General features: G+C 57.3%; 47 protein-coding genes, 2 tRNA genes and 1 riboswitch. Of the genes, 25 read left to right on the top strand and 24 right to left on the bottom strand.

The window, feature by feature from the left end; genetic code table 11:
• Positions 1 to 727 precede the first annotated feature (727 nt).
• Positions 728 to 799: transfer RNA gene (locus NZ705_07700), tRNA-Ile, on the bottom strand.
• 38 nt (positions 800 to 837) lie between these two features.
• On the opposite strand from NZ705_07700, the gene NZ705_07695 reads away from it, so the two are divergent.
• Entirely contained in the window at positions 838 to 1479 is a 642-nt protein-coding gene (locus tag NZ705_07695; protein MCS7292839.1) for a hypothetical protein, read from the top strand.
• Here NZ705_07695 and NZ705_07690 read toward each other — a convergent pair.
• The 4 genes from NZ705_07690 to ftsZ form a co-directional block, all read right to left on the bottom strand.
• Positions 1472 to 1969 (bottom strand): hypothetical protein, encoded by a 498-nt coding sequence (locus NZ705_07690; GenBank protein ID MCS7292838.1) that lies wholly within the window; start codon positions 1967 to 1969, stop codon positions 1472 to 1474. The two genes, NZ705_07695 and NZ705_07690, sit on opposite strands and share 8 nt — an antisense overlap.
• Entirely contained in the window at positions 1970 to 2404 is a 435-nt protein-coding gene (locus NZ705_07685; GenBank protein ID MCS7292837.1) for a CAAD domain-containing protein, read from the bottom strand.
• A gap of 68 nt (positions 2405 to 2472) precedes the next feature.
• The gene (locus NZ705_07680; protein ID MCS7292836.1) at positions 2473 to 3465 is read right to left on the bottom strand and encodes a ribose-phosphate pyrophosphokinase; all 993 of its coding nucleotides are present in this window, start codon (positions 3463 to 3465) and stop codon (positions 2473 to 2475) included.
• 69 nt (positions 3466 to 3534) lie between these two features.
• Positions 3535 to 4677 carry a cell division protein FtsZ gene (gene ftsZ, locus NZ705_07675; protein ID MCS7292835.1) on the bottom strand — a complete coding sequence of 381 codons (1143 nt, stop codon included), beginning with the start codon at positions 4675 to 4677 and terminating at the stop codon, positions 3535 to 3537.
• A 265-nt stretch (positions 4678 to 4942) separates the two neighbouring features.
• On the opposite strand from ftsZ, the gene NZ705_07670 reads away from it, so the two are divergent.
• Both NZ705_07670 and NZ705_07665 read left to right on the top strand, forming a co-directional pair.
• On the top strand, positions 4943 to 6136 hold the full coding sequence (locus NZ705_07670; GenBank protein MCS7292834.1) for an ABC transporter permease: 1194 nt from the start codon (positions 4943 to 4945) through the stop codon (positions 6134 to 6136).
• Positions 6137 to 6139: 3 nt separating this feature from the next.
• Positions 6140 to 6859, top strand: a complete 720-nt coding sequence (locus NZ705_07665; protein ID MCS7292833.1) for an ABC transporter ATP-binding protein — start codon at positions 6140 to 6142, stop codon at positions 6857 to 6859.
• A 101-nt stretch (positions 6860 to 6960) separates the two neighbouring features.
• On the opposite strand, the gene NZ705_07660 is transcribed toward NZ705_07665, so the two are convergent.
• The 3 genes from NZ705_07660 to metE all read right to left on the bottom strand — a co-directional run bounded on the left by NZ705_07660 (position 6961) and on the right by metE (position 9948).
• A complete protein-coding gene (locus tag NZ705_07660) occupies positions 6961 to 7371 on the bottom strand; it encodes a hypothetical protein (protein MCS7292832.1) in 411 nt (136 codons plus the stop codon).
• Between the two features lie 16 nt (positions 7372 to 7387).
• Complete coding sequence (locus tag NZ705_07655; protein MCS7292831.1) at positions 7388 to 7537, bottom strand: hypothetical protein; 150 nt, start codon at positions 7535 to 7537, stop codon at positions 7388 to 7390.
• 149 nt (positions 7538 to 7686) lie between these two features.
• A complete protein-coding gene (metE, locus tag NZ705_07650) occupies positions 7687 to 9948 on the bottom strand; it encodes a 5-methyltetrahydropteroyltriglutamate--homocysteine S-methyltransferase (GenBank protein ID MCS7292830.1) in 2262 nt (753 codons plus the stop codon).
• Positions 9949 to 10186: 238 nt separating this feature from the next.
• Positions 10187 to 10334, bottom strand: a riboswitch (cobalamin riboswitch).
• A 112-nt stretch (positions 10335 to 10446) separates the two neighbouring features.
• Between metE and NZ705_07645 the strand changes: the two genes are divergently transcribed.
• Positions 10447 to 11391 (top strand): aldo/keto reductase, encoded by a 945-nt coding sequence (locus NZ705_07645; protein MCS7292829.1) that lies wholly within the window; start codon positions 10447 to 10449, stop codon positions 11389 to 11391.
• On the opposite strand, the gene NZ705_07640 is transcribed toward NZ705_07645, so the two are convergent.
• From NZ705_07640 to NZ705_07620, 5 genes are all read right to left on the bottom strand, one after another.
• A complete protein-coding gene (locus tag NZ705_07640; GenBank protein MCS7292828.1) occupies positions 11375 to 12193 on the bottom strand; it encodes a DUF2887 domain-containing protein in 819 nt (272 codons plus the stop codon). The genes NZ705_07645 and NZ705_07640 overlap by 17 nt on opposite strands.
• Before the next feature lie 4 nt (positions 12194 to 12197).
• Positions 12198 to 13073, bottom strand: coding sequence for a universal stress protein (locus NZ705_07635; protein MCS7292827.1), 876 nt, complete (start codon positions 13071 to 13073; stop codon positions 12198 to 12200).
• A gap of 1335 nt (positions 13074 to 14408) precedes the next feature.
• Positions 14409 to 14720 carry an NADH-quinone oxidoreductase subunit NuoK gene (gene nuoK, locus NZ705_07630; GenBank protein ID MCS7292826.1) on the bottom strand — a complete coding sequence of 104 codons (312 nt, stop codon included), beginning with the start codon at positions 14718 to 14720 and terminating at the stop codon, positions 14409 to 14411.
• A 319-nt stretch (positions 14721 to 15039) separates the two neighbouring features.
• A tRNA-Leu gene (locus tag NZ705_07625) sits at positions 15040 to 15120 on the bottom strand.
• A gap of 10 nt (positions 15121 to 15130) precedes the next feature.
• Complete coding sequence (locus tag NZ705_07620) at positions 15131 to 15745, bottom strand: class II aldolase/adducin family protein (GenBank protein ID MCS7292825.1); 615 nt, start codon at positions 15743 to 15745, stop codon at positions 15131 to 15133.
• Positions 15746 to 16102: 357 nt separating this feature from the next.
• Between NZ705_07620 and crtD the strand changes: the two genes are divergently transcribed.
• Positions 16103 to 17611, top strand: coding sequence for a C-3',4' desaturase CrtD (gene crtD, locus NZ705_07615; GenBank protein ID MCS7292824.1), 1509 nt, complete (start codon positions 16103 to 16105; stop codon positions 17609 to 17611).
• A gap of 740 nt (positions 17612 to 18351) precedes the next feature.
• On the opposite strand, the gene NZ705_07610 is transcribed toward crtD, so the two are convergent.
• Complete coding sequence (locus NZ705_07610) at positions 18352 to 18597, bottom strand: helix-turn-helix domain-containing protein (GenBank protein MCS7292823.1); 246 nt, start codon at positions 18595 to 18597, stop codon at positions 18352 to 18354.
• A gap of 290 nt (positions 18598 to 18887) precedes the next feature.
• Between NZ705_07610 and NZ705_07605 the strand changes: the two genes are divergently transcribed.
• The 4 genes from NZ705_07605 to NZ705_07590 all read left to right on the top strand — a co-directional run bounded on the left by NZ705_07605 (position 18888) and on the right by NZ705_07590 (position 21459).
• Complete coding sequence (locus tag NZ705_07605) at positions 18888 to 19667, top strand: DUF4388 domain-containing protein (GenBank protein ID MCS7292822.1); 780 nt, start codon at positions 18888 to 18890, stop codon at positions 19665 to 19667.
• Positions 19668 to 19835: 168 nt separating this feature from the next.
• A complete protein-coding gene (locus NZ705_07600; protein ID MCS7292821.1) occupies positions 19836 to 20363 on the top strand; it encodes an ATP/GTP-binding protein in 528 nt (175 codons plus the stop codon).
• 231 nt (positions 20364 to 20594) lie between these two features.
• Entirely contained in the window at positions 20595 to 20996 is a 402-nt protein-coding gene (locus NZ705_07595; GenBank protein ID MCS7292820.1) for a roadblock/LC7 domain-containing protein, read from the top strand.
• Between the two features lie 28 nt (positions 20997 to 21024).
• Positions 21025 to 21459, top strand: coding sequence for a hemerythrin family protein (locus NZ705_07590; protein MCS7292819.1), 435 nt, complete (start codon positions 21025 to 21027; stop codon positions 21457 to 21459).
• A gap of 173 nt (positions 21460 to 21632) precedes the next feature.
• Here the strand turns inward: NZ705_07590 and NZ705_07585 are convergent, their stop codons facing one another.
• The 3 genes from NZ705_07585 to NZ705_07575 all read right to left on the bottom strand — a co-directional run bounded on the left by NZ705_07585 (position 21633) and on the right by NZ705_07575 (position 23864).
• Entirely contained in the window at positions 21633 to 21962 is a 330-nt protein-coding gene (locus tag NZ705_07585; GenBank protein MCS7292818.1) for a ribulose bisphosphate carboxylase small subunit, read from the bottom strand.
• A gap of 32 nt (positions 21963 to 21994) precedes the next feature.
• A complete protein-coding gene (locus NZ705_07580) occupies positions 21995 to 22372 on the bottom strand; it encodes a chaperonin family protein RbcX (GenBank protein ID MCS7292817.1) in 378 nt (125 codons plus the stop codon).
• 70 nt (positions 22373 to 22442) lie between these two features.
• Positions 22443 to 23864, bottom strand: a complete 1422-nt coding sequence (locus NZ705_07575; protein MCS7292816.1) for a form I ribulose bisphosphate carboxylase large subunit — start codon at positions 23862 to 23864, stop codon at positions 22443 to 22445.
• Positions 23865 to 24194: 330 nt separating this feature from the next.
• Between NZ705_07575 and NZ705_07570 the strand changes: the two genes are divergently transcribed.
• Complete coding sequence (locus NZ705_07570; GenBank protein MCS7292815.1) at positions 24195 to 24845, top strand: ComF family protein; 651 nt, start codon at positions 24195 to 24197, stop codon at positions 24843 to 24845.
• On the opposite strand, the gene NZ705_07565 is transcribed toward NZ705_07570, so the two are convergent.
• Positions 24783 to 25790, bottom strand: a complete 1008-nt coding sequence (locus tag NZ705_07565; GenBank protein ID MCS7292814.1) for an extracellular solute-binding protein — start codon at positions 25788 to 25790, stop codon at positions 24783 to 24785. The genes NZ705_07570 and NZ705_07565 overlap by 63 nt on opposite strands.
• A gap of 91 nt (positions 25791 to 25881) precedes the next feature.
• Between NZ705_07565 and dctP the strand changes: the two genes are divergently transcribed.
• The 8 genes from dctP (at position 25882) to NZ705_07525 (ending at position 36075) form a co-directional block, all read left to right on the top strand.
• Complete coding sequence (dctP, locus tag NZ705_07560; GenBank protein MCS7292813.1) at positions 25882 to 26976, top strand: TRAP transporter substrate-binding protein DctP; 1095 nt, start codon at positions 25882 to 25884, stop codon at positions 26974 to 26976.
• A 675-nt stretch (positions 26977 to 27651) separates the two neighbouring features.
• Complete coding sequence (locus NZ705_07555; protein MCS7292812.1) at positions 27652 to 28002, top strand: DUF4189 domain-containing protein; 351 nt, start codon at positions 27652 to 27654, stop codon at positions 28000 to 28002.
• Positions 28002 to 28697 carry an orotidine-5'-phosphate decarboxylase gene (gene pyrF / locus NZ705_07550; GenBank protein ID MCS7292811.1) on the top strand — a complete coding sequence of 232 codons (696 nt, stop codon included), beginning with the start codon at positions 28002 to 28004 and terminating at the stop codon, positions 28695 to 28697. The genes NZ705_07555 and pyrF overlap by 1 nt, the downstream gene beginning before the upstream one ends.
• A gap of 306 nt (positions 28698 to 29003) precedes the next feature.
• Positions 29004 to 30128: a response regulator gene (locus tag NZ705_07545; GenBank protein ID MCS7292810.1), complete on the top strand. Its 1125-nt coding sequence runs from the start codon at positions 29004 to 29006 to the stop codon at positions 30126 to 30128.
• A gap of 9 nt (positions 30129 to 30137) precedes the next feature.
• Positions 30138 to 30515: a response regulator gene (locus tag NZ705_07540; GenBank protein ID MCS7292809.1), complete on the top strand. Its 378-nt coding sequence runs from the start codon at positions 30138 to 30140 to the stop codon at positions 30513 to 30515.
• Complete coding sequence (locus tag NZ705_07535) at positions 30505 to 30972, top strand: chemotaxis protein CheW (GenBank protein ID MCS7292808.1); 468 nt, start codon at positions 30505 to 30507, stop codon at positions 30970 to 30972. Before NZ705_07540 ends, NZ705_07535 begins: the two co-directional genes overlap by 11 nt.
• A gap of 2 nt (positions 30973 to 30974) precedes the next feature.
• Positions 30975 to 33557: a methyl-accepting chemotaxis protein gene (locus tag NZ705_07530; GenBank protein ID MCS7292807.1), complete on the top strand. Its 2583-nt coding sequence runs from the start codon at positions 30975 to 30977 to the stop codon at positions 33555 to 33557.
• A 4-nt stretch (positions 33558 to 33561) separates the two neighbouring features.
• Complete coding sequence (locus tag NZ705_07525; protein ID MCS7292806.1) at positions 33562 to 36075, top strand: response regulator; 2514 nt, start codon at positions 33562 to 33564, stop codon at positions 36073 to 36075.
• Here the strand turns inward: NZ705_07525 and NZ705_07520 are convergent.
• The gene (locus NZ705_07520; protein ID MCS7292805.1) at positions 35996 to 37510 is read right to left on the bottom strand and encodes a cobaltochelatase subunit CobN; all 1515 of its coding nucleotides are present in this window, start codon (positions 37508 to 37510) and stop codon (positions 35996 to 35998) included. The genes NZ705_07525 and NZ705_07520 overlap by 80 nt on opposite strands.
• The gene (locus NZ705_07515; protein MCS7292804.1) at positions 37497 to 37928 is read right to left on the bottom strand and encodes a hypothetical protein; all 432 of its coding nucleotides are present in this window, start codon (positions 37926 to 37928) and stop codon (positions 37497 to 37499) included. The genes NZ705_07520 and NZ705_07515 overlap by 14 nt, the downstream gene beginning before the upstream one ends.
• Before the next feature lie 104 nt (positions 37929 to 38032).
• Here NZ705_07515 and NZ705_07510 point away from each other — a divergent pair, with 104 nt between their 5' ends.
• Positions 38033 to 39343, top strand: a complete 1311-nt coding sequence (locus NZ705_07510; protein MCS7292803.1) for a S41 family peptidase — start codon at positions 38033 to 38035, stop codon at positions 39341 to 39343.
• On the opposite strand, the gene psb28 is transcribed toward NZ705_07510, so the two are convergent.
• From psb28 to NZ705_07490, 4 genes are all read right to left on the bottom strand, one after another.
• Entirely contained in the window at positions 39340 to 39681 is a 342-nt protein-coding gene (gene psb28 / locus NZ705_07505; protein MCS7292802.1) for a photosystem II reaction center protein Psb28, read from the bottom strand. The two genes, NZ705_07510 and psb28, sit on opposite strands and share 4 nt — an antisense overlap.
• Positions 39682 to 39708: 27 nt before the next feature.
• On the bottom strand, positions 39709 to 40185 hold the full coding sequence (locus NZ705_07500) for a hypothetical protein (protein MCS7292801.1): 477 nt from the start codon (positions 40183 to 40185) through the stop codon (positions 39709 to 39711).
• 244 nt (positions 40186 to 40429) lie between these two features.
• The gene (locus NZ705_07495) at positions 40430 to 42604 is read right to left on the bottom strand and encodes a glycosyltransferase (protein ID MCS7292800.1); all 2175 of its coding nucleotides are present in this window, start codon (positions 42602 to 42604) and stop codon (positions 40430 to 40432) included.
• 64 nt (positions 42605 to 42668) lie between these two features.
• Positions 42669 to 42878: a hypothetical protein gene (locus NZ705_07490; GenBank protein ID MCS7292799.1), complete on the bottom strand. Its 210-nt coding sequence runs from the start codon at positions 42876 to 42878 to the stop codon at positions 42669 to 42671.
• A 102-nt stretch (positions 42879 to 42980) separates the two neighbouring features.
• Here NZ705_07490 and NZ705_07485 point away from each other — a divergent pair, with 102 nt between their 5' ends.
• The 6 genes from NZ705_07485 to NZ705_07460 all read left to right on the top strand — a co-directional run bounded on the left by NZ705_07485 (position 42981) and on the right by NZ705_07460 (position 51875).
• Positions 42981 to 43592: an alpha/beta hydrolase gene (locus tag NZ705_07485; protein MCS7292798.1), complete on the top strand. Its 612-nt coding sequence runs from the start codon at positions 42981 to 42983 to the stop codon at positions 43590 to 43592.
• 1 nt (position 43593) lies between these two features.
• Positions 43594 to 44253 (top strand): DNA integrity scanning protein DisA nucleotide-binding domain protein, encoded by a 660-nt coding sequence (locus NZ705_07480; protein ID MCS7292797.1) that lies wholly within the window; start codon positions 43594 to 43596, stop codon positions 44251 to 44253.
• Entirely contained in the window at positions 44250 to 45050 is an 801-nt protein-coding gene (locus tag NZ705_07475) for an isoprenyl transferase (protein ID MCS7292796.1), read from the top strand. Before NZ705_07480 ends, NZ705_07475 begins: the two co-directional genes overlap by 4 nt.
• 71 nt (positions 45051 to 45121) lie before the next feature.
• Positions 45122 to 46084 carry a LysR family transcriptional regulator gene (locus NZ705_07470; GenBank protein MCS7292795.1) on the top strand — a complete coding sequence of 321 codons (963 nt, stop codon included), beginning with the start codon at positions 45122 to 45124 and terminating at the stop codon, positions 46082 to 46084.
• Between the two features lie 4 nt (positions 46085 to 46088).
• The gene (coaE, locus tag NZ705_07465) at positions 46089 to 46676 is read left to right on the top strand and encodes a dephospho-CoA kinase (protein ID MCS7292794.1); all 588 of its coding nucleotides are present in this window, start codon (positions 46089 to 46091) and stop codon (positions 46674 to 46676) included.
• Positions 46677 to 46769: 93 nt separating this feature from the next.
• Entirely contained in the window at positions 46770 to 51875 is a 5106-nt protein-coding gene (locus tag NZ705_07460; protein MCS7292793.1) for a CHAT domain-containing protein, read from the top strand.
• The last annotated feature ends 495 nt before the right edge of the window (positions 51876 to 52370 follow it).

Below are 52370 nucleotides of genomic sequence, written 5' to 3'. Positions count from 1 at the left end.
CTGGACAACCGAATCAGAACATCAACAGCGCCGCAGACCAAGCTCCCCAAAGCCACTGGTCTGTGATAAGTGTGGGGTTGTTTGGCCGCCGGTAAGCGGTCGTGCTTTCTGCCCCTGGCGACTGTCCACCCCGAAGCTGTCAGTCCTTGTTTGCGGGACTGAGACCAGGTGCGCACCCAGCAAGAGGGAACGGGCTAACCGGAGCGGCGGTCGCCGAATCACCCCCGCTCAAGGGGGACCCATCCTGGCTAGTTCGTGAACCGTTGCGACCCTGCGTGGGCCAGGGGGTTCACGAAAATCCACCTACACAAGCGGGACAGTATTTTGGGACGCAGATACTGATGGGTCTGTAAGACAAAATACTGTTAATGTAGGAAGGTAAGCACACCTTCACGAAACCTGGGGCGACAACACCGGTAGGGTGAGCGTCCTAGGCTGAAGGGGTGCAGACACCTTCCCACTCCAAGGACGGGTGAAAGGGACAGTCGCTCATGTCGCTGCTGAATACGGCCACTTGGTGCAGCTATCTTCCCGCTTGGAGAGTGGGGGGCTGCCTTCGCAGAGTGCCGGTGGTTAGACGGGTAAGAGCAGTATGCTGCAGGATGGGTGAAAGGAGCACGCACTTGGTAAATCTTGTCCAGCCGTCATGCGGACATCAATTCTGGAAAACGGACATCAATTTTGGATTGGTGTCAGATAATTCTGGATTGTACAGTACAACAACCGATGCACGAGGTGGGATTTGAACCCACATACCGGCGATTATGAGTCGCTTGCCCTACCAGTCGGCCACTCGTGCAAAATGATTACAATGGCAAAGGCTATCTTAACAAACTCATGGCGCGAACGCAGCGGTGGGTCGGCGTGGTGACCCTGGGTTTTACAATAGCGGCTCTGGTCGTAGGGGGAATCGCTGTCTGGCTGGGGTATCGACTGGGGCAGGAGGCCCTGAGTAAAGTCCGGCAACCGACGTTGAACCCGGTTACGCCAGATAAGGACCCTCAGCCTTTTGTCCTATTGACCGAAGACACTATCATCCAACAGGTGCAGGCGTTAATGGGGACCAGTACTGTACGCCCAAACTCGCCAGCCCCTGCGGACCCTGCTGTTCGCCTGCCGCTGCTGGCACTCCAGGAGGGTGGCATTTACATGGCGTTGGAGGCGATTGACCGGCAAGGGGACCAGGCCATCCTGCGATTGCGCATCCAGAATGAGCGGGCGACGGCGGTGCAAGTCCAGCGGCAATTCATTGTGCGCAATGCCCAGGGTGAAATCCTGGAGGTGGAAGTGGAGGGATTACCCGTGCAACTGGCACCAGGGAACCAAGCGACCGCTGTGCGGGTGAAAGTTCCTGTCCGGCTAGGGAAAGTGCGGGTGGGACTGACGGAGGTGGGTCAAACCATTCCCTTTATCGAGCTGCGGGATATTGCCCTGGAGCCGGTGCCATCCACGCCAACCCCTAGCCCAACGTCTAACTGATTGACGGCAAGGGGCCGTTCCCACTGGGTTGACTGCGCAGGTAATTCAAAAAGTCCAGCAGCTCCTGGTCGCTCAATTCTTGGCGACTGTTCCGACCATAGGTGCGTCGTAGGTACTCCCGTCCTTGAGCGTTGGTCCAGCCGAGTCGCTTCATCTCAGCGGTAGTCTGGGCCAGAATATCTAGCATATCGAGCTTGGACGGCGTCTCCTCGGGTGCAGCCGGAGTCGTGGGAACCGCCACGGGTTCAGGTTCAGTGGTCGGCGGGGCTGGACGCGGTGTTTCCTTAGGGCTGAGACCTAGGGCCATCAACGCCCGCTCCCTAGCTCGGTCCTCGGCCGCTTCGATGCTGCCCCCACTACCCAACCCCGTGGCCAAGGTCACACCGCCCACCTGCACCGTCACTCGCACCAGGTATTGCCCCTGGTGAATTTGCAGCAACTCACTGGTCAGGCACCCCAGTGGGTATTTCTGGCGAAACGTTTCCAGCACTTACGACTGTTGACCGGTGACCTTGCCGATAAACTCGTTCAGTTCCTGGAGCACCGCCCGGCGGGAGTCTGCCATCAGCAGGTACCGCAAGACGTACCACAGGCCCAACAGTTCCAACACCGCCGGCAGGAGCGGGATGGCATTGATGATGCCCAGGACCCCTGACACCAGCGCCAGGAGCAGCACCGCCAAAGCCACAACCACGACGGCGCTGATGGTGCGCCGCTGTTCCCCAAAAAAGGCCTGCACCTTTTGCCAGGTCGGCCCCAAAACACTCAGGGAATCTGTCAGCGTATGGCGCAAAGAGTCCACCACCGCGCTGGCTCTGCTCTTGGGCGGCGAGACATGGGTTGCTGCCTCGGGAGCCGGCGTGCTTTCTACCGGCGGCGTTTCCTGGTTTTCCTGATTTTCGAGCGGATGGGTTTCCGGTTCCATAGCACCGACCTCGGCAAACACTGCTTGATGCGACTTTACCCCTGTGGGAACCCCTCCGGCAACCCTTTTTAACGAAACATACTACTCACCGAGCTGTCCTCGTGCACCCGCCAGATAGCTTCCCCAAGCACATTCGCCACTGACAGGACTTTGAGCTGGGGAAACCACTTTTCCGGCGGTATCGGGATGGTGTTGGTGACGATGACTTCCGTAAATAGGCTGTTGGCCAACACCTGCGGCGCCTGCCCCGAAAACACGGCATGGGTTGCACAGGCGTACACCGCTTGGGCTCCGTGTTCCATCAACAGCCGCGCGCCCTCGGTCATCGTGCCGCCGGTGTCAATCATGTCATCCACAATGATTGCGGTTTTGCCCCGCACATCGCCGATGACGTTGAGCACCTCCGCCACATTATGGCCTTGCCGGCGCTTGTCGATGATGGCCAAGGGGGCATCGTTAAGCTTTTTGGCAAAAGCTCTCGCCCGCGCTACGCCGCCCACGTCCGGCGACACAACTACAAAATCTGTAAGCCCCTTGCTGAGGATGTACTGCTGTAGGACATTGCTGGCATAGACGTGGTCAAAGGGGATGTCAAAGTAGGCTTGAATTTGGGCCACATGCAAATCCATTGCCAGGATCCGGCTGGCCCCTGCTTCGGTGATGAGATTGGCCACGAGCTTGGCGGTAATCGCCTCGCGACCCGCCGTTTTCCGGTCCGCCCGCGCGTAACCGTAGTAGGGGATCACCGCCGTAATCTGGCGCGCCGACGCCCGCCGGCAGGCATCAATCATGATCAGCAGTTCCATCAAGTGGTCGTTGACCGGATGACAGGTCGGTTGCAGCAGGTAAACATCGCATCCTCGCACCGATTCCTGAATTTGGACGTATAGCTCGCCGTCGGAAAAGCGTTTGCGCACAATCGGCCCCAAGTCCACACCGAGATAGCGAGCAATTTCTTCGGCAAGGGGAACATTGGCCGAACCTGCAAAGAGACGCAAGCGACCGTGGTCCGTCGCAACCGGCGCCGCTAACGGCAAAGGACGGGATGCTGGCAACACCATCTCACCCTGGCAACGCTCTACCTGCCATCGTAGCACTCTGGCGGGGCCATTCCCCCAAAATGGCTAGCCCTAGCGCCGTGGCCGCCGCCGTTTCAGGAAATCGGGAATGTCAATTTCCGGCGGTGGCTCCTCGACTTTGGGCGGCATCTCCACGCTGGGGGGCGTAGCGGGCGCCGGAGTCACTGGGCGGACTGCTGGCTGGGGCCGGGGCATGGGCCCTGTACTGGTGGTTGGTTGAAAGCCAGTGGCGATCACCGTGATCCGCACTTCCCCCTGCAACCGGTCGTCCAACACCGCGCCAAAAATGATATTCGCCTCAGGGTCCACTACGTTGTAAATGATCTCCGCCGCCGTATTGACCTCGTGTAAACTCAAGTCGCTGCCCCCCGTGATATTGAACAGCACGCCCTTGGCCCCGTGAATCGACGACTCCAGCAAGGGTGACGCAATCGCCATATTAGCTGCTTCCGCCGCCCGGCCTTTGCCCGTGCCCGTACCAATCCCCATGAGCGCCGACCCGGCATCGGCCATGATTGCCTTCACATCGGCAAAGTCCACGTTGACTAGGCCCGGAATCGTGATGATGTCGGAAATGCCCTGGACCCCCTGGCGCAGGATGTCATCCGCCACCCGAAAGGCTTCCTGCACCGGGGTAGATTCCCCAATCGTGGTCAGTAGGCGGTCGTTGGGAATGACGATCAGGGTATCCACCCGGCTCTGGAGCATGGCGATGCCCTCTTCCGCCTGAGCCGCTCGCCGCTTGCCTTCAAAGGTAAACGGCCGGGTGACAATCGCAACGGTCAAAGCTCCCAGTTCCTTGGCAACTTCCGCCACAATAGGCGCAGCGCCAGTTCCAGTGCCGCCGCCCATCCCCGCTGTAATGAACACCAAATCCGACTGGTCCAGGGCGGCCATAATTTCGTCGCGAGATTCCTCCGCCGCTTTTTGCCCTATGGCGGGGTTACCGCCAGCCCCGAGACCGCGGGTGAGTTTTTGACCGATTTGCAGTCGTTTGGCGTTCGGCGAACAGTGGTGTAGGGCCTGGGCATCTGTGTTGATAATCCAAAATTCCACCCCCGTTAGATTGCTCTGGATCATGCGGTTGACGGCATTGCCGCCCCCACCACCAACCCCAATGACTTTAATCCGCGCTAGATGGCCGGGTACGATGTCATTCCCGTAGGTCACCGCCTCAGCCTGATGAATAGACATAGCCTTCACGTCCCCGTGCGCCAATAGGGTTTCATTTGCTGGGGTGGAGGCCAGAGTCCCCGGCTCACCCGCCGGCCTGTTGTCCTCTTGAATGGACATTATCTCCCCAAAGGTGTGCAGTTGCTCCAGTCGCCCAGAGCCGTTTTATTATCCCTAACATATTAGAGGGTCTTTCGGAAAAAAGAAACTCTCCCCACCAACTCTTTCTCCTGCGTTGTAACGACTTTACGGCCCCAGTCCGATGGAGATTCGCGAATCTTTAAGCATGGCGCTCCGGGCGTTGGCCGCCCACCGCTTGCGGAGTTTTCTCACCGTGTTGGGGATTGTCATCGGCAATGCTGCCGTGATCGCCATGGTGGGGGTGGGACAGGCCGCCCAGCGCTATACCGCCGAACAACTGGCATCGTTGGGGACCCACGTGTTGTTTGTTGTGCCGGGACGGGAGGATGCGCGCCGCCGGGGCATTGAACCACCTGCGACCCTCACCTGGGAAGATGCCCAAGCCATCGCCGCCCAAGTTCCTACCGTCCGCTGGGTTGCCGCCCAAATCAACGAGAGCGCCCTAGCGAGCTATGGCAACCGCACGACGCCCACTGCTGTCACTGGCACCGTGCCCGACTTTTTCCGGGTGCAAAGTTTTGACTTGCAACAGGGCCGGTTGTTCCATGAACTGGATGTCCAGCGGCAAGGGCGGGTTGTGGTGTTAGGGAGCGACTTGGCAACTAAACTGTTTGGCAACCGCTCTCCTCTCGGTGAACGTATCCGGCTGCGCAACCTGAGCTTTGAAGTGATTGGGGTCCTAGCGCCTAAAGGGGCCTTTCTCGGAACGAACCGGGACGACGCGGCTTACATTCCCCTAACGACGATGGCCTATCAACTCACGGGCCGCCGGTCGCCCTACGGGTTAACGGTGGCGTTCATTTCCGTCTCGGCGCGGGATGAAGCTAGTGTGAGCGCCGCCCAATTCCAAATCACCAACCTGCTCCGCCGCCGGCACAAGATTGTGGACGAAGACGATTTCTACATTCGCACCCAAAAAGAAGCCGTGGCGATTGCGGGCAATATCACGGGGGTGTTGACCATCTTACTTGCGGCAACGGCAGGGATTTCGCTGTTGGTGGGCGGGATTGGGATCATGAATATCATGCTGGTTTCGGTGACAGAACGTACCCAGGAAATTGGTTTACGTAAGGCGGTGGGGGCTACAGAAGGAGATATTCTCCAGCAATTCTTACTGGAAGCCATCGTGCTCGCCGTGGCGGGGGGTATCTTGGGTACCGCCGTGGGAACGCTGGGGCTCATCGGCATTGGCTGGGTGACCCCGTTGCAGGCGCAGGTGTCCTGGGAAGCTGTCATCCTGGCGGTGGGGGTATCGGGAACGATTGGCCTGGTCTTTGGCGTCGCACCGGCGCAGCGGGCCGCCCAGTTGGACCCCATCGTCGCGTTACGGAGTACCTGAACCATGAAAGCACCGTTGATTCGACTGGTGAATGTCAGCAAGGTCTATGGCCTGGGGGAAAATCAGGTGCAGGCGCTCCAGAATGTGTCGTTAGAAATTCAACCGGGAGAATACTGCGCCATTATGGGGGCATCTGGTTCGGGCAAATCTACCGCGATGAATATCATTGGTTGCCTGGACCGGCCCACCACTGGGGATTATTATTTGCAAGGGGAAAACGTCGCCCGCTGTTCGTCCGCCCAACTGGCTCATATCCGCAATCAACAAATTGGGTTTGTGTTTCAACAATTTCATCTGTTGCCCCAGTTGACCGCCTTGGAAAATGTGATGTTGCCTCTGGTGTATGCCGGCGTGCCACCCCGGGAACGACAACAACGGGCGCGGCTGGCGCTGGAGCAGGTGGGCTTAGGTCATCGTCTCCACAACAAACCCAACCAACTCTCTGGGGGACAACAACAGCGGGTGGCGATTGCCCGGGCGATGGTGAACCAACCGGCATTGCTCCTAGCGGACGAACCCACGGGTGCCCTCGATTCTCGCACCAGCCAGGAAGTCATGGATTTGTTTGCCGAGTTGCACCAGCAAGGAGTCACGATTGTCATGGTCACTCACGAAGCCGATATTGCCCGCCGCGCTGAACGGATTATCTGGTTCCGGGATGGCCAGGTCCTGCACGACCACTTGCGTCCCGACGACGTTTACCAGGCGATTCGGGCAATGTAGTACAGAACTACGCCTAACAGCAGCGCGCACCCCAGGCACCAGCGGTCGGCGTTCCCGTACTTACATAACCACAGCAGCGCGTAACGTCCCCACAGGCGCATTTAATCGGATTGCGGTAAACGACAGCGCGTCAGATGAAATTCCTCCCCCTGGCGACAGATGTGGCGATAGCTTTGGGGGGGCGGCACCGGTAGGTTTTTCAGGTAGAAAAAGGTGGCCTGGGCGCCCGATTCCAGGAAAAACACCACTTCCGTGCTAGGGTCGTAATGGTCCACCACGTCCAGGATGTGCGTCACGAAAAAGTGGTGGGACAACAGCGGCGTTGCCGGGGTCGCCAGCCATGCGCGTAGAAACGGCGCCAAGCGGAAGCGGGGAAGGAAATAGGTGGGGTAATCGCCATTCTGAGCATGATTCAAGGTGCAAATTACCGCCCCCCGCCCGTGGTGGAGAAAGCCCGCCCAGGCATTGTAACCCAGCGCTAGCACATTTGTGGCGATAAACCGCGCTGCCAATCTGCTGGGTCCATAACTAGCTGCTCCTGGGCTGTTGGGAACGCCGGGGCATCGGCAGGCGATAGATGCGCCGTTGCAGCGCCACCATTTCCCGCTGGGGATGATACGTGCCCACCGCTTCGGCAATCAACGACCAGCCGGTGTCATCCAGCGCCAGGGTTTCCAACTAGGTTAAGAGCCGGTTCCCTGGCAGAAAGTCCCTCACCGGAGCGCGACCCTCATCCAGAACCCACCAGACCAGCCCTTGTCCGAGCACAATCCCCTAGCGTCTCCAGATACATCCAGAGCTGGTCGTCGGGGGGTTCCCGCCAGACATCAATGGCTAGCCCCCTGCAGCTGCGCCCGCAACTGTTGAGCCGCTGCCACCATGTTTTTTAGGGCTGGAATCACCTCTTCCCACCGCCGGGTTTTCAGGCCGCAATCCGGGTTCACCCAAATCTGTTCCGCCGGAAGATGTGCCAATCCCGCTTGTAGCAATTGCACCATCTGTTCCGTGGCCGGAACTGCCGGGCTATGCACGTCATACACCCCGTTGCCCACCTGGTGCCTGTAGCCCCCCTCCACAATCTGCATCAGCGTTTGGTTGTTGCTGCGGCTATTTTCGATAGACAGCACATCGGCGTCCAACCGTTGGATGTGGGCAATGATGTCCCCAAACTCCGAGTAGCACATGTGGGTATGGATTTGGGTTTCCGGTCGCGCCACTCCTGCGGCCAAGCGAAACGCATCCACTGCCCAGGTTAGGTATTCCTCCCAACGTTCCGGTTTCAGGGGCAATCCCTCCCGCAGCGCTGGTTCATCAATTTGAATCATCCGCGCACCCGCCGCTTCCAAATCCGCCACCTCGTCCCGCAATGCCAGGGCAATTTGGAACGCCTGTTCTTTCCGAGAAATATCCGTGCGGGGGAATGACCAGTTCAACATCGTCACCGGCCCTGTAAGCATACCTTTCACCGGCTTGCTCGTCAACGACTGGGCCACCCGGAACTCCCGCACCGTCATCGGTTGGGTTCGGGCAATGTCGCCGTAGATGATGGGGGGACGGACACAGCGGCTCCCGTAACTCTGCACCCAGCCGTGCTCGGTAAAAGCAAAGCCAGCCAACTGCTGGGCAAAAAACTCCACCATATCGGTGCGCTCAAACTCCCCATGCACCAGTACATCCAAGCCAATTTCCTCCTGGTAACGAATGCACTTGGCTATTTCCGCATCAATGGCCGCCTCGTATTCGGCTTTGGTAATTTCGCCCCGTTTCAATTTCACCCGCAACTGGCGCACCTCTGGCGTCTGGGGAAAGGAGCCAATGGTTGTAGTGGGTAAAGGCGGTAACACCGGTTGCTGCAACTTGCGCTGTTCATAGGGCAAAGGCCGGGAAAAATCACTGGGTTGCAGGTTTTGTAAGCGCGCTTGCACCGCCGGATTGACGGGGCTAAAGGCGTAAAAGGCTTGCCACTGCTGGCGCAGGGTCTCCAGTTCCGCCGCTACCTCGGATAGCCCTTGCAGGGCCTGCGCTAACAGTCGCACCTCTTCCAACTTTTGTTCAGCAAAACTCAGCACGTGATACAGGGGTTCTGGGAGTTTGGTTTCCAACCGCACATCGTAGGGCACAAACTGCAAAGAAGCCGACGGTTGTACCCGCAAATGGGGAGTAATGGTCTGGAGTGTTTTCAAAGTTGCTAACACCTCGTCGGGGCGAATTTTCCAGACATTGCGCGCATCCACGATTCCCACCCCCAATTGCTTGTCACTGGGGAACCCATACGTCTGCACCAACTCGAGATTGCGGCCCCTGGTGAAATCCAAACTAATTCCCGCGACCGGCAGTTGTACTACCCACGGATAGGCCGACCCCAAATCATCGAAATAAGTTACTAGTTGAATGGGCAAACCGACTTGCGCCAGGGTTTGATAAGTGGATTGGTAGAAGGATTGGTACTGGTGCGCGTCCCCCAACACCAGCGCCGGTTCGTGGATTTGCACCTCCACAACGTTGAGTCGTTTCAGGGCCGTCAAAAGCGACACATAACGGTTGTGGAACTCCGTCAAGAGCGATGCCAAATCCCCCGTCCAGCGACTCAGACGCACCAGTGTTAACGGCCCCAGCACGATGGGCACCGCGCGTTCACCCAAGACCGCCTGCGCCCGTTGCACCGTTGCTAGAAAATCACTGAAATCCGCTGGTTGTAGGGGCATCGTTATTTCTGGAACGAGATAGTGATAGTTGGTATCAAACCACTTGGTCATTTCCAGAGCGGGGATGCCCGTTTGCCCACGCGCCATGGTGAAATAACGCACTAAACCCGTCAAATGCTGGAAACGTTCCGGCACGATTCCCAGGCGCAAACTCCAGTCCAAAACCCCGTCGTACAAGCTGAAATCGCCAACGCCAATGCGGTCAATCCCAGCAGCCAACTGGACTTGCCAGTTTTGCAGTTCAATGGCTTGAGCGGTTTGATACAAACTCGTCTCATCCAATTGCCCTTGCCAAAAGGCTTCCAGGGCTTTTTTGAGTTCCCGATGTTTCCCGATGCGGGGATAACCCAACGTTGCCGTTAACCCAGATGTTGCCTGCGTCATAACCCTCCCATCCTTTCTCTGAAGGAAAACTTCCTGCTGCCAGTAGCAGAGTAGAAACCAAATCCGCCAACAGCTCACGAACTTAGACCGTCGGCATGTCTAGACCAGCCACCTGGCTAGGCGTCGGACAATTCTATCAGTTTATCCCAACAGCCCAACATCGGTTCAGTTGCACGCAATGCTGAAGCAAATAAACCATCATCTGTACCTCGCAGACTAAGGTGAACAAGTAAATAGCCTCGAAACGAGACTCCTCGGCGGGCATCCTGACTGAGAAAGCAAACACGCTTTCATCACAGTTGCGGGACAGCGCCGGATTCGCACCGGACTTTCCCCCTTGCGTCTGATGGCTGGCCCCCACCAGAACCGATTACGCATGACTATAGCACACTCCACCCCTTCACCTCCGGCTTCTTCTAGTTGTTGCGTTCGAAATCTTACGTTACAAATTTTTAGGTTTTGTTATACTGAACGTGCAAACGACTGGCGGTGTGACCCATGTCTGGAGAAACGCAGACGGCTTGCCGGCTAGGGCGAACGGATGTACGAGTAAGTCCGCTGGGGGTGGGGACCTGGGCGTGGGGCGACACGCTGTTTTGGGATTACGGCAAGCAGTACAACGACCAGGACTTAGCGGCGGCCTATCGCGCTAGTATTGAGGCTGGAATCACGTTTTTTGACACGGCAGAAGTGTACGGGTTGGGGCGGTCAGAGCAGTTGTTGGGTCAATTTGTGCGGGAAACAGGTCGCGAAGCAGTCATTGCCACGAAATTTATGCCCTTCCCCTGGCGCTTTTGGCCCCAGACCCTACTGGATGCCCTGCGGGCGAGCATTCAGCGGTTGGGTGTGGACCGTGTGGATTTGTATCAGATTCACTGGCCGGCCCATTTTCCGGTGTCTTTGGCAAGCTGGATGCAGGCGCTGGCGGATGCCGTAGCCCTGGGATTGACGCGGGCGGTGGGGGTTTCCAACTATTCGCTGGCGCAGATGGAAGAAGCCTGGCGGGTGCTAGCTGACCGGGGGGTACCCCTAGCGAGCAACCAGGTGGAGTACAGTTTGGTGTGCCGGGCGCCGGAACGAACGGGGTTGTTGCAACGTTGTCAAGAGCTGGGCGTCACGTTGATTGCTTACAGCCCCTTGGGCATGGGATTGCTTACCGGGAAATACACCCTTGATAACCCACCACCCAAGGCGCGGGGATGGCGGTTTCACCGGGAACGGTTGCGTCAGGTGCAGCCATTGCAGGGCTTATTGCGAGAAATTGGCCAGCAGTATGGCAAAACGCCGGCGCAAGTGGCCTTGAACTGGGTGATCTGCAAAGGGGCATTGCCAATTCCAGGGGCCAAGAATGCGCGACAAGCCCAGGAAAATGCCGGGGCCTTGGGGTGGCGATTGACCGATGATGAAGTGCGGGCGCTGGAACAAGTCAGCCCGAATTGGTAGCTAGGTCGTCTTCTGTTGGCGCTATCGCCGGGTTCTGCGCCAGCCAGTTTTCCAGGTCGGACACACTCTGAAAATCCAGCAGCGCTTCTCCTAAATTCTCTAATTGTTCCAGCGATAGAGCCTCAATCTGCTGGACTTGCTCAAGAGACAAAAAACCTACCTTGCGCTGCAATTGACGTAGGACTAGGGCCGTTTCCCCTTCCTGATACACTTCCCGATAGAACTGAGTTTGCTGTAGCGGCACCAGACCGAGCATTTCCATAAGCCTGCGCCTTTTGCGCACCAGTGCTTCCACTACCCATTCTAACCAGGGTTCTGGCTCCTGCTGAAGAATCGCTCGCCCTATCGCCACTGCTTCTGCCACCGGCGCGGCAATCAAACGCAACAATTCCATTGCCAGTGACTGGTTGGCCGGTAGTTCATCCAAGTAAACCCGCTGCACTTGCCAGTAGGTTAGATACGCAGGCAAGTTGGGGATGACGCGCTCGGTGCGCCGGTTAGGGTACAGCACCAATACGCGCCAGGGATGAACAGGTTGATACTGCAGCAAGTAAGTGGCCAGTTCGTTTTGCAAACGGTAGTAGAAACGGGCATCGGGCTGCATTTGCGCTTCAATCAGGATAAAGGGCAAAGCAGGGTCTGGCGTGGTCGGCAGCAGCAAACCGTCCAGGCGAAATCCGAATTCCTTGAGTTCTACCGACTGAAATTGATAAGGGGCTGCAGGCGGGGACAAACCTAACAATTCAAACGCCAGTTCAGGCGCCCGTTGAAACAGCCGGTAAAACAGGTTGTCCGTGCGCACCAAGTTATTTTTCTGGCGAAGGAAAGAGGATCAATGGGTAAGGAATCCGCCGCAACAACTCACTGCCTAGCGACAGGGACAAGTTCCACAAGTTGGTCATGTGGTCTTCCGTTAAGGTAACAGCGCTAATGTCTAGCAGTTGGGCCAGTTCTAAACAGGCTTCGACCGGGTTACCAGTGCGCACATGGGTATGGACGTGGGCAATGTAGGGAGTCAACTGGGTCACCACCTGAGCTAACTCCTGTTCGGCGCGAGCGATTTCCTGCGGGTCAGGCTCAAAATCTCGGCGAATCGGGTCTTCTACCACCCATACTAGATGGCACGTTTCAACTTTGGGTTGGGCGACCTTTTGTAGGCGGTCGAGCACCTGGGCCAGCAAATGCTTGGATTCCGGGCGACCTCGGTAGGGCAACATCAAGTGATGGAACAAGTGCTGGCAACGCAATTGCAGTTCCTCAGCCGTTAACACCTGTACCAACTGGGGGCGAATAATCATCAATGGAGTGTCACACTTGCGCATGATGCTCAGAGCATCGCTTCCTAGGATTTTTTCTGCTAGGAGATTGCGCTGTTGCGTCCCCAAAATGATCAATTCCGCCCCAACCTCCTGCGCGACCTGGACAACCACATCTGCCGGTTTGCCAGACCGCACGAGACTTTGGGCTTGGACTCCTCCGGTATCCGACGGTAGGGTTAATTTCGCCCGCGCTGCCATTAGTGCTTCCGTGTCCTCCTTCACCCGCACCCCTGTATCTCGATAGGGCACTGCATGCACAAACGTTACCGCTTCAATGCCACCCGCTCCCAACGCTGGCAAAAATCGCAACAATCGGTGTAATCCGTCCCGTAAGTCGGTAGCAATTAATAATTTCTTAAACACACTTTACCCCCTTGCATCCCTGCAGTAAAGACCGCTCTCTTACCATGGTAATCGAATTATAGGGACTATAGCAATCATCCATTAGACCAGCGATAGAAAAGAGTTGACTTTTGATGGCTTAAGACAACAAGGAATACCCGTTTAATGACCGAGAATGACTTTAGGATATATTCGTAGGTTCTTAGAGAAGGATAAAGTCTTCTTAACTAAACGACCAACTCCCTAGCCAAGAGTGTTATTAAAGTGTTCAATCAGGGACATTCTACTACTACTTCTAACGCTAGCTTCATGCTGGGCTTTCAGAACGACCTTCCTATAGACTGACCAAAAATCAGCATAAAATTTGGCCCGTTTTCGCAAAATAATATCGGCACTCTCTGCCAGGGCTTTTTCGTTGTCTCTATGCTTCTACAGCTAAGCCGACAAAGGTTAACATATAAGACGGACAGCTTCATCTACGAAGAAACGTAGGTTTTGCTTGGTTAAACTCCACGCGTAACTGACCCACCGTTTCAGCCGAGAGCATACCTGCTTAATTGGATTCAAATCAGGCGAATATCTTTGTAAATAAACCAGTCAAAATCCAGCCGCTTCTATAGCCAAGCCATCTATGGTTGTCAGCTCTTGGGTCCCAGAGCACGGCCCCGCCTCTGGGTTTCCTCTTCTCGCTCTGACAAACTAAAGCAGCTTAGCTATACCACCTGTCTCACCGCCGCAGATTATCCAACACCAGTTGGCAAAAGTCTCTCACCTAACCACCCGATAACGACCTGAGTATCGCAATAGCCTATCTAAGTTAACGGTTCAATCACACGCCCTGATGGATAAGCTGTTCCCCGCGATGGTTTTTTCCTGTAAACTCTCTCTCCTTTCGGTGTCCAAGGTATGACTCTAGCTGTGTCTGTTTGCGCCATTAACTCACCATAAGCTTGCCGTTCTTGTGAGTATAGCCTATTTTTTGTAGGGCCTTAACTCACGCCAAAGTGAGCAGCCATCTCCCGTTAATCCACAAACTGCTGAAATACTTCTAGTTTATGGCTTATTTCCCTGGGATGTCTCAACCATCTTTGTACCGTTCGATAGGTGACGTTTAGAAACTGACTGACTTCCATGGTAGTAGCACCATTCAAGATAGCTTCCATTGCCTTCTCGAGCAAATCATAGTTATATGGTCTGGGCCTTTCCCCACTTCCTAACAGCACACCCTTTATATGACAATCCTTAAACAGCTTGACTGTAAGGCATTGCAATCTAGCTGACAGTAAGTTGCCCTACGAACTATCAAAGTTGGAATGTTGACGGCGGTGGGTTGCTATCTGCATTGGTGATCAAGATTTACCACTTCAGCAAGTTAAAGCGTTCCATATCCACTGTCTCACGGTTGCGGTAAATAGCCAGAACAATCGCTAAACCTACTGCTGCTTCCGCCGCCGCCACCGTAATCACAAATATCGAAAAAACCTGTCCTTTAATATCCGCAGGATCCAGATAGTTGGCAAAGGCAATGAAATTCAAATTCACAGCGTTCAGCATCAGTTCGACAGACATCAACACCCGCACGGCATTGCGGCTAGTCACGAGTCCATAGATGCCAATGCAAAACAAAGCCGCTGCCATCAACAGAAAGTATTGCAGTTGTAAAACCATTGTCGCTACCCCGCTGGTTACTGCTGGTTATGATAGCGCAAAAGAAGGCCCACGAGATTCCAAATCAGCAGGGACTTTCCCGCGCTTGCCGGTCGAATGGCCCAAATTGCCAGATGGTGTCGGTGGAAATTGCGCTATAGAGCACAGGTCACTAGGTTTTTCAAATTGTCCAAGCGCCCCAGTAGGCTAGGGAGACGGGGCAACGTAGAGTCATCTGAGTTATCTGCAAATGGGCCAGGATGAGTCGCAAGTAATCGGCCAAGGTATCAGGCTGGTCTGGCTGAATGATGGTAACTCTCGGCGTTGCTTTTTTCCCTCATGCGGATGGCGAGACTCGAACTCGCATGGCAAAGCCACACGCCCCTCAAACGTGCGCGTATACCAGTTCCGCCACATCCGCGTTCAAGTTTCTAGTCTAACATGGCCCAGAGGGCTTGACCGGCTTCCCCAGCGGTGCGGCCAAAGCTGAAAATCCCGTCCTGGTGACCGGCCATAACAAAACACGAATGGGCAAACGGATCGCTGTCGGGGGGATATAACCGCCGGATTTCTTGGACCATCGCCTGGGTGCCGTAGGGGACATCGGCAGCGGTGCAGGGAACGTCAGGACGCTGGAGTAGCCGTCGCCAGAGTTCTGGCGCATGGATGTGAAACACTACTTGGATGTCTGGGTGCAGGGCGTAAATGGCCCAGTGAGTCGGCGCTTCACTGCTAGCGGGTACGGGGCCAACAACCGTCAGGGTGTGGGTTGCTGGGTTGTAGTCTGTGACATGGACGTAATCCCTAGCGGTGAGTTGTGGGCGATGGGCCACTTGAGTCGCCGTAATCACCAAGCCCCCTTGAGGATGGCGCTGACTGACGTTGCCGTAGCTCGTGCCATCGGGATACTGTCCCAACCACCCCTGCGCTCGGAGCTTTTGCCGCCATTGCTCCAAATCAGCCACCATCTCCCAGACAAGGGGCGAGCCTTCTCGGTGGAGCACCTGGTATTTAATGACCCCTTCCCGCGGTGACGTATTTCCCATAGAGCGAAATTCTAGTCGGTCGTTATCATACTACTAGGCCATTTGCCAAGCCAATGTTGTCTCTTGCTGAGCATCAACTCCTATAGACCACTTCTAGTTTGGCGTTGTTGCCGGCCCAAAGATGCGATTTCCTCACTCAAGTTCTCTAAGTCCAGTAACTCAAATTTACCCGATTTGAGATATTCCGACTGCCGCTGTGTCCACAAATAAAAGTCCGTGTCGCAGCGATCTCGCACCATACCAGATGATGGCACCGTTGATGCTTCCTTGGGTCGCAGGGCAAAGCTCTGTAATTGGTTCCCCCCTGATTGACGATACGTTAAGATATGTAAAGTAAAGTTTTGTGAAGAACCTGAAATGCGGGTAGGGGTTATTGGTGCGGGGATTGGCGGGTTAACAGCGGCGGCTTTGCTGGCAAAACGGGGTTTTGAGGTGGTGGTGTGGGAACAGGCGGCCCAGGTAGGTGGTTGCGCGTCTACGTTCCGGCGCGGGCCGTTTGTGTTTGATGTGGGAGCCACGCAGGTGGCGGGTCTGGAACCAGGGGGCATTCACCACCAGATATTTACCGAATTGGAGGTTGAGATGCCCACAGGCGAGTGGTGCGACCCTGCTTGCGCGGTGTATTTGCCAGGTGAAACAACGCCTATTCAGGTCTGGCGTGACCCGCAGCGATGGCAAGCGGAACGACAACGGCACTTTCCAGGGAGTGAACAGTTCTGGCAATTCATGGACTGGTTGTTTGCGGTGGCGTGGCGGTTCCAGCAACGACAGCCGGTGATGCCCCCGCGCGTCCTGTGGGATTGGCTGCGACTGCTGGGAGCATTGAATGGGGAGACCCTGTTGATTGCGCCGTTATCCCTGTTGACCGTGGGGCAGGTGTTGCGACTGTTCGGGTTGGGGAACCACCACCGGCTGAAGACGTTTCTAGATATGCAGTTGAAGCTGTACTCCCAGTGTGATGCTGATGAAACGGCGCTGCTGTACGGGGCGACGGCGTTAGGCATTCCCCACGCGCCCCACGGACTCTGGCATCTCCACGGAAGTATGCAGGTGCTCAGCCAGCGGCTCCTGCAGGGGTTACAGCGCTGGGGCGGGCGGGTCAAACGCCGGCATCGGGTGACGGAAATTGTGGTGCAAGGAGATCGTGTGCAAGGAGTTTGGCTAGAGAATGCGCGGGGGCAACGCCAGTACGAACCGGTGGACCATCTGGTGGCGAACGTCACCGCCATGGATTTGGTGCGGTTGTTGGGCCAGGCGGCTCCCAGGTTGTACCGTTGGCGGGTTGAGCATTTGCCGCCGGCATCCGGTGCCTTCGTGGTGTACCTGGGCGTGAAACAGGCGGCCATTCCATCCCATTGCCCGTTGCATTTGCAATTCCTGTACGATGCGCAAGGCCCCATCGGTGAGAACAATTCCCTGTTTGTATCAGTGAGTCAACCAGGGGATGGACGAGCGCCGGCGGGAATGGCTACCATTGTGGCGTCCTCGTTTACAGATGTGGGGCTGTGGCAACAGGGGGATTACCAAGCCTTGAAGGCGTACTACACGGAACAGGCGCTGGCCCGCTTGGGGACGTTTTTCGACCTGTCGCCGGAGCATCTGATCCACGTCGAAGCAGCGACGCCCCGCACGTTTGCACGCTACACCGCTCGACATCTTGGGATGGTGGGGGGTGTCGGTCAGCGGGTGAGCACGTTTGGCCTGTTAGCGCTGGCGACCCGCACCCCGATTGCTCACCTGTGGTTGGTCGGGGATTCGGTGCATCCGGGGGAAGGAACTGCTGGCGTCAGTTATAGTGCGGTGCAGGTGGTCAACCAAATCGGGGCAACCGTCGCCCAGTGGAAGACAGCCACAGCATGGAGCTAGAAATTCCGCTGCCGAAACCCGAAGTAGGTGGCAAACGCTGAAACAAGGCCACGCTCGCATGGTCTCAGTCTTGCTGTTGTGCTCTCGCCAAAACTGGTGCTGTAGCTAATTGGGGTCGCAGAGTATTTCATACCATCGACCCATAGCTAAGACGTCCAAGACGGACAGTTTCATCCACGAGAGAACGTGGGTTTTCCTACCGTTCTAGCCGAGACCAGACCTGCTCAATCGGATTCAAATCTGGTGAATATCGCTAAAATCATAAAACTTGACATAAGTTGCGAATGGTTTCATTGACCATAGACTACAGGTTTTCTGTTACATTTACCTATAACTTACGCACCTTTTATCTAGCGAATATCTGGGCAAATATATCAGTTCACACCCGGTCGACTCCACCACTTGCTTGATAACCTTAGACCGATGGAAACTAGCATCGTCCAACACCATCTTTTACCAGTCCCAATCGCTGGTAGCAACCACGCCGTTAACCAGGTCAAAACCACCTGTAAGTTGCAGCTCCCTATCCAGGTTAATGGCTCAATTAATCTCCCTAGGTAATACTCACTCTTTCACATTTCCTACCCATCTTTTCCCCTTTCAAACCCCAGCCATACTCATAAACTGCTCGCTAGTCAATGCCGAGTTGGTCTATGTAAACGACTTCTTCCGGCTTTACATCCTTCATTCTCTCTAGATATACCTGTCGCTCTTGATTAAGCGCCCTACGGCTCGTCATACTAGTCGCCATTTCCTTCTGGGTCAGACCAGAATTTGCCTCGACAAACTTGCGAAATTTTATGACTATGCCCCTTTTGGTAACCTGTCTTCGGTGCGCAATCGCTGGTTTCAGACCATTGCTTGAGCCAGCGTTGTAACGTGCGATACCCGACGTTGAACATCTGGCTCACTTCAACGAGTGTTGCGCCCCTCAAGACCGCTTCAATAGCTTGCTGACGCAGGTTTGTGCTGTAAGGCTTAGACATGAAAGACTTCTATGAACTCACTAGCCCTATTCTACGCCAAGCTTAAAGTTTTTAGCTATAGGACATCAGGTCCGCAATCTGGACAGCCGCCAAAAGATTTACTCAATTTACTCATGATATGTGTTTCGGTTTGTAAAGTCATCTTTACGGAAGCCAAATTTTTACAAAATTTTGGGGCCTTTCCGTAGGATTACGGTGGAGGATAAAGGAACCACATTTTAGAGTGAAATAGCTCCTACATGAGGGGTTTACTACTAGTTTTTCCAAGCTTTCCTACAGTGGAGGCTATAATGAGTATTCAAGGACGATTAGCCGATTTTTCTCTGGCTGAGTTACTGCGTCTTTTGGGAGAAGGACAGCAAACAGGTCTATTACAGTTGGGCGATATACAGTTGGGGTTTATTAAAGGGCAAATTGTCGGTGCTTCCCTGCGCGTTTGGGACTGGCACCAGAGTTTAGTGGTTCAGGGGTGGTTGCGGCCAGAAACTCTGGAGCGGTTGCGTTATTTGTACTGCCAAAAAGCCATCCAGCAGCCTTTCGGCCAATGGTTAGTCGCCCAAGGGGTGCTGAATGACCAACAGAGGCGCTGGTTGTTTGCACAGCAAGTAGTACGTCCTATCTGCCGCCTGTTTGCGTTGCCCGATGCGTCTTTTAGTTTTCAGCCTCAGAAGCACCTACCCCGTCTAGTTCTCACTGGCCTGCAAGCCGAACCCCTAGCAGTTGTCTTGGCCGGTCTACGGGCACTGCGGGATTGGCGACATCTCCTTGATAAACTGCCCGATCCCACCTCTGGTCTCATCAGTACTAGTGGACGTCCTCGCTATCATCTAAATCGACAAGAATGGCAACTGTGGGAATATAGCAATGGCCAGATGAGTCTGGCAGAAATCGCTCAGAAATGGGGGGTACCTGTATTGACAGTACAAAAATTGGCTTTTCGTTTACTAACAGTAGGTATTGTTGCAGAGTTGCCCCATGCCCACTTAACACCGTTAGCAGCGTCAGTGTCTACTCCAAATGAAGGATTTTTCCAAAAGTTATTGACCTTTCTACAACGAAATTTGTCTTGAAATTATTGTCACAAGAATTGGCAAAAAGTTTCGCGTAATCTCTAGCTAAAGACACCGATTGGACTTATTGGTATGATGCGATTTTTTGAGTTGGCTACCTGCGACGGGTTATGCGGGTGAGACTATAAAAAAATATCCCAGCAAGGAGGCCAAACACATATGGCGGTTATGCGGATAGTGGTAACGGGTCCCGTCGGGTCAGGGAAAAGTACATTTGTACGCACAGTGAGTGAAATTCAGCCAGTGGATACGGATCAGTATGCAACCGATGAAACAGCTTTGATCAAGCCCAAAACTACAGTGGCATTGGATTTCGGTCGCATCACATTTGGTCAGCAAATGAGCTTGCATGTGTATGGAACACCTGGTCAAGAACGATTTGATTTTATGTGGGACATTTTGATTCGTTATGCTCATGCCTATATTTTGCTCATACCTGGTCACCAGCCGAGCGCTTTTCGCAAAGCACGGCGAATTTTGACCTTTATGGAACAGCGGGTAAAATTGCCCTATCTCGTAGGTGTGACTCATCTGGATCTTCCCGAAGCCTGGCCCTTAAGCTATGTGGCTTTGGCAGCAGGTGTTCATCCCGCATTAACCCTAGAGGTGAATGCCACCCGAAAAGAATCAGTTGTTGCAGCGTTAGCAGCATTAGTACAGCGTTGTTATACCCAACAAGCAGCATCAACTGTTTAGGAGGTTGTATCCTATGCGAGGATAACTGTTCAGAATCTCTCGACCCAATTTCTACATTTGGTGGATAAGTCCTCTAATATTCCCATAATTAGCTGGGGAAGAAGTGGGTATTTCTGTATAATAGATTGCCCAATTTAAAATAAATAAATCCTAAAGAAACGGCACCATTTAATCATGGAGTATCCATAATAAAAAGTACCAGCAAAATGTAGGTTTTGGAGTGCAGAAGCTATGTCTATCAATGTAGCGAAATTGACGGCAGCGTTACAGCAGTTCGTTGGTTCAGTGGCCAATGTACAAGCAGCAGCAGTCGTATCTCCTGATGGATTGGCCTTGGCCTCTTGTTTGATGCCAGGGATGGACGAAGAACGGGTGTCGGCGATGGCAGCGGCGCTCCTGTCGCTGAGTGAACGGATTGGCCGCGAATTGAACCGGGGGAGTATTGAGCGGGTTTGGGTCGAGGGGTCCCAGGGCTATAGCATTATCACCAATTGCACGGAAGAGGCAGTGCTGTTAGTGCTAGCAGACCGGCAAGCCAAGCTAGGGGTTGTCAATTTGGAAATTAAAAACGTAGTCAGTCAGCTGCAGGAATTTCTCACTGCCAGTAGCAACACTTTAGCGATGTCCTCGTAGGCTTACTGATATTTGAGGAGAATAACTTATGACGACACCAAAACTAGCACGTTATGTGTGGGATGACCGGATTAAAGTGGGCCTGCCACTCATTGATAGTCAACATCGGGAATTGATTGAGGCAATCAATGATTTGGCAGATGCGATTGAAGGCAATCAGGGTGCAGTTGCGGTGAAAAAACTCATCGCATTTCTCAAAGGCTACGCAGAATGGCACTTTGGTCAAGAGGAAAGCTGCGCCTTCCGGCACCAATGCCCCTTGGCAGAAACCAACCAAAAAGCCCATGCCCGTTTCCTGGCAATGCTCAACGAATGGCATCGGGAATATACTGAAAGCGGCGGCAGTGAAGAACAAGCTCGCCGGATTCACGCGGCGCTGGGTGATTGGTTGGTCGATCACATCTACAAAATTGACACCGGGTTAGCCCAAGAGATTCGCCAAGCTCAATCCTTTCAATCGTAGGGCAGGCTTTAAGTTGTCACAGGCGGGCAGCGGTCAACCTGGAAGCATCAAGGGTTTCAGTTGCCACCCGTGTCAAATATTCTGTGCTTAGCGATAGTAGAGAGCTTGCCTTTTGGACACAAAAAACCACTGGAGTTGACTAACCCCAGTGGTTACCTTTGAGCAAAACAGGGTTAGATTTTGGCGGGCTTGTGTACGATGAAACTGATCATCTGGCATTGTTTGATGTTGTCAAAGGCCACTACCCGGATGTAGGCATCGGGGTACTCATAGCGGCAAGCTTGTACCTCGTTGAGCACCTCCTGGGCTGTCGTGGCATTAAACAAGGGTAGTTTCCACAACGTCCAGAAGTGGTCCTCTGGTGAAGAAGTTTCGTTGAATTCCACCGCCGGAATATAGCCCTTGTCTAAAATGTACTGGATTTGCTTGGCGATTTGGGCATCTGTCAACGGCGGTAGATAAGAGAGGGTTTCATAGCGCCGTTGTTTGGGTAGGGTTTTCATAGTTGTGGTCTCCTTGAATCAACAACATCCATTCAAGATTCCAGTTCGGGCCAGTTGGCAGCAGAGTCGGGCGTGATTTGCGTGAGGCGTTCCAGGTGCTGCTTGCGCTGCTGGATATTGGCCTGGCGAATACTGGTGCGTACCATTTCCGGCAAGCTATCCAGGATGGTATCCGCCAGATGCTCCCGCACCGTCATCACCCGAAATGCCAGCTCTTGCCGTTCCCGCAACAGGTCTTGCAAGTACCGCTCCCCGTCCTGGATTTTCTCAGTCGAGGAGAACTGGCTGAGCCAAATAGCCAGTGGGGGGTCCGTTTGGGACAGTTGCGCCATCACCACCCGTACCGCCTGATAGGTGAGATAGCTACTCAGGACTTGACTGGTCTGGCGGGCAATGTGAGGGTAATCCATCGCCGTCAATGGGAAACCGGTAAACTCTATGCTGCCACAGAGGCCTGAAGTCTGCCGGTTCCCCTGTAACCTACAGCGTGTCCACTGCCTGGAACTCGAACTTGATTTCCTTCCAGAGTTCGCAGGCAGCAGCTAACTCGGGCGACCACTTGGCGGCTTCGCGGATGATTTGATTGCCCTCGCGGGCCAGGTCTCGACCCTCGTTGCGGGCTTGCACACAGGCCTCCAGCGCCACCCGGTTGGCGGTTGCCCCCGGCGCGTTCCCCCAGGGGTGACCGAGTGTCCCACCGCCAAATTGAAAGACCGCATCATCGCCGAAGATTTCCAGCAGCGTCGGCATGTGCCACACGTGAATCCCACCGGACGCCACCGGCATCACCCCCGGCATCGAAGCCCAGTCCTGGGTGAAGAAGATCCCCCGCGACCGGTCTTCCTCTACGTAGTCTTCCCGCATCAGGTCCACAAACCCCATGGTGATGTTGCGGTCGCCCTCTAGTTTGCCCACCACGGTTCCCGCGTGCAGGTGGTCGCCACCGGACATCCGCAGGCACTTGGCCAACACCCGGAAGTGAATCCCGTGGTTTTTCTGCCGGTCAATGACCGCATGCATCGCCCGGTGAATGTGCAACAATAGGCCGTTGTCCCGGCAGAACTTCGCCAGCGTGGTATTGGCCGTAAAGCCCGCCGTTAGGTAGTCGTGCATGATGATCGGGGTCTTCAACTCGGCGGCAAACTGCGCCCGCTTGAGCATCTCTTCGCAGGTGGGGGCGGTCACGTTCATGTAGTGCCCTTTGATCTCCCCGGTTTCTGCCTGGGCCTTGGCAATGGCTTCCTGCACGAACAGGAACCGGTCGCGCCAGCGCATAAAGGGCTGGGAATTGACGTTTTCATCATCCTTGGTGAAGTCCAAGCCGCCCCGCAGCGCCTCATAGACCGCCCGCCCGTAGTTTTTCGCCGATAACCCCAGCTTGGGCTTAATCGTGCATCCCAGCAGCGGGCGACCGTACTTGTTCAATTTGTCCCGTTCCACCACAATCCCGTGCGGCGGACCCTGGAAGGTTTTGAGGTAGGCCACCGGCACCCGGATGTCCTCCAACCGCAGGGCCTTGAGCGCCTTGAAGCCAAACACGTTCCCCACGATGGAAGTGAGCATGTTGGTGACCGACCCCTCTTCAAACAGGTCCAGCGGATAGGCCACAAAGCAGAAGTACTGGTTTTCTTCCCCCGGCACCGGCTCGATGTCATAGCACCGGCCCTTGTAGCGCTCTAAATCCGTCAGATTGTCCGTCCAGACCGTTGTCCAGGTCCCAGTGGAAGACTCCGCCGCTACGGCTGCTCCCGCTTCTTCCGGCGGCACCCCCGGCTGTGGCGTCACCCGAAAACAAGCCAGCAAATCCGTATCCTTCGGCGTGTAATCCGGTGTGTAATACTTGAGACGATACTCCTTTACCCCGGCTTCAAAACCGGCTTTAGTTTGCGTGCGTGGGGCCATATCCCTAACTCCTTTCCATCACATCAGACCGCCTTTTCCCGTAATCACCACTGGATAAGTTGGGATAAAGACGGATTTAATTCCACGTTATCATGACGCTTGCTCTGTGCAGCTTTCAAAGGTTTTATGGCCCCGATAACAAAAAGTTATTTGTTGCTCTCTGTGAAGAAATTTGTAGGGCTTTGGGGGCTTGCCAGGGGAGTTTGACCGTTTTCCGTCCCACCAATTGATATAAATTATTAAAGTCATCATAATTTTTAATAATTTGTTAAGGTCATTGATTTTTAATCGCAACTTTTTTACGGGTGATGAATCGGTTAGGTTGGAGCTATGTGGCGCGCTCTGGTCACAACGGTATTTTGCCGCGCCTGTCCAGTGTGTGGGCGACCGGCGGCGGGGGAGTTCTGTTGGGATTGTCAGCGGCAAATCGAAGCGACCCGCCTATCTCAACCTTGGCAGTTTTGGCACGGCGAGCTACCGCTGGCGGCGTGGGGACGCTACCAGGATGCCCTGAAACGAGTGCTGGGGGCGTTGAAATATCACGGGCAACCGGAGCTGGCGCGACCGCTGGGTCATTACCTGGGGGATGTGTGGCTGACGCAAGGCCATCGTTTGACGTCAGAACCGGCGGTAGCGCCGATTCCCCTGCACGCCCAGAAGTTAAAACAGCGCGGCTACAACCAGGCGGAATTGCTGGCCCGGCATTTTTGCCGCTACGTGGGCTTGCCGCTGTACCCGGATTTGCTCCTGCGCCAGACGGAAACTCAAGCGCAACACTGGCTGTCTGCCCGCGCACGGGAAGCCAACCTGGCGACAGCCTTTGCCCTGAACCCGCAGGCCCGTTATCCCCGGCGTCCCCTTTTGCTCCTAGACGATATCTACACGACGGGGGCCACGGCGCGAGCGGTGCAGCGCACCCTACAGCAGGCGGGTTGGTCGGTGGTGGGCATTTTGGTCGTGGCCACGGGCCGCCAGGGGTAAGGTCAGCCACCATCGCCGCAGGGACTGATACGCCTGTTGGGTGGGGGCATCCATCGGCAACCAGAACTCGTGGGGACCCAGGGGTTGAGCGATGGGAGAAAAGGCCAGACCTTGGGCGGTGAGGGCCTCCACTTGCGCCGGTTCCCAGGCAAAGTTCAACCAGGCGCGTGCCGCTTCGGAAATCGGTTGCCCGGCGGGCACCACCCAACCATCCGCCCAAATCCCACTCCCGCTGGTCGGCGTCACCACCGCAATCTGGGGATACCGGCGACTGATGGGCACCAGGTCGCTCGACCACCCCACCGCTACCCAGACATCGCCCAGAATCAGGGGCTGGATGTAATACCGGTCGCTGTAGAAACGCACCTGTTGATGCAGAGTTGCCAGGCGTTCCTGCAGGTCGGTCGTGGGCCAGGGAAGCGGTGGATTCAGAGATAACCCCAGGCTTTTGCAGGCGATGCCCAGGGCTTCTCGAAAGTGGGCCACCATGCTCACCCGCTGGCGCAGCTCTGGTCGCCACAGGTCCGGCCAATCCTGGGGTTGCCAAGGGAGGAGATCTCGCCGGTAGGCCAGCACGGTCGTTCCCCAGCGATAGGGCAACCAATCCCATTGCCCTTGAAATTGCCCGATTTTTTGCCAGGCTACCGGTAATGCAGACTCGCGCGTGGGAGTCGGCAAGGGCGCTAAATAGCGATGGACCCGCGCTTGTGTTAACCAGGCCAGGCCCAGGCTCACCACCTCCGGCGGGGAGGGGCGCGTCAATTGCCGGTACAGGTCGCCTAGGTCCCTGTGGTAGTGCGGCTGCAATCCATAGCGCCGACGGAAACGGCGCAGCCACAGGGGAGGCAGGCTGTTTTTCAACAGATGGACGCGCAGACCCCCGACCGTACAACCCGCTAGCCAGCTTAGGCCACCTAGGAGTAGCCCGCGTCGGGTAAGCGTCATGGGACCGCTCGTTTGGAACTTCTCCTATTATGGACAGATACGGACTGTATCAGGGGCGACTAAACGGTGGGTTGGGAGTCAGGCGAGTGCGATGCGTAGGCGAGTGGTGGGTTTAGCGGCGCTGGGGACTTTAGCCGCAACGGCGTGCCAGCGGGATAAGGCACCGACGGTCATCACTCAACCCCGCGTGCGCTGGCGTGTGGTTACCAGTTGGCCCACTTCGCTGGATACCCTGTTTGGCGGGGTGCGTTACTTGGCCGAACAGGTGAAACAACTGACCGACGGGCGTTTTACCCTGACCCCTTTTGCCGCTGGAGAAATCGTGCCGGGGCTGCAGGTGCTCGATGCGGTGCGCTCGGGAACGGTGGAAGCTGGCCATACCGCCAGTTACTACTACTTGGGCAAAAACCCGGCCTTGGTTTTTGGTACGGGTTTGCCCTTCGGGTTGACGGCCCAGCAGCAAAACGCCTGGTGGTACGCCGGTGGCGGGTTGACAGCCATGCAAAATCTCTATCGGGATTTTGGGGTGATCACCTTTCCAGCGGGAAACACGGGCGCCCAGATGGGGGGCTGGTTTCGGCGTGAAGTGAAGACGCTCCAGGACCTGAAGGGTTTGAAAATGCGGTTGCCCGGTCTCGGGGGCAAAGTCATGGCCCAGATGGGGGTCAACGTGCAGGTTTTGCCTGGAAGCGAACTGTTTTTGGCCCTAGAGCGGGGTGCCTTGGATGCCGCCGAGTGGGTGGGTCCCTACGACGATAGGCGCTTGGGATTGCCGCGCGCCGCCCGCTTTTACTACTACCCCGGCTGGTGGGAGCCTGGTCCGTCGTTGGAACTGCTCGTGAACTTGAAAGCCTGGGAACAACTCCCGAGCGCCTACCAAAAAGCCTTAGAAATGGCCGCCCAGGCCACCAACCTGTATATGCTTTCCCAGTACGAAGCCCGCAACCAGGCAGCGCTCCAGCAACTGACCGCCGAAGGGGTGCAACTGCGACGCTACAGCGACGACATCCTCCGAACCGCCTGGCGGATCACCCAGGAGTTGCTGGCTGACCAGAGCCGCCAAGATGCCACGTTTCAAAAGCTCTACACCTCCTGGCAAGCCTTTCGCCGCAACAGTCACCGCTGGGCGGAAATGGACGCCCTGCCTATCATCCTGGGGTTTGACCGTCCTAGTTTGAGAACCTGACCGTTCCTAAAACTATGGACATTTCTCCACAGGCTGCTGGGCAAACGGCTCTCCCAACAACTTCCTCCGCCGCTAACGGAGGCGGAGCGTGCCGGACTCCCACTGGCAAGTCACTGTTGCACTCAGACCACGCGCTCGGGGTGGTAGCTGGCGGTAGCTAGAGACAGTCCCGACACAGTGACTGCAGTACAACTGCCGCTAGTACCTGGGTAAGAAGCAGCCACAACCTCCACCCATGCTTCTCTCGATTCCTTACAGGTAGAAAGAAGGTGCCGTGGAATTGGCAGGCTGGCTTCTCACCTGGGCAGAATACCATTATGGCCAAAGCCGCTATTGTCTGCCCAGTGGCCTAGGACAGATGTTCATTTCTGGCTATAAGAGTGCATAAAGGGTTCAACAGTTGTCTACCCCTGCTGGTCGGCCTAGTCCTACTTGTCATCCAGCAGGTCGCTGGGCGAAGCCCCATTCTTGGTTTTTCTATGGTCTCTCCTGCAAAGAGCCTGGCTGTCTCGCCACAGATACAGGTTCAACACGCTCCTGTTGGCGCAACGCTTGACCTATGATGCAATGGGAACCAGTCCATGGTTTTTGAGAGATAGGCAAGGTGTACTGACGGATGGAACCTCACCGCCCTTGCTGTCGTCTTTTGTAGTGGGATGCAACGCGCAGAAACCTATGAAACGACAGGTGTGGTTCGGGGTCGGAATACTGCTGCTGGTCGGGGCGGGACCGGTCTATGCCAGGGACCAAGTAGGGGCGATTGCGATTGGCAAAGGCCGTTTTGGTTACAGCTACGACTGGAGCACCCCAAGCCAGGCCCAGCAACGCGCTCTCCAGGAATGCGGTAGCCCCGATTGCAAGGTAGTATTGACGTTTAGCGGCGGGTGTGGCGCTGTTGCCGAGGGGCAAGGTCGAATCGGTATCGGCACAGGCAAGACGCGGCAGTTGGCTGAGCAAGCAGCGATTAAGGTCTGCAACGACCCCACCTGCCAGGTCACCGTCTGGGCCTGCAATTCCCCCCGCTGATGGCTAGCGCTCTGGCTGAGCGGCTCATTGTAGCGTTGGATGTTCCCGACCGGGAAACGGCGCTGGGCTGGGTCGAACGCTTGCCGCAGGTGCAGTGGTGGAAAGTCGGCCTGGAACTGTTCACCGCGGCCGGTCCTGTTATCCTCACGGACCTCAAAGCCCGCCGCAAATCGGTTTTCCTGGACCTGAAATACCACGACATTCCCCGCACGGTCGCTCGCGCCTGTCAAGTGGCCGCCCGCTATGGCGTGGATTTGCTAACCCTGCACGCTGCTGCTGGTTCCGAGGCCCTGGCCCAGGCCCAAGCCGCTGTCGCTGGTTATCCCCTGAAACTGGTGGCGGTGACCCTGCTTACCAGCATCGGTCCAGAGCAATTCAGCCAGGAGTTTGTCACTCCCTTGGCCCTGGAGGATTACGTGTTGCACTGGGCGCAGGTGGCACAACGGGCGGGATTGGCTGGCGTGGTCTGCTCCCCCTGGGATGTGCGCCGCATTAAACAGACGGTGGGGCCGGATTTTTTGTGCGTTTGCCCAGGCATCCGCTGGCAAGGGATGGTGGCTGATGACCAGCGCCGTACCTGGACTCCCCAAGCCACGTTGGCGGCTGGTGCAGACTATGTGGTGCTCGGTCGCCCCCTCCTGCAAGCCGAACACCCAGAGCAGGTCTGGCGCGCGCTGGTCGCTCCAGAGGGGTAATCTCAGCGGCTCTCGGGCCGTCTTTCCCCAGAAATTAACGTCCCGTTTACCACAACTTAATATATCCTTAACTCAAAGGAATTATGCTGGAAAAATTGACACAAAATCAGGGTACCATAAAGCTCGTTCAAAATTATCTGAGTGGCGTTATCCAAAGCCTTGACTGATGCGGGTTAACAGGCTTTTTTGGCCTTGGATAGAGGGCGCCAAATCCGAGTTTAATTTTTTTGATTGTTGGGTTTACCGTCGGCCATTCTCTCGCTAGAATGGGTCTAGCGACCGGCATAGATTCAGGTCCTAGGACTCATGACCCAAGGGGTAGAAACGCCTGATTTGCATCGTCCTCTGGCGGGACATGTGACCTTGTATGACCCAGCTGACCCGTCAGTGTGTTGGGATGTGTATCTGGGACCTACAGGGACGCGCTTGCACTATGCCACTAGTGGCGTGGGTCGCGCTGAGCGGTTTCACTGTCTGATTTCACTGTTGTTCCCCCAGCTGCGGGATTGGGTGTTGCCGCCGGACCAGGATGAGTACAGTTTTCTCTACCAGCAGGCTCACCAGGGGGGGATGACGCTAGCGGAGGTGCGTCAGATCCTGCTGCGGCTGACCCAGGAGGCGCTGGTGCATTTTTTGGTGCTGTGGCACCACAAGTCCCAGCAGGTGAAACGGGAGGACCGGCCTCGCATTTCCCTAAATCCCATCCTGCTGGCGGTCAACTGGGCGGATGTGGTCAAGTCGGTGGAAAAGGAGGTCAAGACTTGGGCGGGGTTGCGTTACCGGGTGCCGTCGCCGCTGGCGCGTTTGCATCTGCCGCCGGGTAAGGTCAGCCAGTTGTACGAGTTTTGGTCGGTCTGCCCTCGGGAAAGTCACCTGGCGAAGTTGTCGCCGCCGCAGGTGCAACGCTGTGTGGAGCTGTTCAGCCGCGACGCCTGTGGGTACGAATTGGCGCGAGCGTTGCAGGTGAGTCCAGCCCAGGCGGTGCAGTGCGTCATGCCACTGGTGCAGGCGGGGATTGTGCTGGTGCGCCCGTTTCAAACGCCGGAACCGCCCAAGAAGCTGGGGCCAAAGGTGGCCTGTGTCGACGACAGCCCAGCGATTTTGTCCAGCGTGACCCAGATTTTGCACCGCAGCGGCTATGAGGTGATCCCGATTACGGACCCACGCCAGGCGATAACAACCTTGGAGCAGGAAAAACCGGCGCTGGTGTTGCTGGATGTGTTGATGCCGGAACTCAACGGTTATGAACTGTGCAAGCTCATTCGGCAGCATCCGGAGTTGCGCCAGATTCCCGTCGTGTTTCTGACCGGCAAGGATGGCTTGGTGGATAAGGTGCGGGCGAAATTGCTGGGGGTGCGGGAGTATTTGACCAAGCCAGTGGATGCGGAACAGTTGCGCCGCTGCGTTCAACAGGTCTTGCACCAGATGTAATGGTGACCCATGGAACCGTGGCCCCGCTTGGTGTTGGTGGTGGAAGATGTGGTGGCTGAGCAGCGATTGATGATGGCCCTCTTGCAGCGGGCGGGGTATAAGACGGTGGGACAACCATCGGCGGAAGCAGCCTGGGCCTGGTTGGAAAGTCATGGCGCGCCGGCGCTGGCGATTGTGGATATTGGCCTGCCAGGGGAAAACGGGCTGGAGTTGTGCCGCTGGATTCGGGCGCATCCCGATTGGCGGGACCTGCCGGTGGTGATTTGCAGTTGCCGAGACCGCGAGGCAGACCGGTTCTGGGCCAAGCGCCAGGGGGCGACGGATTACCTGACCAAGCCCTACACGCCACAGCAGTTGTTGACGCTGGTGCAAAGGTATGTCCGTTGAAGCGCCGCCGGAAAAGTACGTCGTCGTGCGGTTGAGTGACACTGTGCGTTTGGGACTGCCGCAACTGGTGGTGCGGGAGGCGCTGGACATGACCGGTGTGGTAGTGTCGCCCATGCCGGGGGCGCCGCCGGTATTTCGCGGTGTGACCAATCTGCGGGGGAGTTTTCTCTGGGTGTTGGACACGGCGGCTTGGTTGCGCCAGTTAGAGCCGGCCTTGCCCTTGCCCCAGACGCCGGGCCGGGAGGGCTTGGTGGTAACGGTTGGCCAGCGGACCCTGGTGATGACCATCCAAGGCCGGGACGGGTTTTTGCCGGTGACACCGGCGCAGATTCAGCCGTTGCCCCGCTTGCGCCACAAGCATTTGTTTCCCGGCATGACCCGCTGGGAGGGACACCCAGTGGCCCTAGTAGACCCCACCGCCTGGTTTCAGATGTTGCACCAGTTCGCTGCGAGGTAGCCATGGATTCATCCCACGTGCCGACGACGCCCGAATGGCCCACGGATAACCCACCGGATGAGGTGCCCGCAACCCTTGAGCAGGCGGAAACAACGCCGGACCCTCTCCTGCAGCTCTACTTGCAGGGGCAGGAGGCCTGGGAACGGGGCGAGGTGGAGGAGGCGCGGCGGCTCTGGCAGCAGGTCGTTGCGCAGGACCCCCAGGGAAGTTATGGCGCAGCGGCCCAGGCGGCGCTCCAGGCGTTGCCTCCGCCCCTGGTGGCGGAACCTCTGCCGGTTCCCGCACCGAGTTTTTCGCTCCAACGCTGGTGGCAACGCCTACCGTTTCGCCGGAAATTGGCGGCGATACTCCTGGTCTGGACGACAGTGCCGGTGGTGGTTTTGACGCAAATCCAGGTGCAGTCGGTGCGGCAGACCGTGCGGGACAAGTTCGAAGCTGGCCTGCGGCAAGGGGTGACCACCCTGAATGAGGAGTATGTACAGTGGCTGGTGTCGGAGTGCCAGGCCCAGGCGCAAACGGTGGCCCAACTGCTGCAGCGCAATCCCCAGTTGATCACGCAGCCCAATCCCCTGGTGCAGACGCTGTTGACGGAGGGACTGGCAACCAACGAGCCAGCTTATCCGGAGATGACGAAGAACCTGCGGTTGATCCTAGACGCTCAGGGGCAAGTGCGCCAGCAGCACGTGGTGGTGGCCCAGCCGGACCAGCAGGAGATGGGATTGTTGGAACCGGACGCGGCCCTGCCGCCCTATCGCACCCAGCGGGTCACCTTGCCAGCTGACACTAACCTGGGAACACTCCCTTGGGTCCAGCAGGCGCTGACAACGGGCGAGCTGGTGGCGGGTTTGACGCTACTGGCTTCCCAGGCGGAGCGGAGGAAGCTGGGGATTGACGTCCAAGCGCGAGGCGTTGGATTGCTAGCGGTGGCGGTGCAGCCGGTCACGCGCCAGGGGAAGGTGCTGGGGGCGGTGGTGGTGGGCGGCCTGCTCAACCGTAACCACTGGCTGGTGGACCATGCCCAGCGTGTATATGGTTGGCCCCTGATTGGGGTCTACGCCCGCGATATTCAGGTGACAACCAATTTTCCCAATCCTGGAGACCCTACGCGGCGGGCGCTAGGGAAGTTGGCGCCGGCTGCGGTGGCCGAAGCCCTGTTGCAGCGGGGGCAGGACCAGCAATTTACCACCTTGAAGCTGGCCGGTCCAGGAGGACGGCAAAAAGAATACCTGTTGCTGTTTGCGGCGTTGCGGGACTTCAACGACCAACCGGTGGGGTTACTGGCGGTGGGACGGCCACTGCAGGAACTCGAGCGACTGCTGTGGGACCGCACCAGCGCAGCCTACGGGTTGGGGTTGTTGACCCTGCTGTTGGCCTGGGGGTTGGGCTGGTGGGCGGCCACGGTGCTGGCCGAACCGGTTCGTCGGCTGAGTCGCTATGCCAAGGTGCTGGCGCAAGGGCAGTACCAGGAGCGGCTGAGTTTGCCCAGTCAGGATGAATTTGCTCTGCTGGCGCGGGAGATGAGCCAGATGGCGGCGGCCATTGAGACCCAAGTGGCAACCCTGCAACGGCAACAGCAGGAGGCCCAAGCGGCCCGTACCCAGCTCGAGACCGATGTGATTCAACTGCTGACGGACATCGAGGGTGCCCAGCAGGGGGATTTAACGGTGCGGGCGCAGGCCCAAAGCGGACCAGTTGCGGCGATTGCCGATGCTTTTAACGTCACCCTGGCCAGCCTGCGGACCCTGGTGGGGAATGTGCGGGCGACGGCAGACCGCGTGGCAACCTTAGCAGGTCGTTCCGAAGCGGCGGTGGTGGACCTGGCCCAGGCGGCCCAATCTCAGGAACTGGAACTCACCCAAGCCCTGGCGCTGGCGGCGGAAAACGCCCAGGCGATTCAGGCTATTGCCCAAAGCGCTGCCGAAGCAGCGGTTACGGCCCAGTCCTCGCTGGAGGCGGCCCAGGAGGGACAACAGGCGATGGATGCCACCGCCCAACTGTACGACCAGATTCGGGAGGCGGTGGGGAAGACCTCGAAAAAGGTGAAACACTTGGTGGGATCCAGCCAGGAAATCAGCCAGGTCTTGGCCATCATTCAAGAAATCAGCGTCCAGACCAACCTGCTGTCGTTCAACGCCTCCCTGGAGGCGGACCGAGCGGGGGAACACGGCCAGGGCTTCCGGTTGATTGCCGACGAGATTGGCCAACTGGCCAACCTGGTGCGCAAGGAAACCGCCCGCATCGAGGCGCTGGTGCGCAACATCCAACGGGACACCGCCGACGTGTCCCACGCCATGGAAAGCAGCACGGGTGCAGTGGTGCAGGGGGCGTTGCTAGTGCAGAAAACGCAACAGGTATTGCAGCGGCTGGCGGCTCTCTCAGCCCAAATAGCCGCCTACCAGGACGCGATTGCCCAGCAGACCCGTAACCACTCCCACGTGTCCAGCCAGGTGCAGACGGCCATGGAAAACGTCGCAGCCATTGCAGCGACCACTTCTGGCGCAGCGCAAGAGGTGGCAGCGGCGCTTCAAGAACTAGGGGAAGAAGTCCAACAATTACAACGGTTTGTGCAACAATTCCGCCTGTAGCGCTATGAATCCCGTACCTTTGGACAACGACCTGTTGACCAACCTGATGGCCGAAGCCCGGCAGGGGTTTCTGGAGGAGGAGGCGCCCCAGTACTTGGAAACCCTGCGCCAGGGCATTGCGGCTCCCCAGTGGGATTACGACAAGCTGATGCGGGCCGCTCACACCCTCAAAGGCGGCGCTGGGACGTTCCAGATGCGAGCGGTCCAGACCTTGGCCCACCACCTGGAGGACTTGCTGGAGTTGATGGGTCAGCGCAGCTTGCCGGAAGGGGAACCCCTGGTGCGGCGAGGGGTGGAGGAACTGGCCTGGCTGTTGGACAATGTCGATGACCCCCAGGTGAGCGCTGACCCGGAACTGCTCGCGGCCATTGCCGCTCTCGTGGCCCAGGCCCAGCCAGCGGCTCCCAGCCCTGAGGAGGAATTGCGCGCGGCCTTAACCGGGGCCTTGGAGGACTGTCTCCAGGTGGCTGAGGGGCGGTTGCAGCAGGGAGACCTGTCCGCCTGTCAAGAGCTCTGGGAGAATTGTGTTTTCCTGGCGGAGGAACTGAAACTGCCCTGGCTGGCGGCAGCAGTTGCCCCCCTGCGCGACCAACCGGAGATGGCCTTGGCCCAGCAGGTGATTGCCCAGATTCGCCAGGAACGGGACCAGTATCTGGGATTGACGCCGGCGGTGCCCGCAGCGCCCACTGACCTGCCCGCTGAACCGGAAGTCTTGACTGCTGGGCCGACCCAGGTGCGTTTGCCCCTGCAGACGGTGGAATTTCTGGCCAACACCGGCGGCGACCTCCTGCTGTACCTAGAAAAACTGAGCGGCCAACAAGAGCAGTTGGAGGCCACGATCCGCCACCTCAAGGAACTAGTGGCCGGGTTTGAACCAGTGCGGGACCGAATGGACGAGGTGTATGAACAGTTGGCGATGCCGCACCGGGCCACCGAAGGCAGCGAGTTTGACCCCTTGGAGATGGACCGCTTTAGCGCCCTGCATGAAACGCTCCAGGCGTGCCAGGAGTTTGTGGCCCAGGTGAGTGAAAGCGCCGAGGACTTGGACCTGGTCACCCGCAGCACCGCCCGGGAACTCGTGAGCTTACGCCGCAACCTCAACCAAATCTACAGCGAATCCACCAAGGCCCTTCTCAATCCTTTTCACACCTTGACCGGCCCCTTTACCCAAAAGATCCAGCGTCTGGCCCAGCGCTACGGCAAACAGGTGCGGTGTCATGTGGAGGGGGCGGAGGTGTTGTTGGACCGGGTGTTGCTGGAGCGACTCAAAGGCCCCCTGACCCATTTGGTAAACAATGCCTTTGACCACGGGATCGAAACGCCCGCCGAACGTCTCCAGCAGGGCAAACCGGCGACCGCCCAGATCACCCTCAAGGCGCGCATCCAGGGCAACCAGGCGCTGATTAGCATCCGAGACGACGGGCGGGGCGTGAACCTGGCGCGGGTGTACCAGAAGGCGCGGGAGCGGGGATTGACCCAGGCCCCCTACGAGGAACTCAGCCGGGAGGAGCTGCTGAACTTCCTGTTTATCCCCGGCTTTTCCACCAGCGAGCAGGTGTCGGAACTCTCGGGTCGGGGGGTGGGCCTGGATGCCGTGCGCACAGAGATCCGCCAGTTAGGGGGCACGGTGGAGATTACCTCTGAGCCGGGCCAGGGGACCGAATTCACCCTGCGATTGCCGCTGGCGGTGAGCTTGCTGCCGCTGTTGATTGTACGAGCGCAGGGGCAGCTCTTGGGTTTCCTGGCCGACAGCGTGCTAGACATCCTGCGGGAAGTGCCCCGCGGGTGGGACTGGACCCAGCCGCTGACTTTGCCCTGGCGCGACCAGGAAATACCCGTTTATCTGCCCGAGCACCTATTGGCCTACAACCAATCCCTCGACCCCCCCTTGGCCCAGGCGATTCTGGTGCTGGCCGGCCCCCAGGACCAGCCCTTGGGGCTGGTGGTGGACGAACTGAGCGAGGTGCGCCAGCGGATGGTGAAGCGGATCGAGGAGGTGTTTCCCCTGCCTACCTACTTGGTGGGTGCGGCGGTGTTGCCCTCAGGCGAGTCCATTCCCGTGCTTTTGCCGAGTCAACTGCGGCGTCCTGGTGCCCATCCTCCGTCCTTGCCCTCGCTGGTGGCTGAATCCCCAGTCACTAAGCCGACCATCCTGGTGGCGGAAGATTCGGTCTATACGCGCCGGATCATTAGCAGCGTATTGGGCCAAGCCGGCTACGATATCCTGGCCTGTCGCGATGGGCAAGAGGCCTGGGAAACCCTGCTGCAAAACACGGACAAGGTACGGCTGGTGCTGACGGACCTGGAGATGCCCCGGCTCAACGGCTGGGAGCTGGTGCAGAGCATTCGGGAACATCCTGCTACGCAGGGATTGCCGGTAGTGATGCTGACGTCGCGCACTGGCGACCGGCACCGGCAAAAGGCGGCCCAACTGGGGGTCAATGGCTATCTGGGGAAACCCTGCAATCCCCGGGAGCTGTTGACGACGATTGGGCGGTGGGTCCCCCTGCCTCAATGAGGGCCTCGGCGGCGTGGATAACGGACCGCAGGTGTTCCAGAAGCGCCGGTTCGGCCTGCGCCCAGAGACCCCGCTGGTGAGCTTCCCACAACCGTTCGGCCAAGCGGCGCAACGCCCAAGGGTTGGTCTGGGTAAGGAATGTCCGCACGTCGGGGTCCAGCAGGTAGGCCTGGGCAATGCCCGCGTACAGAGCGTCGTCCACCAGGCCGGTAGTGGCGTCGTAGGCGAAGAGATAGTCCACCGTCGCCGCCAGTTCAAATGCGCCCTTGTAGCCGTGGCGCCGCATCGCCGTGATCCACTTGGGGTTGACCACCCGCGTGCGGTACACCCGTCGCAACTCCTCAGCAAGGGTGCGAATGCGGAGATAGGGCGGGCGGCTGTGGTCGCCGTGATAAACCGCTGGCGTTTGTCCGGTCAGGGCGCGGATGGCCACCGTCAAGCCCCCTTGGAACTGGTAGTAGTCATCTGAATCAAGAATGTCGTGCTCCCGGTTGTCCTGGTTGTGGAGCACGATTTGGGTGTTTTGCAGGCGTTGCCGAAGCGCCGCTAGCGCCGGTGTGCCCCACGCCTGGTCGGTGTAGGCATAGGCACTCCAGTTCAGGAAGGCCGTTGCCAAATCGGCGGGTGTCTCCCAGTTACCCGCAGCGATTAGCCCCTGGAGTCCAGCGCCGTAACTGCCCGGTTTGGGGCCAAACACCCGAATATAGGCGTGGTCGGAGGGCCATCCCTGGGCTTGCAGGTCTTGAGCGACGTGGGCCGCCAGGGGATTGTCTGCAGGCGATTCCGGCAGAGCTGCCACCGCCCGCACCGCCTGGCTGAACAAATCCAGCAGGTGAGGAAAACTGTCGCGGAAAAAGCCCGACACCCGCAGCGTCACATCCACCCGCGGGCGACCCAGGTAACTCAGGGGAAGAATTTCAAACCCCACGACCCGACGACTCACGCCTGACCACACCGGACGTACCCCCAACAGGGCCAGCGCTTCGGCGAAATCTTCGCCCCCATTGCGGATAGTTGCTGTGCCCCAGATGGACAGGGCCAGCGTGCGGGGGTATTCCCCCTGGTCCTGCGTGTAGCGCTCGATCACCGCCTGAGCCGCCTGTTGACCCAGGTGCCAAGCCGTTTCCGTCGGGATCGCCCGGCTGTCCACTCCATAGAAATTGCGCCCGGTGGGCAGCACTTCAGGACGACCTCGGCTTGGCGCTCCTGCTGGTCCACTCGGGACATACTCCCCCGCCAATCCCCGCAGCAGATGCGTTATTTCCTGGGGCGTTTGCCGCAACCGCGGCAGGAGCGTAGTCGCCAGCCAGTCCAAAACCTTTGCTGCTTCCGGCCCCGGTGGGGGGTCGTAGGGTTGACCCTGCAGGAGCTGGTCCACCCATACCGCCGCCTGCGTCTCTAGGGCGGCAATCAGGTCCCGCCTAGGTCTGTTCACTCTCGGGAGGGGGCGAGTCGGGTTCGCGCTCTAGGGTTTGGTTCAACCGGCGAACGTACTCGTCGAATGCCTGCTTGACCAGCCATTCCGGCGCGCTGGCATCCCGCAGTTGTTGCCAAAACGGGCGACTCATTAGTTGGATCAAATAATCGCAGCGGCCCTGTAACCCGTCCTGCTGGGAGTCAATGTGTTTCAGCCCCTGCTCCAGCCGGTCCCAACGCCCCTCCAGATTATCCCAGATTTCTCGGATGAGCTTAGACAACTCCCGAATGCATTGGTGGGCGTCCTCCACCTGCTGGATCAAGGCTTCCACCTGACGGGCCAGCACCTGGTTTTCGTGGGCCAGGCGCTCCACAATGTCCAAAATGCGGCCAAGATTTTCCGGCGTTACCGCCAAGGGTCGAGACGTCCCACTCATAGATGCGCCCACACGCGTAACGCTATTGTAACTCAAACCGCCCGCCGCCACCGCGCCCATCGGTTAAATTAGAAGGAATCCCACCCTCGCACACAGGTAGAAAGATGACCGAACGACACCACCTCGGGCCGTATCTTGGGCTAGCAGGGCTGATAGTTGGCACCATTGCATCAGCGGCACCAGCCCCCCTCGAAAACAACCCCAAGGCCATCCTGGACGAGGCCTGGCAAATCGTTAATACCCACTATGTAGACCCCCAGTTCAACCGGGTCAACTGGCAAAAGGTGCGCCAGGACCTGCTCAGCCGCGAGTACACCAGCAAAGCCCAGGCCTATGCAGCCCTGCGGGCGGCTCTGCAACGGCTGGGGGACCCTTACACCCGCTTTCTCGACCCCCAGGAGTTGCAGGCGTTGACCAACCAAACCGCCGGCGAATTTTCCGGGGTGGGGGTGCGCTTGCGGCTTGACGACGCGCAGGAACCGCCGCGCCTGCAGATTGCCGATGTGCTAGAAAACTCGCCGGCGGCCCAGGCTGGCCTTCAGGCGGGGGATGAACTGATTTCCATCGCCGGTCGGAGTACCCGCGGCATGACTCTGGAGGACGCCAGCCGCCTTCTCCGCGGACCTGCGGGAACGGTGCTGCGCCTGGAAATTCGCCGTCCGGGGGACACTGAAACCCGCTCCCTGCAAATCACCCGCGCCTGGATCGAAACCCCAGTGGTGGACTACACCCTGAAGCGGGAACAGGGACGCGCCATCGGTCTTATCCGGTTGCAAGGGTTCAACGCCCATGCCGCTGAGCAGATGCGCAAGGCGCTCCAGGCGCTGCAACAGCAGGGGGCGCAAGCCTACATCCTAGACCTACGCGGTAATCCGGGCGGGTTGCTCAGCGCCAGCATCGAAATCACCCGCATGTGGCTGTCTCAAGGGCGCATCGTTAGCACCGTCGGGCGCCAGGGGGAACGGGAAGTGTTCCAGGCCAACGGCACCGCCTTCGTCCAGGAACCCCTTGCCGTCCTGGTGGACCACCGCTCCGCCAGCGCCAGTGAGATTCTAGCCGGTGCTCTCCAGGACCACAAGCGCGCTGTTGTCATCGGCACCCCGACCTTTGGCAAGGCTGTGGTGCAGGCCGTTCACCGCTTGAGCGACGGCTCCGGGCTGACCGTGACCGTGGCCCACTACTACACCCCTTCAGGACGGGACATTGCTCGCAAGGGCATCCATCCCAATCTAGTCGTGGCGATGAGCCGTGCTGAGCGGCAATCGCTCCCCGAACGTCTCGCCGACACCACGCCGCGCCGCGACCCCGTTTATGCCCGAGCAGTGGAATGGCTCACGAAAACCTTGGCCGGCCAGCGGACGCGACCCACCAGCTATCAGAGCCGGACCTCCACGGTGCCGCGCCCTAGCAGCTAGGCTGGGCTAAATTCCAGCCCCATTTGTCGGGCGTAGCGTTCCATAAACCGCATAAACCGGTCCCACTCTTCGGGCGAGCGCATGATGTACCGCGCCTCGATGGCATGGGGTTTGCCATTGCGGAACTTGGCGCTCACCTCGCGGGTGACCAGTTCCCCCTCCTCATCCACCAGGTACATGCCGGTGATTTCCCCGAGATTGGCCTCCGAGCGCTCCAAAACCCTGGGTTGTTCAAAGCGAAAGCGGGCCGTTCCATTGGTGCCATCCCGCGAGCGGGTGAGATAGACCTCGGGTACAGTTTCCTCATCCAAACCCCGGATAAATTGAATCGCCGCCATACACAACCTAACTACCAACAATTTGGTTTAGCTTAGCGCGTTTCGCTTGGGTAAGACCACCAGGTAACGGTCGGGTTCTTGGCCTCGGCTGACGGTTTCCAGGTCCTTGTACTGCTGAAACAGAGTGTGAACCTGCCGCCGTTCCGCTGCCGAGAGATGGGGAATGGCCACCTCCTTGCCCGTTGCCCGCACCTGTTCGGCGGTACGCGCCACCAGAGCCGCCAGCTCCTTTTCCCGCTTGGCTCGGTAGCCCGCCAGCTCGAAGGTGAAGGGAAATTGTTCCTCCGGGGGCAAATGCAGGTTCAGGTTCACGTTAGCCAGGTACTGCAGCGCATCCAGCACTGCCCCTTGCGGTCCCAGCAGTATGGGCACATGGGCTGGGTCTTGGGGCTCAATCACCAACCACTGCCGCTGCGGGTCAATGCGAACCGACGCGTTGATCCGGGCCATGGCAAAAATGGCCTGTAACCACTGTTGCCCCCGCGTCAACTGCTCTAGCGACATCTCTCATCCCTACGCACTCTCTTTGTCCATTATGCCCACTTCGCCCCGCTATCCACGTCTTCAGGAACTCTAAAAGCCCTTGGGGCTGGGGGGATTGTTTAGAGTGAAGTGGGTACGATTTTGTGGTACAAGATGTCAAGATTTGCTCCAGGTCAAACACAAAACGAATGGGTTGATTTATGATGGGGATCAAGGCCAAACGTTAATAAATTGGTTTTGAGAGGATTACAAAAAATGCAATCAACTATGATTCGTTGTCCGAATTGTGGGCAATACGCCCAGCGTTTTTTTCAAAGGGAGTCGGGCTGGCTGGAAACCCAATGTCCCCACTGTGATTACCTGCTGGTGCAACATCCCCATAGCGGCCAAGTGATTGAGGCCTATGCCCCCGGCCTATACCCCTAACCAAAGCCCGCAGCAACCAACCCAGCGACTGCCATTCGCCCGGCACTTGCATTTCGAGCCATTGACCTGGTCGGCAAAAAAGCAGGGGAATGAGCTGACGTTCCTGGTCTAGGGTCAGGTCGGTCCAGGTCAAGTGGACGCGTCCGTTATCCAGGGGTTCCAAGTGGGCGGTGAGGGTGAGACCCACCTCCGGCAAGTCAACGGTGGTCGGGCCAGCCAGGAGGCGGCCTTGGGTTAGTCCCACGCAGGCGCCCGTCTCGGACAGGTACTCGCTGACGCCCCAGGCGGTGGTCGTTCCTTGCTGGAATCGCACTAGTTGCCGCAGGGCAAACCAGGGGTAGGGGGAAGGTCGGGGCGCGTCCACCAGGGCCAGACAGGCCAAGCTCAACATCAGCAGGTTGTACCCACTCCACAGCCAAAGCCACCGCCAGCCCTGAGTGGTTATCACCCAGACCAAACCGGCGACATTCAAGCCCCAGCACAGCAGCAGCGGCGCAAGCAGGGGCCAATGCACTACAGGCCGGTCATAACTCAGACCCTTGGGGGTCACGCGGAAGCCCGGACCAAAAGGGCGCAATAGCGTCGCCAGCACCGTTCGGCTCACAGGCCAGCAGGTCACCAGGGCGTACAGGTCGGACACCACTGCAGCCCGGCTCCGACCGTTCAGCCAGGGCCAGACGATGAATTGGGCTAGGTAATAGGGCAGGAAGTAATAGACCACCTCCACCGCCGTTGCTTGCAGGGGCAGTACATTCCCCAGCATCACCGGCAGTGGCAGCAGCAGAAACCCCAGGCGCGCCCAGCAACTGAACCAGTGCAGCAACCCCTCCAGGTGGGCCAGCCGTTGCTGCCAGTTCAACCCTGGAATCGTCAAGGGATTGCAATCCAGAAATAGCCCCTGCACCGTCCCCCGCGCCCAGCGCAACCGCTGCTGGATATGGGCTGCTATCGTTTCCGCCGCCAGTCCAGCACTCAGCTTTTCCGCCAGATAGACCACCTCATAGCCCAGGGCCGAGAGCCGGATGCCCGTGAAATAGTCTTCGCACAGGGAGTCGGTGACAAACCCGCCGATGGCCTCCAAGGGCGCGCGCCGCACAACAAACGAGGTGCCGGAGCAGGTCACCCCCTGCACGCCGTCCCGCATCGGCTCGACCTGGCGGTAGAAGACCTCCTCCTCCGGCGTCAGCACCGCCGTCAGGCCCAGGTTGTAGGCAATCGGGTCCGGGTTGTAGAAGGTTTGGGGCGTCTGTACCAGGGCGACCCGCGGGTTCTGGAAAAAGCCCACCGTGCGGGTCAGGAAATTGCGGGTGGGGACAAAGTCTGCATCAAACACGGCAATCAATTCCCCCCGCGTCAACGCCAGGGCGTGGTTCAAATTCCCGGCCTTGGCGTGGCGGTTATCGGGACGGGTGATGTACTCGCAACCCAACGCCTGGGCTAACGCCCGAATCTCTGGGCGACGGGTGTCGTCCAGCAGGTAAATGGTCTTGGGTTCGTAATCCAGAGCCTGGCACCCTAGAATAGTGCGCTTCAGGATAAAGGCGGGTTCGTTGTAGGTGGGGATGAGAATGTCCACCGAGGGCCGGTAGCGACCCTCCATCACGGCGAGACTGTAGAGATCCGCTTCGGGTCGTCGGTCGCGCGTTTGCACCATCAATACCAACTGTATCCATCCCCCAGCCGACCCCAGCACCTCCAGGCCCAAGACGGCCAGGGAAAACAGGGCCAATCCTGGCGATTCCCAGCGCAGGGTCGCCAGCACCCGCCAGAGCAGATACCGTCCTGCGAGCACGAGAAAAATCGCCAGTACCCAAAAGCGGGACCATCGGCTCGGTCGCGGAGAGGCACGGGTAAGCCACCAGCACAGGGCCACTGGTAGCCCAACGCTCACCCACAAAAGCAGCGGATCGCCCACCGGTGGCGCCAGCCATTCTCGTAACCAAGGCGTGAGGGCGCCCATCCAGCCCAGACCAAGAAGCCAGAGCCATCGGCCCAACCGTCGTCCCGAGAACATTGCCCCACCAGAGGCCACTCCCTGCGCCCCTGTCACCGATACGCAAACTGATCGGCAACGGTTTCTACCGAGGGGGATAGCCCGGCAAATTTCCCTTCTCCAACTGGCGCAGCATCCGTTGGGGGGCGCTGGCCTGGGCCACCTCTACCATGCGGTCAAGCGACGTTTCCGCCACGTACCGCAAGGCCGCCGCCAGATATTCCCGGTGGGGACAGGCCTCCCCGAGCACACAGCCGTTGACACAGGCTTCGGCACAGTTGATCGTCGGTTGCATAGGATTGTTAAGAATTCTAAATACTTCCACTTTACCCCCTGATGCAGGTACTTCGCAAAGGGAGGAACCCCACTGCCAAGGAAAAGTCTTGGTAAAGTGCTAATGGACAGGGTTTCAGGGAGCAAAGTAATGGTGGGCGTCATCCTGCGGCGGACAGTGGCTGGCATGGGATTGGTTTGGGGATTGTGGGCCGCGCCGGCGTGGGCGGCTGAAAGAATCCTGATTCGATTCGGGCCGCTGACGACCCCTGTGGAGGTCAAAGAACTCCAGGCGCTGGCTGCCACTGGGCAAGCGTCAGAGCGACTGGCCACACTGCTGGGGCTAATGGGGTTAAAGGCGTCCGACGCCCAGCGGTTTCTCTCCCAGGCCGTGCCGATTACGCGGGCCAACCTAGACCGGATGCTCAACAGCTTTGTGGGTAACGTGATCCTCAGCCAGATGGCCACCTTCGTGCAACCCGCCAACGGGGGGGATGGGGTCGCCGCCCTCAAAACCGGCCTGACCCAGGCGGTGCAGAACAACTCTTTGACCCTGCTTAACCTCATCCAGAGTTACCCTGGCGACATCACCCTGGATGCCCAGCGCGGCATGACCATCTACCGGCAAATCCAGGCGGACGCCCAAAACCTACCCCAGGTGCTAGCGGCGCTGGACGAGGTGCTGCCATTGTTCGTGCCAGGGTTTAGGTTCAGCGCTGGTTGCCCACCTCGCTAGGATGGAACGCTGGGATGGGTTACTGGTGGCGGGTATCTTGGCGCTGTTGCCCGTGGTGTTGCCAAGGCAAGGGCTGTGGGTGGCGGTACTTGCCGCTCTTGCCATCCTAGCCCAGGCGCAGCGCTTGCCCTGGACGGCCCAGGGATTGGGACTCATGGCGGTGCTGGTGGGAGTGTTGCCGACCTGGCAGTGGCGGCGCACCGATTGGCATCCCCCAGCCACCGATATTGACATCCTGGTGCAGACAGTCGCCGAGTGTACCCAACGCCGCTGGGGTGCCCTACTGGTGCTATCGAATCCCCAAGCGACCATCCCTAGCACCTTACCGGGCGTGTCGATCCAGGCCCGTCTATCTGTGGAGTTGCTCCTGAGTCTGCTGTCCCCCCTGAGTCCTCTACACGACGGCGCCGTGGTGCTGGGCAATGGCCTGGTGGTGGCCGCCGGCGTGATTGTGCCCATCTCCACTGAACCCCTGGCGTCTGGGCTGGGCACGCGGCATCGGGCGGCGCTGGGAGTCACGGAACAACAACCCAACTGCTGGGCGGTTGTGGTGTCGGAGGAAACGGGGCAAGTCGCTTTGGCCTGGCGGGGACAACTGTGGGCCGATTTGACGCCGGCGCAACTGCGTGCCCATCTGGAACAGAAAAAAAATCGCCTATGATGCTCATACAGGCGTTTCCATCTCTGCCGGTGACCAGCATGATGACCAACCACCAGGGGAATTCGTCCCTGTTGACGTTGCCTGCTGATTTAGACCCCCAACGGCTCCCCCAGCATGTGGCGGTGATCATGGACGGTAATGGTCGTTGGGCCCAAAAGCGCCACTTACCGCGGTTTGTGGGGCATCAGCAGGGGGTGGCCGCCCTCAAGGAACTGGTGCGCTGTTGCCGGGACTGGGGGATTCCCCACCTGACTTGCTACGCCTTTTCCACGGAAAACTGGGGCCGCCCCAGCCTGGAGGTGGAATTTCTCCTGACCCTGTTTGAGCAGGTGTTGCGCCAGGAACTCCAGGAACTGGTCCGCGAGCAGGTGCGCTTGGAATTCGTCGGCCATCTGGCGGCCCTTCCGCCAGGGTTGCAAGCCCAAATCGCCGAAGCGGTGGAACTCACCCGCCATCACGACCGGGTCTGGCTGACGGTTGCCACCAACTACGGGGGACGGCAGGAAATTGTGCAGGCCTGTCAAACCCTAGCGCGTCAGGTGCAGCGGGGGGAACTGGCGCCTGAGGACATTGACGAAACCCGCTTTGCCCAGCATCTCTACACCGCCACTAGCCGCGACCCCGATTTACTGATCCGCACCAGCGGAGAGATGCGGCTGAGCAACTTTCTCCTGTGGCAGGTTGCCTACGCCGAACTCTACGTCACCGACACCCTCTGGCCTGACTTTGACCGGGCCTGTTTCCACCAGGCGCTGCGGGCCTATCAACAACGCCAACGCCGGTTTGGCCGCCTGTGACTGGAACGAACGGGACGGGTACGTATAAAAATAGTTAATAACTAAACTGCTCGTTTGGCTTGGCCCCTGCTATGAACGAACTACCCTTTACCCTAGATCAGTTGCGCATCTTGAAGGCGATTGCCGTCGAGGGAAGTTTCAAGCGGGCTGCCGACAGCCTTTATGTCTCGCAACCGGCGGTGAGCTTGCAGGTGCAGAACCTGGAGCGCCAGTTGAACGTGCCCCTATTTGACCGGGGGGGACGGCGGGCGCAACTGACGGAGGCGGGACATCTACTCCTGCACTACGGCGACAAAATCCTGGCCCTGTGCGAAGAGACCTGCCGAGCGCTCGATGACTTGCAGAACCTGCAGGGGGGTACCTTGACTGTTGGGGCATCCCAAACCACCGGCACCTACCTGATGCCGCGTTTGATTGGCCTGTTTCGCCAGCGCTATCCCCAGGTGTCGGTGAAGTTGCAGGTGCATTCCACGCGGCGAACCTGCTGGAGTGTCGCCAATGGCCAATTGGATCTGGCCATTATCGGGGGAGAAGTGCCGCCGGAGTTGCAGGATTCGCTGGACGTGCGGGCCTTTGCCGAGGACGAACTGGTCCTCATCTCGCCCCCCAAACACCTAGGCGGGCGGGGCGACGTCATCACCCGCGACGAACTCTACCAACTGCGCTTTATCGCCCTGGAGGCCCAATCCACCATCCGCAAAGTCATTGACAAAATTCTTAGCCAGTACGACATTGACACCAGCCGCTTCCGCATCGAGATGGAACTCAACTCCATCGAAGCCATCAAAAATGCTGTGCAGTCGGGCCTGGGGTCAGCCTTCGTCTCTAGCTCGGCCATTACCAAGGAACTGGAATTGGGTGTCCTGCAGCGAGTGCGGATTGAAAACATCACCCTGCGGCGGATCCTTTGGCTGGTCTCCAACCCCAATCGCTACCAGTCCCGCGCCGCTGAAACCTTTGTGCGGGAAATTCTCCCCCTATTTCCCAACCTGCTTCCCGATGCCCTGAAAACACCGGTGGGGGTGCAACCCTGATGGGGTGGTCATTGGCCTGACCGGCGGGATCGCCAGCGGCAAATCCACCGTCACTCAGTACTTGCAAACCCGATACCGCATTTCCGTCTACGATGCTGACAGCTATGCCCACCGGGCGTTGGAGCCAGGGACACCAGTCTGGCAAGCCCTAGTACAACGGTATGGGGCCGCTGTGCTGTTAGCGGATGGGCGCATCAACCGGTCTTGGTTAGGGGAGCAGGTCTTTGGGAACCCCGCCGAACGGCGCTGGTTAGAAGCGTTAGTCCATCCTTGGGTGCGACAATGCTACACCCAAATTTCTCCTGCTGATGGGCCGGTGGTGTTCAGCATCCCGCTTTTGTTTGAAGCCCAGATGACCGACCTGGTGCATCAGGTGTGGGTGGTCTGGTGCACGACACAGCAGCAGTATCAACGCTTAGTCAGCCGCAATCGGTTGACCCCTGCGCAAGCCCATGCTCGGATTAGCGCCCAATTGCCCCTGCCCCTAAAGATGCTCTGGGCCGACCAGTTGTTGGACAATTCCGGGACGCTCGACCATCTGTATCAACAGGTGGACCGATGCATTCAACCCCTGTTGCCACCGAGGGAATGACTAGTGTAAAAGACTTTCTGGAACAGAAGCTGCTGCGAAAAGATGACTGTATCATCTCGTTGCAAAGTGAGAGCGTGCGGGCGGCGAAGACTGATGAACCGGCAGTTGTGGCTATGGGTCTCGCTTGTTTTTTGGATGCTGCTGACCGGGCGAGTGGCTGCCGATTCCATCACCCCGGCGGCTGATGGTATTGGCACACAGGTGCAGCGGCTTGGTAACCGTTACGACATCACTGGTGGTCACCAGGCCGGTCGAAATCTCTTCCACAGCTTCCACCTGTTCAACGTTGGTTCTGGTGAGATTGCCAATTTCCTGGCTCAGCCGGCCCTACGCAACATCCTAGCCCGCGTCACTGGTGGCTTTCCGTCCCAGGTGCATGGCGTCATCCAAATCACGGGCGGACAGCCAAACTTATACCTCATGAACCCCGCCGGCATCCTGTTCGGCCCCCAAGCGACCTTGAACGTGCCTGCAGCTTTTATCGCCACTACCGCCAACCGGCTTGTCTTTCCAGGCGGCAGCTTTCCAGCCTACGGCCCTGCTGATTTGAGCCAACTCACGGGTGACCCATTGGGGTTGGCCTTTGATGGCAAAAACCCGGCGGCAGTTATCAACGAAGGGAAACTGACCATCAACCCGGGTCAGAGCATTGGGTTAGTCGGTGGGCAAGTCATCCAAACGGGAACCATCCAAGCGCCAGGAGGAACCATTACCATCGCCGCTGTGCCTGGCGAAAACCTCGTGCGGCTTTCCCTGCCCAGACAAATACTCAGTCTGGAATTGCCTCCGCAGCAACTGGCCAAGGCCCTTGATGCCGAAGGAGCGTTGCCCTCGGTGCGCCTGCCTGAACTTCTCACGGGTGTACAGACCTTTACTGTGCATCCCGATAACACGCTCCAGGTCAGTGGTGCTGAGACCCGCATCCCCGTGAAGTCAGCAACAGCCGTGGTTGCCGGGCAAGTGGACGTGTCGTCAAACCAAGGGACAGGAGGCCGAGTTGGGATAACGGGCCAGCAAATCGCTTTGGTGAAGAGTGAGATCGACGCTTCTGGGGCCACGGGTGGTGGCCAAGTGTGGGTTGGAGGGGACTTCCAGGGCAAAGGGCCATTTCCCAGGGCGGCATATACGTTTATCAGCCAGGATACGCACCTAAGGGCCGATGCGACGGGCAAAGGTCGTGGGGGACAGGTCATTGTTTGGGCGGACAAGGCGACGGATTTTCGGGGCGTGATTACAGCAAAGGGTGGACCTCAAGGGGGCGACGGTGGGTTGGTGGAGGTCTCAGGCAAACAGACGTTGCGCTTTACAGGGCGGGTAGAGACGATGGCTTCTCAGGGGCGCCCAGGCACTCTTTTGCTCGACCCCGAGACCTTGCGAGTAGTGGCTGGCCGGGGACCTGATGATGCTGAGCTGGCTGATAACCAAATTCTGTTTGAGGATGGCCCTGGCGCGACCTTCACTATCGGGGCGGCGACACTTCTAGAACAACTGCGTGTGAATGATGTGAAGTTAGCAGCCGGTAACATCCGGTTTGAGACTGATCTGGTGGGTTCTTCACAACTTCCTACCAACTTTTTTGCCCAAGCAGAGAGAAGCATTGAAGCCGTGGGCAATATTGTACTTGCCAATGTTGGCGTTGCACTTGCAGGAGAGCAGATTGCTATCAACAATATTACTGCCAGGGATGTCTTTTTAGCGACTGCTAGTGGTATTAAAACAGGAGATATCCAGGCTGACTCAAATGCTTTCATTGGAACTTTGAAGGGTAGTGTTGTAACTGGAAATATCACCGCTGGCTCAGAAGTGAATTTGTTCAGCAATGAAGGTAGCATTACCACTGGCAATATCAACGCGGGCTCGAAAGTTTTCTTAGGCGAGGGCGATATTGCAACTGGAAATATCAAAGCTGGCTCAGAAGTGAATTTGTTCAGCAATGAAGGTAGCATTACCACTGGCAACATCAAAGCTGGCTCAGACGTTCTCCTTCTTGCTACTAAAGGTAGTGTCAACATCGGAAATATCACCGCTGGCTCAGAAGTGAATTTGTTCAGCAATGAAGGTAGCATTACCACTGGCAATATCAACGCGGGCTCGAAAGTTTTCTTAGGCAAGGGCGATATTGCAACTGGAAATATCAAAGCTGGCTCAGATGTTCTCCTTTTTGCTACTAAAGGTAGTGTCAACAGCGGAAATATAAGTATTGTGGCAACCGATGTTATTAGTGTGGGCAACATTCAATCAAACTCCAGTGCCTTCCTATTTAGTAATAAGGGGGTTCAGACTGGTAGTATTAACTCCGGTGCAGATACGCGTGTGAGTGCTCAAGGCAGCATTCAAACTGGTGATATCAGAACAGGATTAAAGGTCTCCGTGACGAGTGATGGGGGAGATATAACAACTGGCGAGATCAGGGCTGGCCTGGACACTAATTTATTCAGTGACGGTAGTATCAAGACGGGGAACATCACCGCCGAAGGAAGCTCATCGTTGGTCGCTAAGAGTGATATTGTAGCTGGAAACATTAACACGAATCTGGATGCAATTTTGCGTAGTTCTCAGGCTGGTATTACGACTGGAAGCATTGACGCCAGAGGTAAATTAGGCATTCAAGCGAAAAGCGAGATTAAAACCCGTGACATCAAGGCGGGGTTATCTGCTATCCTATTTAGCGAGAGTTCCGTTCAAATTGGCAACATCCAGTCTAGTTCAGATATTCGTATAGTCACTGCTGGAGGTAGTATTACAACTGGTAGAGTAGATGCTGGATCAATGGTATTTCTAAACGGGGAAACCCGTATTACAACTAGTGACATCAGTGCTCTATCGGACATTGTCATATCCAGTGCTCAGGGGGATATTGCGACTGGTAATATCATAGGCGAGAGTATTTTCATCAGTACTATTAGTGGCGATATCAAGACTGGTGACCTGAATGCTCAGCTTCAGATTGGGCTTTTTAGTACTCAGGGCAGTGTGACAACTGGAAATGTTGGAGTAGAGGAAGGTCAGCTTGTCATTCTAGCTAATACTGGAGTTAAGGCTAATGACATTAACATCAAGTCAGATAGCGCCATCTTGTATAGTCGGGGGAGTATTGAAACTCAAAACATTAAAGCAGCAGGGTTAAGTTATATTAGAGGTAGGGACAAAATTACAACCGGCGATATTAATACTGATAGAAATATTACTGTCTTTAGTGGTGACTTTGTTTTATATTTAGTTGAAGATAGGGACTTTGGTCTCCTGGAATTTTCTGGACGTGGCGGTGATATTCAGACTGGCAATTTAACGGCAAACGGCACTATCCGTGTAGCGACGGGCGGAGGTAAGGTCGAGACGGGTAATCTCACGAGTAATGGGCTTATCTATGTTTTTGCACCCAACTCCATTAAGACGGGATTCATTGACAGCAGCGTGCCGGCTGCAAGCGGTGGTGATGTCTGGCTAGTGAGTAAAGGCCCTATACGCGTTAGGGATGTAGGCCCAACAGGGTTCAGTATCAACACCAATGGTGGAAATGTTCTGGTTCTGTACGAAGGGGCTAACTCGTTTGTAGTTGGCAGTGCCAGTGTCAACAGAACAGCTGGCGGTGTGACTACGGGAGAACTTTCGATTCTGCCGACTCAACAAATTCGCTCTCGACAATTTGAAGCGAGGGGGAGTGGTGCGTTAAGAGTTGGACGATTCAGTGAAGAGAACCGATTACCGTCAAACCGTTCTATATCCGTTTTCGATATACGAGATTTTGACATAGCTGTGGGGTTGATTGAATTGGCATCTGTACTGGAAAGGCTGGAAATTCGACGACGGAATTTGGGCCAAATTCGTCTCTCCGACATTGACATTCGAGTTCCGACAATACCTGCTGTAGAAAATCAACTGGCTACTGCTCAAACCAGCGACGTCGCTTTCAATATTCTTGGAACGTTTCTAGAAGATTTGAAAGCGGGAAATTATGCTGCTATTGTGAGTCTAGACAATTTATTTACCAACGAATTCAGCCGTGCCTTAGGTGTCCAACCCATTAATAACCTGAATTCGGTTGAGAGTATTGGTGATACCCTCAGCCGGTTAGCCCAAGAAACCGGCAAACGACCGGCTGTTGTGTATGTCATGGCCGATGACCAGCAATTGACCGTTGCCGCCATCACCTCAGCAACTCGCCTTGGCCAGCCTGGACAAGGAGCTTCTGCGACCTTCCCGATTATTCGGGGCATTCCGGAAGCGAGGCGCTCGGAGTTGATGCCAGTTGTCGAACGTTTTGTCAACACCCTGCGCGACCCACGCCAGCGCACCAGTGATGCCTACCTCCAAGATGCCCAGCGCTTATATCGCTGGTTGATCGCACCCATTGAATCCGAACTCCAGGCCCGTGGCATTAATACCCTGCTATTTGTGCTGGACAGTGGCCTGCGCCTGTTACCCCTAGCGGCCCTGCACGATGGCCGGCAATTTCTGGTGGAAAAATACAGTTTCTCCCTGATTCCCAGCGTCAATTTGGTGGATCTGCGCTACCGCAACCTGCGGGCCGCTCAGGTGCTAGCCATGGGAGCGGACACCTTTGCGACCCAGCCCCCCTTGCCAGCGGTGCCAGTCGAACTCCGGCTCATTACCCAACTGTGGCCGGGTCAGGCATTCCTGAATCAGGACTTCACCGTGGAACGGCTCACTCAAGAGCGGTTGCAGCGCCAATACGCTATCGTTCACCTAGCAACCCATGCGGATTTTGTTCCTGGTCGTCCGGAGAATTCCTACATTGAGTTTGGCAACAATCAACGGCTACCATTGCCTCGCTTGCGACAGTTGCCTTTGCGTCAGCCGGAACCGGTTGAGTTATTTACTCTGAGTGCCTGCCGCACGGCAGTAGGCGATATTAACAGCGAGCTGGGCTTTGCAGGGTTGGCAGTGCAGGCGGGTGTCAAAAGTGCGCTGGCTTCTCTATGGTATGTGTCAGATGAAGGAACACTAGCTCTGATGAGCGAGTTCTATCGAAACTTGCAACAGGCCCCCATCAAAGCTGAAGCGTTGCGTCAGGGCCAGATTGCCCTGTTGCGCGGACAGGTGACACTCAAGGGTGGGGAGTTGCAGGGTCCGCAAGGAGCTGTGTCGGTACCGCCAGTGGTTGCTCAACTGGGGAACCAGCTTCTCAATCATCCTTACTACTGGGCGGGGTTTACGCTCGTGGGTAGCCCTTGGTAATCATTTTGCTTGCCGTTGCCGGCATGGGTAGTCCTATTCTTGTAATGGTTAAAATAGGGGTAGTTGGATTTGGGCGAAGCCATGAGTACAGCTAAGCCATCTCTGCTTGTCATATCTTGGGGTCGCAGAGCGCAGCCCCATCTTGGGTTTTCCTACTATCGCCCTGACAAACTGAAGCGGCTCAGCTATACAATCACTTACTCTCGTTGCCAGTCTCAAAATATTGTGAAGTACGGTCGTATCCATAATGGAGAACAGCTATCGGCAATTTACGCCTGAAGCTAGGAAAAAATACATTTCTAAAGCCCAAAGGCAACTTGTTAGAGCGACTCTCAATTGCCGCTATCTCACGAGTGACTGGAATTTCACAATCTTGGCTGTATAAATACATCAGAAATGATGGATGTTCAGCCCCACGGCGATGAAAAGATAGAGCTGGAATGCGACGAGATAGGGTCGTTTTGCGGCTCGAAAAAGCATCTCCAATGGCTCTGG

Origin of the sequence: Gloeomargarita sp. SKYB120, assembly GCA_025062155.1 — a bacterium.
In the GTDB taxonomy this organism is placed as follows: Bacteria; Cyanobacteriota; Cyanobacteriia; order Gloeomargaritales; family Gloeomargaritaceae; genus Gloeomargarita.
Note: the sequence above shows the minus strand (reverse complement) of the source record. Positions and strands in the feature narration are given on the sequence as shown.

Bases quoted from the DNA above. Each gene is read 5' to 3' on its own strand.
- NZ705_07695 (MCS7292839.1), top strand. From the start codon at position 838: ATGGCGCGAACGCAGCGGTGGGTCGGCGTGGTGACCCTGGGTTTTACA.
- NZ705_07685 (MCS7292837.1), bottom strand. From the start codon at position 2,404: ATGGAACCGGAAACCCATCCGCTCGAAAATCAGGAAAACCAGGAAACG.
- NZ705_07680 (MCS7292836.1), bottom strand. From the start codon at position 3,465: ATGGTGTTGCCAGCATCCCGTCCTTTGCCGTTAGCGGCGCCGGTTGCG.
- ftsZ (MCS7292835.1), bottom strand. From the start codon at position 4,677: ATGTCTATTCATCAGGCTGAGGCGGTGACCTACGGGAATGACATCGTA.
- NZ705_07670 (MCS7292834.1), top strand. From the start codon at position 4,943: ATGGCGCTCCGGGCGTTGGCCGCCCACCGCTTGCGGAGTTTTCTCACC.
- NZ705_07665 (MCS7292833.1), top strand. From the start codon at position 6,140: ATGAAAGCACCGTTGATTCGACTGGTGAATGTCAGCAAGGTCTATGGC.
- metE (MCS7292830.1), bottom strand. From the start codon at position 9,948: ATGACGCAGGCAACATCTGGGTTAACGGCAACGTTGGGTTATCCCCGC.
- NZ705_07645 (MCS7292829.1), top strand. From the start codon at position 10,447: ATGTCTGGAGAAACGCAGACGGCTTGCCGGCTAGGGCGAACGGATGTA.
- nuoK (MCS7292826.1), bottom strand. From the start codon at position 14,720: ATGGTTTTACAACTGCAATACTTTCTGTTGATGGCAGCGGCTTTGTTT.
- NZ705_07620 (MCS7292825.1), bottom strand. From the start codon at position 15,745: ATGGGAAATACGTCACCGCGGGAAGGGGTCATTAAATACCAGGTGCTC.
- crtD (MCS7292824.1), top strand. From the start codon at position 16,103: ATGCGGGTAGGGGTTATTGGTGCGGGGATTGGCGGGTTAACAGCGGCG.
- NZ705_07610 (MCS7292823.1), bottom strand. From the start codon at position 18,597: ATGTCTAAGCCTTACAGCACAAACCTGCGTCAGCAAGCTATTGAAGCG.
- NZ705_07605 (MCS7292822.1), top strand. From the start codon at position 18,888: ATGAGTATTCAAGGACGATTAGCCGATTTTTCTCTGGCTGAGTTACTG.
- NZ705_07600 (MCS7292821.1), top strand. From the start codon at position 19,836: ATGCGGATAGTGGTAACGGGTCCCGTCGGGTCAGGGAAAAGTACATTT.
- NZ705_07595 (MCS7292820.1), top strand. From the start codon at position 20,595: ATGTCTATCAATGTAGCGAAATTGACGGCAGCGTTACAGCAGTTCGTT.
- NZ705_07590 (MCS7292819.1), top strand. From the start codon at position 21,025: ATGACGACACCAAAACTAGCACGTTATGTGTGGGATGACCGGATTAAA.
- NZ705_07585 (MCS7292818.1), bottom strand. From the start codon at position 21,962: ATGAAAACCCTACCCAAACAACGGCGCTATGAAACCCTCTCTTATCTA.
- NZ705_07580 (MCS7292817.1), bottom strand. From the start codon at position 22,372: ATGGATTACCCTCACATTGCCCGCCAGACCAGTCAAGTCCTGAGTAGC.
- NZ705_07575 (MCS7292816.1), bottom strand. From the start codon at position 23,864: ATGGCCCCACGCACGCAAACTAAAGCCGGTTTTGAAGCCGGGGTAAAG.
- NZ705_07570 (MCS7292815.1), top strand. From the start codon at position 24,195: ATGTGGCGCGCTCTGGTCACAACGGTATTTTGCCGCGCCTGTCCAGTG.
- NZ705_07565 (MCS7292814.1), bottom strand. From the start codon at position 25,790: ATGACGCTTACCCGACGCGGGCTACTCCTAGGTGGCCTAAGCTGGCTA.
- dctP (MCS7292813.1), top strand. From the start codon at position 25,882: ATGCGTAGGCGAGTGGTGGGTTTAGCGGCGCTGGGGACTTTAGCCGCA.
- NZ705_07555 (MCS7292812.1), top strand. From the start codon at position 27,652: ATGAAACGACAGGTGTGGTTCGGGGTCGGAATACTGCTGCTGGTCGGG.
- pyrF (MCS7292811.1), top strand. From the start codon at position 28,002: ATGGCTAGCGCTCTGGCTGAGCGGCTCATTGTAGCGTTGGATGTTCCC.
- NZ705_07545 (MCS7292810.1), top strand. From the start codon at position 29,004: ATGACCCAAGGGGTAGAAACGCCTGATTTGCATCGTCCTCTGGCGGGA.
- NZ705_07540 (MCS7292809.1), top strand. From the start codon at position 30,138: ATGGAACCGTGGCCCCGCTTGGTGTTGGTGGTGGAAGATGTGGTGGCT.
- NZ705_07535 (MCS7292808.1), top strand. From the start codon at position 30,505: ATGTCCGTTGAAGCGCCGCCGGAAAAGTACGTCGTCGTGCGGTTGAGT.
- NZ705_07530 (MCS7292807.1), top strand. From the start codon at position 30,975: ATGGATTCATCCCACGTGCCGACGACGCCCGAATGGCCCACGGATAAC.
- NZ705_07525 (MCS7292806.1), top strand. From the start codon at position 33,562: ATGAATCCCGTACCTTTGGACAACGACCTGTTGACCAACCTGATGGCC.
- NZ705_07515 (MCS7292804.1), bottom strand. From the start codon at position 37,928: ATGAGTGGGACGTCTCGACCCTTGGCGGTAACGCCGGAAAATCTTGGC.
- NZ705_07510 (MCS7292803.1), top strand. From the start codon at position 38,033: ATGACCGAACGACACCACCTCGGGCCGTATCTTGGGCTAGCAGGGCTG.
- psb28 (MCS7292802.1), bottom strand. From the start codon at position 39,681: ATGGCGGCGATTCAATTTATCCGGGGTTTGGATGAGGAAACTGTACCC.
- NZ705_07500 (MCS7292801.1), bottom strand. From the start codon at position 40,185: ATGTCGCTAGAGCAGTTGACGCGGGGGCAACAGTGGTTACAGGCCATT.
- NZ705_07495 (MCS7292800.1), bottom strand. From the start codon at position 42,604: ATGTTCTCGGGACGACGGTTGGGCCGATGGCTCTGGCTTCTTGGTCTG.
- NZ705_07490 (MCS7292799.1), bottom strand. From the start codon at position 42,878: ATGCAACCGACGATCAACTGTGCCGAAGCCTGTGTCAACGGCTGTGTG.
- NZ705_07485 (MCS7292798.1), top strand. From the start codon at position 42,981: ATGGACAGGGTTTCAGGGAGCAAAGTAATGGTGGGCGTCATCCTGCGG.
- NZ705_07480 (MCS7292797.1), top strand. From the start codon at position 43,594: ATGGAACGCTGGGATGGGTTACTGGTGGCGGGTATCTTGGCGCTGTTG.
- NZ705_07475 (MCS7292796.1), top strand. From the start codon at position 44,250: ATGATGCTCATACAGGCGTTTCCATCTCTGCCGGTGACCAGCATGATG.
- NZ705_07470 (MCS7292795.1), top strand. From the start codon at position 45,122: ATGAACGAACTACCCTTTACCCTAGATCAGTTGCGCATCTTGAAGGCG.
- NZ705_07460 (MCS7292793.1), top strand. From the start codon at position 46,770: ATGAACCGGCAGTTGTGGCTATGGGTCTCGCTTGTTTTTTGGATGCTG.